Annotated in this window: 50 protein-coding genes and 1 riboswitch (2 of these 51 cut by a window edge); of the genes, 27 read left to right on the top strand and 23 right to left on the bottom strand. The window is 59.6% G+C overall.

What is annotated here, in order from left to right:
• Both ACRRQW_RS12800 and ACRRQW_RS12795 read left to right on the top strand, forming a co-directional pair.
• Positions 1-301 carry the 3' portion of a LysR family transcriptional regulator gene (locus tag ACRRQW_RS12800; RefSeq protein ID WP_438481852.1) on the top strand. The gene continues 638 nt to the left of window position 1, outside the view, so only the last 301 of its 939 coding nucleotides appear in the window; the start codon falls outside the window, past its left edge; it ends in the stop codon at positions 299-301.
• Between the two features lie 38 nt (positions 302-339).
• On the top strand, positions 340-1,614 hold the full coding sequence (locus ACRRQW_RS12795) for an MFS transporter (RefSeq protein ID WP_438481851.1): 1,275 nt from the start codon (positions 340-342) through the stop codon (positions 1,612-1,614).
• 4 nt (positions 1,615-1,618) lie between these two features.
• On the opposite strand, the gene ACRRQW_RS12790 is transcribed toward ACRRQW_RS12795, so the two are convergent.
• Entirely contained in the window at positions 1,619-1,969 is a 351-nt protein-coding gene (locus tag ACRRQW_RS12790) for a hypothetical protein (protein WP_438481850.1), read from the bottom strand.
• 95 nt (positions 1,970-2,064) lie between these two features.
• Between ACRRQW_RS12790 and ACRRQW_RS12785 the strand changes: the two genes are divergently transcribed.
• The 4 genes from ACRRQW_RS12785 (at position 2,065) to ACRRQW_RS12770 (ending at position 7,568) form a co-directional block, all read left to right on the top strand.
• Positions 2,065-4,668, top strand: a complete 2,604-nt coding sequence (locus ACRRQW_RS12785; protein ID WP_438481849.1) for a DUF3656 domain-containing U32 family peptidase — start codon at positions 2,065-2,067, stop codon at positions 4,666-4,668.
• A gap of 120 nt (positions 4,669-4,788) precedes the next feature.
• The gene (locus tag ACRRQW_RS12780) at positions 4,789-6,009 is read left to right on the top strand and encodes a nucleoside monophosphate kinase (RefSeq protein WP_438481848.1); all 1,221 of its coding nucleotides are present in this window, start codon (positions 4,789-4,791) and stop codon (positions 6,007-6,009) included.
• 14 nt (positions 6,010-6,023) lie between these two features.
• Positions 6,024-6,509 carry an asparaginase domain-containing protein gene (locus ACRRQW_RS12775; RefSeq protein ID WP_438481847.1) on the top strand — a complete coding sequence of 162 codons (486 nt, stop codon included), beginning with the start codon at positions 6,024-6,026 and terminating at the stop codon, positions 6,507-6,509.
• 24 nt (positions 6,510-6,533) lie between these two features.
• Complete coding sequence (locus tag ACRRQW_RS12770; protein WP_438481846.1) at positions 6,534-7,568, top strand: glycosyl hydrolase; 1,035 nt, start codon at positions 6,534-6,536, stop codon at positions 7,566-7,568.
• Positions 7,569-7,695: 127 nt separating this feature from the next.
• On the opposite strand, the gene ACRRQW_RS12765 is transcribed toward ACRRQW_RS12770, so the two are convergent.
• Positions 7,696-9,081: a hypothetical protein gene (locus ACRRQW_RS12765; RefSeq protein WP_438481845.1), complete on the bottom strand. Its 1,386-nt coding sequence runs from the start codon at positions 9,079-9,081 to the stop codon at positions 7,696-7,698.
• Between the two features lie 39 nt (positions 9,082-9,120).
• A complete protein-coding gene (locus ACRRQW_RS12760) occupies positions 9,121-10,797 on the bottom strand; it encodes a hypothetical protein (protein WP_438481844.1) in 1,677 nt (558 codons plus the stop codon).
• A 73-nt stretch (positions 10,798-10,870) separates the two neighbouring features.
• Between ACRRQW_RS12760 and def the strand changes: the two genes are divergently transcribed.
• Genes def through ACRRQW_RS12745 form a run of 3 tightly spaced genes read left to right on the top strand, consistent with a single transcriptional unit; the run spans position 10,871 to position 12,624 of the window.
• Positions 10,871-11,440 (top strand): peptide deformylase, encoded by a 570-nt coding sequence (gene def / locus ACRRQW_RS12755; protein WP_438481843.1) that lies wholly within the window; start codon positions 10,871-10,873, stop codon positions 11,438-11,440.
• A 2-nt stretch (positions 11,441-11,442) separates the two neighbouring features.
• The gene (locus ACRRQW_RS12750) at positions 11,443-11,994 is read left to right on the top strand and encodes a cob(I)yrinic acid a,c-diamide adenosyltransferase (RefSeq protein ID WP_438481842.1); all 552 of its coding nucleotides are present in this window, start codon (positions 11,443-11,445) and stop codon (positions 11,992-11,994) included.
• Between the two features lie 9 nt (positions 11,995-12,003).
• Entirely contained in the window at positions 12,004-12,624 is a 621-nt protein-coding gene (locus ACRRQW_RS12745; protein WP_438481841.1) for a DUF6580 family putative transport protein, read from the top strand.
• A 9-nt stretch (positions 12,625-12,633) separates the two neighbouring features.
• On the opposite strand, the gene ACRRQW_RS12740 is transcribed toward ACRRQW_RS12745, so the two are convergent.
• Positions 12,634-14,121: a PhoH family protein gene (locus ACRRQW_RS12740; protein ID WP_438481840.1), complete on the bottom strand. Its 1,488-nt coding sequence runs from the start codon at positions 14,119-14,121 to the stop codon at positions 12,634-12,636.
• A 154-nt stretch (positions 14,122-14,275) separates the two neighbouring features.
• A complete protein-coding gene (locus ACRRQW_RS12735) occupies positions 14,276-14,581 on the bottom strand; it encodes a hypothetical protein (protein WP_438481839.1) in 306 nt (101 codons plus the stop codon).
• Positions 14,582-14,675: 94 nt separating this feature from the next.
• Between ACRRQW_RS12735 and ACRRQW_RS12730 the strand changes: the two genes are divergently transcribed.
• The 4 genes from ACRRQW_RS12730 to ACRRQW_RS12715 all read left to right on the top strand — a co-directional run bounded on the left by ACRRQW_RS12730 (position 14,676) and on the right by ACRRQW_RS12715 (position 19,495).
• Complete coding sequence (locus ACRRQW_RS12730) at positions 14,676-15,491, top strand: hypothetical protein (RefSeq protein ID WP_438481838.1); 816 nt, start codon at positions 14,676-14,678, stop codon at positions 15,489-15,491.
• Between the two features lie 121 nt (positions 15,492-15,612).
• Positions 15,613-16,761, top strand: coding sequence for a DNA glycosylase AlkZ-like family protein (locus ACRRQW_RS12725; RefSeq protein WP_438481836.1), 1,149 nt, complete (start codon positions 15,613-15,615; stop codon positions 16,759-16,761).
• Positions 16,762-16,772: 11 nt separating this feature from the next.
• Positions 16,773-18,599, top strand: a complete 1,827-nt coding sequence (gene recQ, locus ACRRQW_RS12720) for a DNA helicase RecQ (protein WP_438481835.1) — start codon at positions 16,773-16,775, stop codon at positions 18,597-18,599.
• 122 nt (positions 18,600-18,721) lie between these two features.
• Positions 18,722-19,495, top strand: coding sequence for a hypothetical protein (locus tag ACRRQW_RS12715; protein ID WP_438481834.1), 774 nt, complete (start codon positions 18,722-18,724; stop codon positions 19,493-19,495).
• A 16-nt stretch (positions 19,496-19,511) separates the two neighbouring features.
• Here ACRRQW_RS12715 and ACRRQW_RS12710 read toward each other — a convergent pair whose 3' ends face one another.
• The 3 genes from ACRRQW_RS12710 to ACRRQW_RS12700 form a co-directional block, all read right to left on the bottom strand.
• Positions 19,512-21,317, bottom strand: a complete 1,806-nt coding sequence (locus ACRRQW_RS12710; protein ID WP_438481833.1) for a DUF885 family protein — start codon at positions 21,315-21,317, stop codon at positions 19,512-19,514.
• Positions 21,318-21,358: 41 nt separating this feature from the next.
• A complete protein-coding gene (locus tag ACRRQW_RS12705; protein ID WP_438481832.1) occupies positions 21,359-23,272 on the bottom strand; it encodes a glycoside hydrolase family 127 protein in 1,914 nt (637 codons plus the stop codon).
• A 148-nt stretch (positions 23,273-23,420) separates the two neighbouring features.
• Complete coding sequence (locus tag ACRRQW_RS12700) at positions 23,421-25,304, bottom strand: TonB-dependent receptor plug domain-containing protein (RefSeq protein WP_438481831.1); 1,884 nt, start codon at positions 25,302-25,304, stop codon at positions 23,421-23,423.
• A gap of 169 nt (positions 25,305-25,473) precedes the next feature.
• A riboswitch (cobalamin riboswitch) is annotated at positions 25,474-25,693 on the bottom strand.
• A gap of 120 nt (positions 25,694-25,813) precedes the next feature.
• Here ACRRQW_RS12700 and metH point away from each other — a divergent pair.
• The 3 genes from metH (at position 25,814) to ACRRQW_RS12685 (ending at position 31,072) form a co-directional block, all read left to right on the top strand.
• A complete protein-coding gene (gene metH, locus ACRRQW_RS12695; protein WP_438481830.1) occupies positions 25,814-29,761 on the top strand; it encodes a methionine synthase in 3,948 nt (1,315 codons plus the stop codon).
• Between the two features lie 150 nt (positions 29,762-29,911).
• Positions 29,912-30,496, top strand: a complete 585-nt coding sequence (locus ACRRQW_RS12690; protein WP_438481829.1) for a hypothetical protein — start codon at positions 29,912-29,914, stop codon at positions 30,494-30,496.
• Between the two features lie 171 nt (positions 30,497-30,667).
• Positions 30,668-31,072 carry a Dabb family protein gene (locus ACRRQW_RS12685; RefSeq protein ID WP_438481828.1) on the top strand — a complete coding sequence of 135 codons (405 nt, stop codon included), beginning with the start codon at positions 30,668-30,670 and terminating at the stop codon, positions 31,070-31,072.
• Between the two features lie 145 nt (positions 31,073-31,217).
• On the opposite strand, the gene ACRRQW_RS12680 is transcribed toward ACRRQW_RS12685, so the two are convergent.
• The 3 genes from ACRRQW_RS12680 to ACRRQW_RS12670 are packed head-to-tail and all read right to left on the bottom strand — an operon-like array spanning position 31,218 to position 33,718.
• The gene (locus ACRRQW_RS12680; RefSeq protein WP_438481827.1) at positions 31,218-32,783 is read right to left on the bottom strand and encodes a hypothetical protein; all 1,566 of its coding nucleotides are present in this window, start codon (positions 32,781-32,783) and stop codon (positions 31,218-31,220) included.
• 54 nt (positions 32,784-32,837) lie between these two features.
• Positions 32,838-33,323 carry a GNAT family N-acetyltransferase gene (locus ACRRQW_RS12675; RefSeq protein WP_438481825.1) on the bottom strand — a complete coding sequence of 162 codons (486 nt, stop codon included), beginning with the start codon at positions 33,321-33,323 and terminating at the stop codon, positions 32,838-32,840.
• A gap of 56 nt (positions 33,324-33,379) precedes the next feature.
• Positions 33,380-33,718, bottom strand: a complete 339-nt coding sequence (locus tag ACRRQW_RS12670; RefSeq protein ID WP_438481824.1) for a YciI family protein — start codon at positions 33,716-33,718, stop codon at positions 33,380-33,382.
• Positions 33,719-34,090: 372 nt separating this feature from the next.
• On the opposite strand from ACRRQW_RS12670, the gene ACRRQW_RS12665 reads away from it, so the two are divergent.
• The 4 genes from ACRRQW_RS12665 (at position 34,091) to ACRRQW_RS12650 (ending at position 37,759) form a co-directional block, all read left to right on the top strand.
• Positions 34,091-35,041, top strand: a complete 951-nt coding sequence (locus tag ACRRQW_RS12665; RefSeq protein ID WP_438481823.1) for a family 43 glycosylhydrolase — start codon at positions 34,091-34,093, stop codon at positions 35,039-35,041.
• 137 nt (positions 35,042-35,178) lie between these two features.
• Positions 35,179-36,000, top strand: a complete 822-nt coding sequence (locus tag ACRRQW_RS12660; protein WP_438481822.1) for a rhomboid family intramembrane serine protease — start codon at positions 35,179-35,181, stop codon at positions 35,998-36,000.
• A 172-nt stretch (positions 36,001-36,172) separates the two neighbouring features.
• Positions 36,173-37,030, top strand: coding sequence for a hypothetical protein (locus tag ACRRQW_RS12655; RefSeq protein WP_438481820.1), 858 nt, complete (start codon positions 36,173-36,175; stop codon positions 37,028-37,030).
• 219 nt (positions 37,031-37,249) lie between these two features.
• Positions 37,250-37,759, top strand: a complete 510-nt coding sequence (locus tag ACRRQW_RS12650) for an SRPBCC family protein (RefSeq protein ID WP_438481819.1) — start codon at positions 37,250-37,252, stop codon at positions 37,757-37,759.
• Between the two features lie 48 nt (positions 37,760-37,807).
• Here ACRRQW_RS12650 and ACRRQW_RS12645 read toward each other — a convergent pair whose 3' ends face one another.
• Positions 37,808-38,272 carry a hypothetical protein gene (locus tag ACRRQW_RS12645; RefSeq protein WP_438481818.1) on the bottom strand — a complete coding sequence of 155 codons (465 nt, stop codon included), beginning with the start codon at positions 38,270-38,272 and terminating at the stop codon, positions 37,808-37,810.
• A 128-nt stretch (positions 38,273-38,400) separates the two neighbouring features.
• On the opposite strand from ACRRQW_RS12645, the gene ACRRQW_RS12640 reads away from it, so the two are divergent.
• Entirely contained in the window at positions 38,401-39,336 is a 936-nt protein-coding gene (locus ACRRQW_RS12640) for an AraC family transcriptional regulator (RefSeq protein ID WP_438481817.1), read from the top strand.
• A gap of 34 nt (positions 39,337-39,370) precedes the next feature.
• On the opposite strand, the gene ACRRQW_RS12635 is transcribed toward ACRRQW_RS12640, so the two are convergent.
• Positions 39,371-39,727: a hypothetical protein gene (locus tag ACRRQW_RS12635; protein ID WP_438481816.1), complete on the bottom strand. Its 357-nt coding sequence runs from the start codon at positions 39,725-39,727 to the stop codon at positions 39,371-39,373.
• A 20-nt stretch (positions 39,728-39,747) separates the two neighbouring features.
• Positions 39,748-41,631: a PEP-CTERM sorting domain-containing protein gene (locus ACRRQW_RS12630; RefSeq protein ID WP_438481815.1), complete on the bottom strand. Its 1,884-nt coding sequence runs from the start codon at positions 41,629-41,631 to the stop codon at positions 39,748-39,750.
• A gap of 35 nt (positions 41,632-41,666) precedes the next feature.
• Here ACRRQW_RS12630 and ACRRQW_RS12625 point away from each other — a divergent pair, with 35 nt between their 5' ends.
• From ACRRQW_RS12625 to ACRRQW_RS12610, 4 genes are all read left to right on the top strand, one after another.
• Complete coding sequence (locus ACRRQW_RS12625; RefSeq protein WP_438481814.1) at positions 41,667-45,614, top strand: ATP-binding protein; 3,948 nt, start codon at positions 41,667-41,669, stop codon at positions 45,612-45,614.
• On the top strand, positions 45,611-46,573 hold the full coding sequence (locus ACRRQW_RS12620; RefSeq protein WP_438481813.1) for a response regulator: 963 nt from the start codon (positions 45,611-45,613) through the stop codon (positions 46,571-46,573). Before ACRRQW_RS12625 ends, ACRRQW_RS12620 begins: the two co-directional genes overlap by 4 nt.
• Positions 46,574-46,636: 63 nt before the next feature.
• Complete coding sequence (locus tag ACRRQW_RS12615; protein ID WP_438481812.1) at positions 46,637-46,978, top strand: ArsR/SmtB family transcription factor; 342 nt, start codon at positions 46,637-46,639, stop codon at positions 46,976-46,978.
• Positions 46,975-47,520, top strand: a complete 546-nt coding sequence (locus ACRRQW_RS12610; protein WP_438481811.1) for an SRPBCC family protein — start codon at positions 46,975-46,977, stop codon at positions 47,518-47,520. Before ACRRQW_RS12615 ends, ACRRQW_RS12610 begins: the two co-directional genes overlap by 4 nt.
• A gap of 116 nt (positions 47,521-47,636) precedes the next feature.
• On the opposite strand, the gene ACRRQW_RS12605 is transcribed toward ACRRQW_RS12610, so the two are convergent.
• The gene (locus ACRRQW_RS12605) at positions 47,637-48,932 is read right to left on the bottom strand and encodes a hypothetical protein (protein ID WP_438481809.1); all 1,296 of its coding nucleotides are present in this window, start codon (positions 48,930-48,932) and stop codon (positions 47,637-47,639) included.
• A gap of 268 nt (positions 48,933-49,200) precedes the next feature.
• On the opposite strand from ACRRQW_RS12605, the gene ACRRQW_RS12600 reads away from it, so the two are divergent.
• The gene (locus ACRRQW_RS12600; RefSeq protein ID WP_438481808.1) at positions 49,201-49,926 is read left to right on the top strand and encodes a PEP-CTERM sorting domain-containing protein; all 726 of its coding nucleotides are present in this window, start codon (positions 49,201-49,203) and stop codon (positions 49,924-49,926) included.
• Positions 49,927-49,983: 57 nt separating this feature from the next.
• Here ACRRQW_RS12600 and ACRRQW_RS12595 read toward each other — a convergent pair whose 3' ends face one another.
• From ACRRQW_RS12595 to ACRRQW_RS12575, 5 genes are all read right to left on the bottom strand, one after another.
• Entirely contained in the window at positions 49,984-50,604 is a 621-nt protein-coding gene (locus tag ACRRQW_RS12595; RefSeq protein WP_438481806.1) for a hypothetical protein, read from the bottom strand.
• An 8-nt stretch (positions 50,605-50,612) separates the two neighbouring features.
• Positions 50,613-51,095 (bottom strand): RNA polymerase sigma factor, encoded by a 483-nt coding sequence (locus ACRRQW_RS12590; protein ID WP_438481805.1) that lies wholly within the window; start codon positions 51,093-51,095, stop codon positions 50,613-50,615.
• A gap of 11 nt (positions 51,096-51,106) precedes the next feature.
• Positions 51,107-51,271, bottom strand: a complete 165-nt coding sequence (locus ACRRQW_RS12585; protein ID WP_438481804.1) for a hypothetical protein — start codon at positions 51,269-51,271, stop codon at positions 51,107-51,109.
• A gap of 159 nt (positions 51,272-51,430) precedes the next feature.
• Positions 51,431-52,246 (bottom strand): inositol monophosphatase family protein, encoded by an 816-nt coding sequence (locus ACRRQW_RS12580; RefSeq protein ID WP_438481803.1) that lies wholly within the window; start codon positions 52,244-52,246, stop codon positions 51,431-51,433.
• An 83-nt stretch (positions 52,247-52,329) separates the two neighbouring features.
• Positions 52,330-52,977: a tRNA-uridine aminocarboxypropyltransferase gene (locus ACRRQW_RS12575; protein WP_438481802.1), complete on the bottom strand. Its 648-nt coding sequence runs from the start codon at positions 52,975-52,977 to the stop codon at positions 52,330-52,332.
• 132 nt (positions 52,978-53,109) lie between these two features.
• On the opposite strand from ACRRQW_RS12575, the gene ACRRQW_RS12570 reads away from it, so the two are divergent.
• Complete coding sequence (locus ACRRQW_RS12570) at positions 53,110-55,032, top strand: DUF2961 domain-containing protein (protein WP_438481800.1); 1,923 nt, start codon at positions 53,110-53,112, stop codon at positions 55,030-55,032.
• Between the two features lie 12 nt (positions 55,033-55,044).
• Here ACRRQW_RS12570 and ACRRQW_RS12565 read toward each other — a convergent pair whose 3' ends face one another.
• The 3 genes from ACRRQW_RS12565 to ACRRQW_RS12555 all read right to left on the bottom strand — a co-directional run.
• Positions 55,045-55,848, bottom strand: a complete 804-nt coding sequence (locus ACRRQW_RS12565; protein ID WP_438481799.1) for a hypothetical protein — start codon at positions 55,846-55,848, stop codon at positions 55,045-55,047.
• 15 nt (positions 55,849-55,863) lie between these two features.
• Positions 55,864-57,033 (bottom strand): hypothetical protein, encoded by a 1,170-nt coding sequence (locus ACRRQW_RS12560; protein WP_438481798.1) that lies wholly within the window; start codon positions 57,031-57,033, stop codon positions 55,864-55,866.
• Between the two features lie 170 nt (positions 57,034-57,203).
• Positions 57,204-57,421: the final stretch of an endonuclease Q family protein gene (locus ACRRQW_RS12555; RefSeq protein ID WP_438481797.1), read on the bottom strand. 1,009 nt of this gene lie beyond the right edge of the window; 218 of the gene's 1,227 nt are visible here — the last part of the coding sequence; its start codon lies beyond the right edge, outside the window; the stop codon is at positions 57,204-57,206.

The raw sequence follows: 57,421 nt of genomic DNA, 5'->3' as shown, positions 1-57,421 counted from the left end.
ACCGAAGATCGCGCATCGTTGCGGGCAAGTCTCCACCGTCAAAGCCCTGGCCGCCATGGGACTCGGCGTGAGCATCCTGCCGCAAAGCTCGCGCAGCGCCAACGATCCCGCCGGGCTCGTGTTTCGTAAATTCAGCGGTGTCGCCCCGTCACGCGATATTTGCCTCGTGCGGCATCGCCGGCGTCATCCCGGACAGGGCGCCTTGCTTTTCGCCGAAGCCGCACGCGCCGTGGTCGGCCCCGTGCCGACGCAGGCTTCGAAGGCTCCCTTTCAATCTTCCGCCACGAATCCCACGAGCTAGTTGCGCTGGGTTCGTTTCCGTGAATCCTACTCCGCTGCATGTCCGTCACCGTCCAACATCACGCTCTGCCTAAAGGTCGCGAAAACGCGACCCTCGCGGTGCTGTGCGCGGTGCAGTTCACGCACATCCTCGATTTCATGATCATGATGCCGCTCGGCGAGCAGCTCATGCGGATGTTTCAAATCACGCCCGGCCAATTCACTTACCTCGTCGCGTCGTATGGTCTCGCCGCGTCGGTCAGCGGATTCGCCGGCGGTTTCTTTCTGGATCGTTTCGATCGCAAACGCTCCCTGCTTTTTCTCTACGCGGGCTTCGGCATCGCCACCCTCGCCTGCGCGCTCGCGCCGAATCACCACGCGCTCATGGCGGCACGCCTCGCGGCGGGGGCGTTTGGCGGATTGGCGGGCTCGATGGTGGGCGCGATGGTCGGTGATATCATTCCGCCCACACGACGCGGCCGCGCGATGAGCCTGGTCATGGCAGCTTTCCCAATTGCCTCCGTGCTGGGAGTTCCCGCCGGCCTCGTGCTCGCAGGCAAGTTCGGCTGGCACGCGCCTTTTTTCCTGCTGGCGAGCTGCTCAGTCGTGGTGTGGGTCGTGGCTTATTTTTCACTGCCTCCGATCAAAACCGCCGTGCAAAACCACGAGCCGCTGCGGCAGATGAAAGAAATTTTGTCACTCAAAGTGCACCGGCGCGCGTTTTTTGTGAGTATCCCGCTCGTGATGGCCGGCGGCACCTTGATCCCGTTTCTCGCGCCCTCGTTCATCGCGAATCTTGGCCTTGATGAAAAACTCCAACTTCCGATCGCTTACGCCGTCGGCGGGGTCGCCACCGCGATCAGCACGCCGCTGGTGGGCTGGTTGAGCGATCACATGGATCGGCTCCGCTTGCTGGCGATCATGTCCGGGATGGCAGTGATTGTGGTGTTTTTTATCACGCGACTCGGCACTTCGTCCGTGTATGTCGCGGCGACGATGATGGCGCTCTTCATGGTCACGATGTCCGGGCGCTTTGCTCCCGCCATGACGATGATCACCAATGCGGTCGAAGCCCGTTACCGCGGCGGCTTCATGAGCGTAAACGCCGCGCTGCAACAAGCCGCCAGCGGCCTCGCCACCCTGCTCGCCGGATTTTTCATCACGCGCACGTCCACCGGCCATCTCCAAGGCATGACCACCCTCGGCTATTTCTCAGCGGGATTTTTCCTGCTCACCGTCTTGCTCGCCTACGAACTGCGCGCGGTTGCACCGCACGTCGCGACTCCGGCGCCACGCGAGGTCACGCCCGCACCAGTGCCGGAAGCGGCTTTGTAACGCATCATCCGCTACGCGCTTTGTCCAAAGCCGCGACCATGTCAGCACGGGCTGTTTCATAAGCCTGCTTGAGTGGGTCAAATTGGTTGGACTTTGCTTGTTTCAGCGCTTCGAGCTTGGTGGACGCTTCCTTATGCTTTTTGAGGAATTCCGATAACTTCTCTTTGTCCGCCGGTGAGGCGGACAATTGCGCGTCGATTTCTTTTTGGAGCGCATTCAATTCAGTCGAAGCTGCCGAGATATAATCCTGAACGGCTTTTTCATACGGCGTAAGTTCAGCCGCACCATGCGCATACGAGCCAATCCCTGCACAAGCCAACAGCAGCAAAACCACTAATTTTTTGAAATTGTCCATAGTGGTTTAGACGTCCGTGCACAGGAAAGTTCCGCTCCAAAACCTCGTCTATTTTAAGAGGTTGATGCTCCGTCAGTCTTGAATACAGCGACAGCATGCAACCGAACGCCACTTTGCCCAATCCCGCCGTAAAACCAGGCGTTTTGGCGCGCCCTGAGTTGCTCGCGCCCGCCGGTGACTGGGAATGCGCGAAGGCCGCCATCGAGAATGGCGCGGATGCGATTTATTTCGGCCTCGAAAAATTCAACGCCCGCATGCGCGCCAAGAATTTCACAGTCGCCGATTTGCCCGCGCTCATGGAATTCCTCCATCGGCGCGGCGTGCGCGGTTACGTGACGTTCAACACCCTCGTTTTCGCCAACGAGATCGAATCCGCCGCCGAGTATCTCCGCGCAATCATCGCCGCCGGCGTGGATGCGGCGATCGTGCAGGACGTCGGGATTTGCCGGCTCATTCGTCGGATTTCGCCGGACTTTCCGATCCATACGTCGACCCAGATGACGGTGACCAGCGCCGCCGGCGTGGAATTCGCGCGTGAACTCGGCGCGAATCTCGTCGTGCTCGCGCGCGAAAATTCGCTCAAAGAAATCGCCGCGATCCGGGACTCGCAAATGGCGGCGGGCACCTCGATGCCACTGGAAGTATTTGTGCACGGTGCGTTGTGCGTCGCCTACTCCGGCCAATGCCTGACGAGCGAATCGCTCGGCGGTCGCTCCGCGAACCGCGGCGAGTGCGCACAGGCGTGTCGCATGCCTTACGAACTCGTCTCCGACGGGGCCACTGTCGATCTCGGGGACCGACGTTACCTATTGAGCCCGCAGGATCTGTCAGGGCTGAACGTGTTGCCGGACCTCGTGCGCTCGGGCGTGGCTTCGTTGAAGATCGAAGGCCGCCTCAAAAATCCGGAATACGTCGCGAGCATCACGCGGGTGTATCGCCAGGCGCTCGACAAGGTGATGCAAGAAATTTTCGGGCCGACGCCAGTGGCCGAGGATGAAGTGATGACCACGGTGCGTCGCGAATCGCTCTACGATTTGGAAATGGGCTTTTCGCGCGGACTCTACACCGGATGGTTTCGCGGGATTCAAAACCAGGAGCTTGCGCACGCCCGTTTCGGCACAAAGCGCGGTGTTTACCTCGGCCGCGTCACGCAGGTGGGCAACGATTTCGTCACGCTTAAACTCACCGCACCCGCCAAACCGGGTGACGGCATCGTGTTCGACGCCGGTCGCCCCGACGCCAAAGAGGAAGGCGGGCGCATCTACTTCGCCGATCCGCGCAACGGCGAAACGCAGCTGCGCTTCGGGCGCGGCGACATCGATTTCTCCCGCGTCAACGTCGGGGATCGCGTGTGGAAAACCAACGATCCCGAACTCGACCGCCGCGTGCGCCAGACGTTTGAGGGCGACCAGATTCGTTTTCGTCAGGACATTTTGCTCGAAGTCCACGGCGCCGAGGGCACGGCGCTCACCCTGTTTGCGCGCGACGAACAAGGCCACGTGGCCCAAGCGGCGTCGACGATGCCGCTCGCCCGCGCCGAGAAACAACCGCTCACCACCGAACGCCTCACCGACCAACTCGGCCGCCTCGGCGGCACCCCGTTCAAGCTCGGCTCGCTGCAGAATCATCTCGAAGGCGACGTGATTCTCCCGGTGAAAGAACTCAACGAACTGCGGCGCCGTGTCGCGGTGGAACTCGAAGCCCAACGGGCCACGCCGAAACGCTGGCAAATCAATCCTAAGGTAGGGGCGGTTATCCCTAACCGCCCTTCGGAGAGCGTCGATGCAGGGCGGTTAGGGATAACCGCCCCTACCTCGGATCCTGAAATTATTGTGGTCATTCGCGAACTGCACCAGCTCGACGCCGCATGGTCAGCCGGCGCGCGCACGATTTATTGCGAGTTTGAAAACCCAAAACTTTACCGCGACGCCGTCACGCGGTTCCGCGAACTGCGTGGCAGCGATTCAAGCGCTACGATCTGGGTCGCATCGCCGCGCGTCTTCAAACCGGGCGAAGAGTGGATTATCAAACAAGTGCTGTCGTCCGAGGCTGATGGTTACTTGGTGCGCAACTACGATCACTTGAAATGGTTCGCCGACAAACGTCGCCGCGGCGATTTCTCGCTCAACGTCGCCAACCCGCTTACCGCCGATTACTACATTAATCATCACGGTCTCGAGCGCGTCACGGCGTCCTACGATCTCAACATCACGCAACTCGAGGCCCTGCTCGAATCGGCGCCGGGCGCGTGGTTCGACATCACGCTGCACCAGCACATGCCGATGTTTCACATGGAGCATTGCGTGTTCTGCGCATTTCTCTCGTCGGGCAAAGACTACAAAGACTGCGGCCGCCCGTGTGATAAACACCGCGTCGCGTTGCGTGACCGGGTCGGGGCCGAGCATCCGCTGAAAGCCGATGCCGGCTGCCGCAACACCGTCTATAACAGCCGCGCGCAAACCGGCGCCGAATACGCCTCGAAACTCATGGCGCTGGGCGCGCGCAGCTTCCGGGTGGAATTCCTCACGGAAGACGCCGACGAAGTCACGCGCACGGTGAAAAGTTACCAGCAATTGATCAGCGGCCAGCTCAGCGGCTCGAATTTATGGCGGGAGTTGAAACTCATCAACCAGCTCGGCGTGACCCGCGGCCAGATGGAAACCCCCGCGCGCGTGCTGCCGCGTAAGGGCTCGGTTTAAAGTGCCGAAGGACTCACCGCAGATGTTCGCGGCTTAAGCCAAACCGACGATTACCGGGTAACCCCTTAATTTTAGTCGCCTCACTCAAAGCGCCCGCCCTACCGTTCGGGCCACCTTTGCATGAGCGAGCTCCCGAAACCCACTGCCCCCGCCCCACTCCCGAACACTGCCTCCTCGGCGGAGCTCGAAATTAAAGACGCTCGAATTATTTTCGAGCCGATCTGGGCGGATCTCGAATCTCATTTCGGACGCGAACACCTGCGCTTCCCGAAAGAAATCATTTTGCTCGGCGGTGCGCCGGGCGCGGGCAAAGGCACGAACACGGCGTTCATCGCCAAGACGCGCGGCCTCACTTGCGAACCGATCGTGATGAGCTCGCTGCTCGACACCCCGGAGATGAAGCGGATCAAAGACGCCGGCAACATGATCGGCGATCGCGAAGTGCTCGCGGTGCTCTTGCGCCGTTTGCTCCGCGAAGAATATCGCGATGGCGTCATCCTCGACGGCTTCCCGCGCACGAAAGTGCAGGTCGAGTGTTTGAAGATGTTAAACGGACGCATGACGCAGCTCTGGCGCGAGTTTCACGGCACGCCGCTGGCGATTCACTTTCGGCAGCCGGTCATGCAGATCGTCGTGCTTTTCGTCGACGAACGCGAATCGGTCGCACGCCAGCTCAAACGCGGCCAAGAAGTGAAAGCCTACAACGACGAAGTGCGTCGCACCGGTCAGGGTGAATTGCAGGAAGAACGCGTCACCGACTTCGACGAGAAACTCGCCCGCCGCCGCTACCGCGTCTTCAAAGAACAAACGTGGGACGCGCTGCTCTCGCTCAAAAACATTTTCCACTATCACCTCATCAACGCCGAAGGCACGTTGGAGGAGGTCGAGAAAAACATCGTCGTCGAACTCGAATACCAGAGTTCGCTGGAGCTCGATCCCCGCACCTACGCGCGTTTGCGCATGCTGCCACTCGCGAGCGATATCGTCGTGCATGCGCGCCAGGAACTCGTCAAGCGCCTCGACGGCTACGAGCTGAACCATCCGGAAGTTTTCCAACGCGTCGTGACGGTCGTGGAGAAAAAAATGATGCCGATCGTCAAAAGCCACGCGCTTTCCGGTCACGCGAACATCAACAGCGAAGACGCAGTTTTCGACGAACCACCCGCGCTAGCCATGTTGATCGATATTTTTTCGGAGCGCGGTTACCATGCGGTCGTCGACATTCACCGCATCGAAATCCCTGATCACTTTGACGTGCACACCGGCAAGATCACCTGCCGCCTGAAGAAAGTTTATCGCACGATCATTCGTTTCAAAGGCTCGGAAATCCGCCGCGGTTAACCCTTTCTCCCGTCATGCGCTTGAGAGTCATTTCCACCGGCGGCACGATCGACAAAGTCTATTTCGACGCGGCGAGCAGCTACGATGTCGGCGACCCGCAAGTCGAACCGCTCTTCAAGGAAGCCAACGTGACGTTTGAATACGTCATCGAATCGGTCACGCGCAAAGACAGCCTCGCGATGACGGACGCGGATCGTGCGCTCATCCGCGAACGCGTGGAAGTATCGCCAGAAAAACTCATCCTGATCACCCACGGCACCGACACGATGACGGAAACCGCCGCCGCCCTCGCGACGATCAAAGACAAAGTCATTGTCTTCACCGGCTCGATGTTGCCCGCGCGTTTTCGCACCAGCGACGCGTTGTTTAATCTCGGATGTGCCGTCGGCGCGCTACAGGTGTTGCCTGCAGGAATCTACATCGCGATGAACGGGCAGATCGCGCCGGCTCATACTGTCAGAAAGAATCGCGCGGAAAGTCGCTTTGAACCCAAGGCGTGATTCGGCGTAGCGTCACGCTACCCCATGACGCCTTTCCCCCGTTTTCTCCTCGCTGCGCTGTGCGCAGTGTCGTGCGTTTCCATTTTTGCCGCGCCGAACGGCACGCTGGCACCGAAGCCGTTGTTTCGCGACGCGCACTACGACGGCGCCGCCGATCCGGTGGTCGTCTGGAACGCCGCCGCGAAACGCTGGTGGATGTTCTACACGAATCGCCGCGCCAATGTCCCGGGGCTCTCGGGCGTCGCCTGGGTGCACGGCACCCCTATCGGCATTGCTGAATCGGCCGATGGCGCGAACTGGGCGGCGACCGGCGAAGCGAAAATCAACGTGCCCGCAAGCGTGGGCGGGAAAGAGCCAACCTATTGGGCGCCCGAGGTCGTGGTCGCAGACGATGGCACTGCGCACATGTTTCTTACGATCGTGCCGGGAATTTTCGAAGATTGGAAACACCCGCGCAACATCGTGCACCTCACGAGCAAAAATCTGCGCGAATGGGACTATCGCTCGACGCTGGAACTCGCGTCCGACCGCGTGATCGATGCCGGCGTGCACCGCCTCCCTGATGGCACGTGGCGCCTATGGTATAACAACGAGCGCGACGCCAAATCGATTTACTACGCCGACAGCGCGGATCTCTTCACCTGGGTCGAGAAAGGCAAAGTCCGCGGCGTGGGCGAACGACCGGGCGAAGGCCCGTTTGTTTTCAACTGGAAAGGCACAACCTGGATGCTCGTCGATCTGTGGAAAGGTCTCGGCGTTTACCGCAGCGACGACGCGCTGACGTGGAAAGCACAGCCGACCAACCTGCTCGAAGTAGGTGGCAAAGGCCCCGACGACGGGGTCAACGGCGGCCATCCTTGCGTGGTCGTGAGTGGCGACCGCGCATTCCTGTTTTACTTCACGCATCCGGGCCGCGCGGGCACCATCAAGCCGGAAGACAAAGAGTCGCTGGAACTACGGCGCAGCTCGATCCAAGTCGTCGAGCTTTTCGAAAAAGATGGCGTGCTCTCATGTGATCGCGACGTGCCGACCTACGTGAAGTTGTCGCCGCCCAAATAAAACCAATGGAGGCGGGGCCATCAGCCGCGCGGGGCTGATGGCCCCGCGTCCAATGAGAGCGCACATGAAAAAGCCGCTCGCGGTTACGCGGGCGGCTCGAAGATGAAAACTGCTAGGGAAAGAGCGCTTACTGCAGCTTAAACGGCAGGCGCATGAGGCGCGAGTAGGCGCCGCCGAGCACACTGCTCGTCTTCGGCTCCGGCGTGCCTGTATTCAACGTCGCCGCGGGCGTGAAATTACCCAGCACGGCGCAATACTCGTTGTTCACCATCATGCCAATGAGTTCACCGGATTTACTGAACACCAAGTCGCCACGCTTTGGCGAAATTTCCCCGAACAAGCGCGTCACGATCCTATTATCGAGACGCAAGTAGTTTGGGTTCGCTTGGTCGATACGCAGCGCGGTGTCGCCGTATTTTCCGTCATCGGCGCGGACGAGAACTGCCTCAGGAAACTTAAACGGCTCTTTCGCGAGCTGGTAAACTTTTCCACCCAACAAGGCGGTGACGGAGGTATCCACCGGCACGGCGATCAAGCGCGGATCGAGTTGCAGGAACTGCAGCTGATTCACAGGCACATTGATCGCACCGCGATTAAGCTGCCCGGTGACTTGATCGTATTCCGCGGCGGTTTCACTCAACGTAAACGGCGTGTCGCTGATGTGCATGAGGGCGTAAGTGCTCGTGCCATCGCTCACCAACACGGTTTGCGTGTCCTTGCCCTTGGTGTTCGGGCTAAAGATACCCGGACGGCGCGCCACGATGTTCGTCTTCACGCGGTTGTTCAGAAACTCGCTGAAGATAATATTCGGATTCACCGGACGATTGTCGCGGATCTCTTTGCTCAGTTCGCCCGATTTGGCGGCGAGTTGGCCAACGTTTTGTCCCAGCGTCGCGGCTTGCTCCTGAACTTTGGCGCGTTCCACGCGCTCAACCTCGATCTGAGATTTTGCTTCGGTGAGGTTTTGCGTGAGCAAACCTTTTTCCTGCTCGGCCACTTTCACGGCCACATTCAAGCCCTCGATGCGTTGTCGCGCCTCCGCATTCGCGCGCTCCATGCGGGCGAGCTCGGTTTTCTGGCGTTCGGCTTCGGCGCGGCGTTCTTCGAGTTCGCGCTGAAGTTTAGCGAGCTGTTCGCGCGACATCGCGGCTTCTTGCGACGTGGCGCTGAAACGTTGTTCCAATTCCTTCGCGCTGCTTTGCGTCGCGGCGAGCGTGGTTTGGAGCTGGCCCTTCTGTTGCTCGAGATTGGCGAGGTTTTTTTCGCGCTCGGAGAGCGAGCCTTGCGTCGTCGCAAGTTGGCTGGCGAGTTGTTCGCGCGATGTTTTTTCGTCTTCTAGGGAAATGCGCATGAGTTCGACCATGTCAGCATTCACAGCGGGAGCGTTCTGCGCGGAACGCGGTGCAGCCGTCTCTAATTGCGTGTTCTGTGGCTCAGCTTTCTCCCAACGCGTGAGCGCGAGGAGATTGAGCAACATGAAGTCGCACATAATTAATAGGAGCGTCTTATTCATGAGGCAGCGTCCTGTGGGTTGAAGTTAAGCGACACGGGTTTAGGCCGTGACGGTGGCGTGCTGGCTTTCGATGATAAGCTGGCGTTTGTAGGGACGGACGTGGCGGATTTTCACGAGCGCGACACACACGATGCCGAACAAGTTGGACGAATACGCGGCGAGCAAATTGGCGTCGATGAGCCCGAGCACTTGCAACACCAGCGCCGTGGCCGTGCCGGCGATACCAATGTAGAGGCCACTGTCGAAAAGGTTTTCCTCGTTCTCCATGAGCTTGAGCTTAAGCGAAGGCGAGAGCTGTTGCTTCGCGATGTCGGCTATCTTGACTAGACAGATGACATACATGACGACTTGGAGCGCCGCGAACGCGGTGATCGAGAGGATGGTGGAGATGTCCATATGAGTTACGGTGGTTGAAGCTTCAGTTGCGGCGGGCGTGGTGACGCTGCCGATGACAGGAATTGATAATTTGATTTTGTAGTCCGAAACCGGCGCCGCTTTCAGCAGGAAGGGCTCGGAAAAAACGAAGAAAATAAAGGTCAGGATGATCGCGATCGCTCCGCTGCCCATTCGCGGAAAGGCCCCGCGCAAGGTGGACTCGATCGTCTGGAAAAGCCCGGCGTCGATCGCGCGAATCAGGAAGAAGACGCCGATGAGAAACGCCGCGTATTTTAAGAACAACGCGAGTTCCGGATGACGCAGCGCGAAGGACGCACCGAATTCGAAATGCGAAGCGTTATCCGCAACGGGCGCCTGGCGTTGCACGAGTTGAGTCACCGCACCCTGGCCGAATGACAGCGCTTTCTCCAAGCTCTCTGCGCCGGGCTGGCCATACGTGATGAGGTAGCGCGCGACGTTGTCCGCAGACTTCGTCATCAGCGCGGAGGTATAAATTACGGGCAGATGTTCCGGCGCAACCCGCGTGAGGTGCGCAAACTGGCCGACCGTCGCGAGACTTCCCGTCGTGCGGAGCAATTCTGAGAGCTGCACCCAATTCAGGCGTTTGCCGAGCGTGAGAATATCGAGATAAAAATCTTCGAGTTCACCCAGCTGGCCGGATTGCACGGCAGTTTCGGCGAGTGTGCGCACTTCGCGTTGGAGCGAAGCGGAGAGGTGTTCGGTTTGCCAAAGATACGCGGTGAGCAAAACGACCGCGTCGAGCGGCTGGCCGCCCGGCCGATTCGCGGGCACAAAACGCACCGTGCCGGCGACCGCGCCAGTTTTCAAAAGAGTTTGCACCGCGGGCAGGCGCGAGACGGCGAGATAACGGCGGAGATTATCGCGCGCTTGCGCCGTCACCATGAATTGCAACACGGGTTGCGATTCCGACGACGAAGCGGCGTTGCGCCCGACGAGCACGGGTTCGAGCGCGACGTCCCAGCCGCCCCACGGCATCATATCGCGGTGTTGTTTCGCAAAAGAATCGTAGACGCTCGCAAAGGTTTCCGCACCGGGATCGCCGACTTTGCGGGCCGCTTCGAGCGCAAGCGCGGCGGGACCGGGTTTATCGATCGCAAGTAAATCGCTGCCGAATCCAGACACGGTTGGCGTGTCGCGTCCGGCCTCACGCAAGAGCGCAGTGTTGAGCGATTTCACATTCACCGGCATAAGCCAGGCGACCACGAGAAGCCCCAATCCCACGACGAGCCACATCACCCAAAGCGGAGAACGTGAGCCCGAAGCCGAAGACGAAGCAGGCGAATTGATTGATTGAGACATACGGTAAGAGTGCAGATTTTTATTTGCTGCGTGGTTGCGCCGACAAATACCCTGCGCACGTTACCCAAGACCCATGTCCCTCAAAATTGTTCACTTTAACAACCCGATCCTTCGCAAGAAAGGCGCGAAGATAACTGCCTTTACTCCTGCGCTCAAGACGCTTGCGGCGGAAATGGTGGAGACGATGCACGAGGCAAATGGCATCGGACTCGCCGCTCAACAAATCGGTCAGGACATCCAATTGTGTGTGCTCGATCTGCGGAACGCCGATCCTGATTTCGATTGGGAATACGATGGCGCGCATCCGCCGATGGAAATTTTCATGCCGTTGGCGCTGGTGAATCCTGAGGTCACGATCGTCCCGGAACACGAAACGGTTTACGAAGAAGGCTGCCTGTCGTTTCCTGAGATTCGCGGCGACGTAGTGCGGCCGGATGAGATCGCGGTTAAATTTCAAGATCTCGACGGCCACCCGCACCTCATGCGTTGCAATGGTCTGCTCTCGCGCTGCGTGATGCATGAAGTCGACCACTTGAACGGCGTGCTGTTTATCGACCACATGGATAAAGAGACGCTCGCGAGCATCGACGCTGACATTAAAGCGCTGAAAAAAGCTACGCGCGAAGCGGCGAAAAGAGCCTGACGATGTCCGATGCCGCCAGCCGCTCCCCGCGCTCCATCGCCACCCGCACCGGTGACGACGGCACGACGAGCCTGCTCTACGGTCAACGCGTCGCGAAAAATCATCCGCAAATCGAAGCGATCGGCGCGCTCGATGAATTGAATGTCGCAATCGGTTTCGCGAAGGCCACGCAACCGGGCGACGCATTGAAGCAAGATCTCGAAGCGATTCAGCAGGAACTCATCACCATTATGGGCGAAGTGAGTTACGCGGAAACCGACAGCGCACGCCACGCCAGTTCGAATTTTGCGAAACTAGCCGATGCTGCCCTCGCCCGCGTCGACCAATTGGTCGCGATGATTGAATCGCGCCAGCCAAAATTCGATGGATGGGCCACGCCCGGCGCAAATCTGCACTCCGCCGCGCTCGAACTCGCGCGAGTCGCGGCGCGCCGCGCGGAACGCCACCTCGTCGGACTCAGCGCGCACGGGAAAACGATCCGGCCGTTGATTCTGCGTTTTCTCAACCGCGTGTCCGACCTTCTGTGGTTGATGGCGCGCGAGGCTGAAGCCTAAAGTCCCGCCGTGATCGTCGCTCTTATCCTGATCGTTCTCGCTGCGCTGTATCGGCTCGTGCCGACCACGGAGCTGGCGCTGGCTAATTTTTCGCCGGTGATGGCGATCGCGTTTTGTGGAGCAGTTTATTTCCGGAACCGCTGGATGTGGCTCGTGCCGTTCGCCGCGGTCGGGTTATCCGATCTCTACATCAATCATTTTTACGCGACGCAGTATGGTTTCACCTGGCCGCTCAGCGGCACGATTGCTCGCACCGCGTGTTTCGCTGCCGCACTTTTTATCGGCCTCTGGGTTTCCCAGCGCAAATCATGGCTCAACCTCCTCAACGGCGCCTTGCTCGGCGCAATCTTATTTTACATCGTCACGAATACGCAGTCGTGGGCCTCGGATGCGTTCTACGCGAAAACTTTTGCCGGGTGGTGGCAGGCGTTGACCGTCGGACATCCCGAGTATCCGCCCACCGTTTATTTTTTCCGCAACACCCTCTTCGGCGACCTGATGTTTACAGGCCTCTTTGCCGGCATCATGGAGTGCATCGCCAAGCGCAAAGGCGAACCGAGCCTGCTCGATAACGACGAAACGGAAGAGTCGACCGACGAAAAGCCGGGCGAAGTCGAAGCTAAGGACTGACCGATCCGCTTAAAGCAGATCGGCCGCGAGTTCGGCGAGGCGGGAACGTTCGCCTTTCGAAAGTTTCACGTGCGCGGCGATCGACTGGCCTTTCATGCGGTTGTGGCAATAAACGAGACCGTTGCTGCGTGAATCGACGTAAGGATTGTCGATCTGTGCAGGATCACCGATGAGCACGAGTTTGGAGCTTTCGGAAATACGCGTGATGACGGTCTTCACTTCGTGCGGCGTCAGCTGTTGCGCTTCGTCGAGAATGAAAAACCGGCGCGCGATCGAACGTCCGCGGATGAAGCAGAGCGCTTCAATCTCCACGACTCCGTTCTTAATGAGACGCTCGTAAGGTTTAATCGCCGGCGCGCCGTTGCCATGGCCGTGATTGCCGCCGTGCGAAGGTTGCGGCGAGGCCATCATGGCAATCACGTCGTCGCGCTTCTTCTTTTTCTTGGCGGTTTTCTTGCTGGCGAATTGCGGTTCTTTCGCGGGCTTCGAAGGCATCAGCACTTCGAGTGCGTCGTGGTAAGGTTGCAGCCACGGCTTCATCTTTTCCTCCATCGTGCCGGGAAGGAAACCGATGTCCTTGCCGAGCGCGATCACCGGACGCGAAATGGAGAGACCGTCGTATTTCGAATGTTCGTCGGTTGTCTGGAACAGCGCGCACGCAGTCGAAAGCAGCGTTTTCCCGGTGCCCGCTTTGCCGAAACAGGTCACGAGCGAAATCGAGTCGTCCATCAGGGCGTCGACGAAAAACTGTTGCTCAAGATTGCGCGGGCGGATCGGGATGCCACCTGGCGCCTTGACGAAATCCGGAATGTGCAACCGTTTGACGACGCGTTCGCCGTAGTAACGCCCGGGCATCGTTTTGCCTTCGGGCGTGCGCAGCAGCACATATTCGTTCAGGTAAAGGCGTGCGACCATCTCCTCTGGCAAAAGGAGTTCACCTTCGGAACAGAAGCGCTGCATCTCATACACATCGAGATCGAGCACAGGATAATCGTCATCGTCCGTCAGCGCTTCAGGGACTTTGTCATTGAGATAATCTTCCGCTTCGAGCCCGACCGCACGGGCTTTAAGCTGCACGTTGACGTCTTTCGTGACGAGAATCGTCGGCGGCGGATTCGTTTCCTGCACGAAGAGGGCGCTCGCGATGATGCGATTGTCCTTCTTCGTGAAATCCGTGAGCACGGCGCGCAGCCGCTGCATGGCGGGCGACGACCAGTTGTTCTCGACCAGATAACGGTTGATGATGACGGAAAGCGTGCCGCCGGTCGGCAGCTTGACGCCTTCATTCATCGAGTGCGAATCCGGCAGGAGTTCCTGCAAAATTCGATGCACACGACGTGCGTTGCGCCCTCGTTCGGAGGACTGCTCGCCTTTGATACCGTCGAGCTCTTCGAGCACCTCGACCGGTATCGCGAGGTTATTGTCTTCAAATTTGAAGATCGATTGCGGGTCGTGCAGCAAGACGTTCGTATCCAGAACGTAGGTCTTAACTCTCACTTCTACGTAATGCTGCGGTGAATTTTGGACCGAGCTTATAGTGTTTTCCATTTAGTGGACAACTTGTGAATAACAGGTGTATCCGCTTGGCCCGTTTGTAAATGTATTAATTGGAAAATTGTGAAAAAACCACGTGACGAACTGACGGCGACTTTTACTCGAAAGGTAATGCGGGCTTTTTCGGTTTGGGCGGCGGACCCCACACCCTGAGCAGATACTCTGCCAGATTGAGCAGACTCACGCGCTGCCCGGCGCCGAAATTTAATTCACGCAGACGCGGCACGTGGGCACTTCGCTCCACAAAATAATCCCACAAATCGCGCTCGAGCATGCGCGCATTTTCTCCGAGCGCGCCGAAGCAGCGAGCGACCTCGTTCACTTTCGCGTGCCAATGCCGGCGCTCGTCAGGGTGACCGTTGACGTAATCGAAGAGAGTTTGTTCGTAGCGATTTAGACTCATGATGACAGGCTTGCGTGGGGCACGGCGGCATTGCTTTTGAACATTCAGCTGCTATCCCTGTCCCCGATTCCACACTTCACAACCAACTTACCCTATGTGGCAAAAGTTTAAAGAACAACTCCCTGCGGTCATCCTGACTGCGATCCTCGTTATCGGTGCTGCTTTCTGGTTCTACCAAAAAACCGTCGCCGACCTCACCGCAAAAAATCAGACCGAACTGGCCTCGTTGCGCGAACAGACCAACGCCGAAATGAAGGCCTCCGCCGAGGAAACCCGCCGCCACATCGAGTCGGTCAACCAACTCCTCAAAGACGCGATCTCCAAGCGTCAGGCCGACGTGTTCATGACCGACGAAGAGGTTTCGAAGATGAACGCCGAGAAGGTCAACCAGCTCGCCGAAGCGATCGCGCTCAAGATTCAGCCTTACAACCAGCTCCCGAAGACCGCCGAGGAAGCCGAGAAGATCCAAAACGAGCAAGTCGACAAAGTCTCCGGCCGCATGGTCGACAAGATCTCGCCGATCCTCGCGGAAATGAAAAACGACCAGAATCTCACGCGCGATTCCATCAACGGTTACAGCCAGCGCATCTCTGACCAAATCAGCGGCGTCCTCACCGCCGAGATGTCCCGCAACCAAGAGTTGAACAACCAGCTCGTGGCCACCCAGACGATCGCGCAGGATTCGCTCAAGCTCTCTCACGAGATCACCGCGCTTTACCTGAGCAGCTTCAAGGATCAGGGCCTCATCACCCGCCTCCTCTCGCTGCCGGCCAACGTGGTGCGTGACGCCGCCAATCTGAGCATCGTCAACAGCTCCGAGCGCAAGAAAGTCGAGGAACGTCTCGTCAATGAAATGAACGCCCTGGACCGCCGCCTGATGGAAGCGCAAGCCACCACGCCGCCGAAGTAAGAAAACAGTATCGCTTCCACCACGGGCCGCGCTTGGATGCGCGGCCTTTTTGCTTTTCGCTCGTTGAAAAGCAACCGCGTCGTAGCCAACGGCGAAGACGGGGATCATAGTTGCACGCCAAATGTCAGCCACCGCACTCACCATTACGCCCGCCACCGCCCGCCGCTTCATGCGCCGCGCGTTGCTGCTGGATGCACTCGTGCCGGACGTCGCGACCGCCCTCGCCCACCACGGCTATGTCCAGATCGACCCGATCAACGTCACCGGTCGCATGCACGATCTCATCCTGCGCAACCGCGTCCGCGACTACCGCGAAGGTGACTTGATGCGCCACGTGCACGGCCATGCGGAAATCCTGCCCGCCGAGAGGCGCACTGCGTTCGAACACCACATTCCGTCCACCAACATCCTCGTCGCATTCCCCGTCGACGCGTGGCCGCACCTGCAAGCCATCATGCGCGCCCGCACCAAACGCCACGGCGCATGGTCGGGCAAACTCACCCCGAAGCAAAAAACGCTCGCGCCCATTCTCCTTGCCGCAATCACCAAGCGCGGCCCGATGAGTTCCGAGGATTTCGAAGACCACGGCCGCAATCACCGCTCCGTCTGGGGCAAGGCCACGCTCGTCAAAGCCACGCTCCAAAAACTCTTTTTCCACGGCGAACTGCTCATCGCACGCCGCAGCGAATCCAACCGTCGCTATTACGACCTGCCCTCCCGCGTAATTCCGAAGCACATCCTCGAACTCCCCGCGCCCACCAAAATCCAAACTACTCGCTGGGACGCGCTGCTCAAACTCCGCCAACGTCGCCTCAGCAGTCTTAAACGCGCTGAAGCCACCGCCATCACCGATCTGATTCAACGCGTGGAAATCGAAGGCCTCAAAAGCGCACCGCTCTATTGTCTCCGCGAGGATGTGCCTTTGCTCACTTCCTCGTTCGATCTTCCAACTTCCAAACTTCAACTTTCAACTCCGGCAACGGCTCAGCCGTTGCTGCTGGCTCCCCTCGATCCATTGATCTACGACCGCAAAGTCACTTCAGCGCTCTGGGAATTCGACTACACATGGGAAGTCTACACGCCGTCCGCGAAACGCAAACGCGGTTACTATGCTTTGCCGATTCTCTCCGGTCATGAACTCGTCGGCCACGTCGATCCCAAAGCCCATCGTGAAACCAAGAAACTCAAAATCATGCGGCGCTCTGTGCGTCGCGGTCACAAAGTCGCCGACGCTATCCGCACCCTCGCTCGCTGGCTTGGACTTAAATAACTTTTCCTTTCGTGGACGACCTGCAGCTCACTCTCAAGACCACTTTCGGTTACAACGAATTCCGCCCGCTCCAACGCGAGATTATTGAATCCACTCTCGCCGGCCGCGATGTCTTCGCGTTACTCCCGACAGGCGGCGGCAAATCGCTTTGTTTCCAGCTGCCCGCACTCCTTCAGCCCGGTCTCACGGTCGTGGTCTCACCGCTCATCGCGCTGATGAAGGATCAAGTCGACCAACTGCAAGCCGTCGGCGTGGCCGCAACTTTCCTTAACTCCACGCTCACCGCCGACGAATCGCGTTCGCGCCTGCGCGGCCTCCATCGTGGCGAGTGGCGGCTGCTCTACGTCGCGCCCGAGCGGCTCATGCTCGATAACTGGCAGGAGAATCTAAAAAACTGGAACGTCACCGCCATCGCGATCGACGAGGCCCATTGCGTCTCCGAATGGGGCCACGATTTCCGTCCGGAGTATCGCCAGATTTCTAAACTCCGTGAACTACTCCCGGGTATTCCGCTGATGGCACTCACCGCCACCGCCACGGAACGCGTGCGCGCCGACATCATCAAACACCTGAAACTGCGCGACCCGGGAATCTACGTCGCAAGTTTCAATCGCCCGAATCTCACCTACCGCGTCCTGTCAAAAGATCAGCCGCAGAAACAAATCATCGATTTCGTCCGCAAGCGCGAAGACGAGAGCGGCATCATTTATTGCGCAAGTCGCGCCGGCGCGGAACGCATCGCGGAGGCGCTCGCCGGCCGCGGTTTCTCCGCCCGCGCTTACCACGCCGGCCTCGATGTGGTTGAACGCAGTCGCAACCAGGAAGCGTTCCTCCGCGACAACACCAAGATCATCTGCGCGACCATCGCCTTCGGCATGGGCATCAACAAACCCAACGTCCGCTGGGTCATCCATCACGATCTTCCGAAAAACATCGAAGGCTACTATCAGGAAACCGGTCGCGCGGGCCGCGACGGGCTACCCGGAGATTGTTTGCTGCTTTTCAGTGGCGGTGACGCCGCCAAACAAACGCACTTCATCGACGAGATCACCAACGAACACGAAAAGTCCGTCGCCCGCGCCCAACTGCGCCAGATGATGCACTACGCCGAAAGTTCAGGCTGCCGCCGGAGCGAACTACTCGAGTATTTCGCGGAAACTTTTCCTTTGGATAACTGCGGTGCGTGCGACAACTGCAACGAGCCGCGCGAAACTTACGATGGCACGATTGTCGCGCAAAAATTCCTCTCATGCATCTACCGCATCCGCCAAGCCGGCCAGCACGGCGTCGGCATGAACCACATCATTGAGGTCCTCACCGGTGCCGACACCGAAAAGATTTCCCGTTGGAATCACCAACGCCTCACCACCTACGGCATCGGCAAAGAACTCGCCCGCCCCGCGTGGGCCGCCGTCGGGCGCGAACTCATGCGCCTCGGCTACGTCGCGCAAGCGGACAGCGAATTCCCCGTGCTCGAAGTCACCGAGGAAGGTCGGCGCGTGCTCGTGGCCCGCGAAAGAATCACGCTGACCAAACCGCTCGCCCTGCCCAAAGCCAAACGCGTCGCGCGTCGCGAGGGCGACATCGAGTGCGACGAAATTCTTTTTGCCCGACTTCGCGAAGTCCGCAAACGCCTCGCCGACGAACGTGGCGTTCCCGCCTACATCGTTTTCGGCGACACCACGCTCCGCGAAATGGCCCGAGCCTACCCGACGCGCCTCGCCGAGCTCGAAGGCATCACCGGCGTCGGCGAGAAAAAGCGCGCAGAGTTCGGCGACACCTTCACGCGGGCGATCGACGATTTCTTAAAATCTAATCCGCGCATGAAGTTCGACTAACGCCCGCGCATCCGCTCGACGAGCAGCTCTTCGCGCACTGCATAAATCCGGCGTTAGTTGGAAAACGGTGGTACGGCCATTTTGCCTCTTGGCGGAGCATCCTTTACCCGCAATCTGCGCGCATGTCCGCAGTCCGCCGTCTCAAAGAAAATCTGAATCTTGTTTTTACCGGAGAACAAGCGTGGGCCCCTGCCCTCATCAACGAGTTTCAAGCAGAGACATTTCGCACCACGACCAACCCTTCCGGTCGCAGCAACGCCGACGTCCTGCGCGGGTATGTAGGCTGGGAATCCGGTCACTCACGCAAGCGCTGGCAGATCTATTTTCCGCCTCATTTCACCGAACAAGAAGTCGCGTTGTATGAAGGCCCTGCAGCGCTGCTTCGCCAGCGTGTGCCGAGCGGCGAACCAAAAGAAAACTGGTGGCTCGATCCACACGCGTCGAACGCCATGCGCATTTCCATGGGACGCCTGGATCGTTACCTCGTGACACTGCGTCCCGGCCCACGCGTTGCCCCGACGCTTGCGTGGGCGTGGGCGGAAGGCGGCTGGCTGCCCGATGAATCCTTGATCGCCATCGCCCGCGATGACGATTTCGCCCACGGCATCCTGCAATCGCGCGAATTTTCCGAGTGGTGGGATGCACACTACGAATCCGCGCAACCGAATTTCGCTTTCGAAAGCTTTCCTTTTCCCTGGTCGCCCATTGCGCCGCTCGGTTCGCTGACCGCGATGCAGCAGGAACTGCGTTATAACATCGTCCGCGCGGTGCGCGAAGAAGACGCCGACAAACTCGTGCGTGCCGTTTCCACGTCTTACGGTTGGCCCACGGATTTCTCCACCGCCGATCTTCTCATCCGCCTACGCGAACTGAACCAGCGCCGTCCGGCCGCCTGAAGCGCGACAGCTAGCGTCAGCGTTTCTCGTCGGCGAATTTCCACGACGATTGGTAGTCACGCGGAAGTTTCAACCCGAGCACGTGCGCGCGCACCATCTCGATCGGCATGCTGCCGCCGACCATCACGCTGTCGTGGAATTGTTTCTCGGTCATCTTCCCGCTCTTGACCGCTTCCGCGTAGAGCGAGCGCAGTTGGATCGCGCCCATCATGTAACCGACTTGATAGAGCGGTGAATAGTCGCCGTTGAACGAACGCCGCACTTCGCCCGTCGCCGTGTGGCGATCGTGGCCGACTTTATCCACGAGGAAATTGATACACTCTTCCGGCGTCCATTTTCCGAGATGGAAATTCAGCGAGAAAATAATCCGCGCACAACGGTGCGTGCGCCAGAACAGCGCGCCGGCGCGATTAAGCGGCTTCTTTTGGAATCCGAGATCCCATAGATGAAATTCCCACCACAACGCCCAGCCCTCGATCCAGAATGGCGTGTAGAAAAGCTGACGGTGCTGGTTGTAACGATCCGTATACCAGCCCTGCATGTGGTGTCCGGGAATGAGTTCGTGAAACACCGTCGCGCGGCACAGATGCTGATTGTTCGCGCGCAAGCTGTTTAACTTGTCCGCATGATCCATCGTGTCCGTCGGGAACGAGACGATGATCTGGTCACCACCGAGAAAGAACGGGCTCACCTTCTGCCGCTCGGGCGACATCATCGTCATATACCAATCGTCGATCATATGCGGCGGCACCGTGAGCAAGTCGCGCTTCGTGATAAAATCGACCGCCTCGTAAGCCAGCCCGGCAATCATCTGCGGCTGGTCGCCCGGCTCGACGTAATCTTGTTTCATTTTCTCCAGCGCCGCTTTCCAGTCGTCGCCGAGCCCAAGTTCCTGCGCGACTTTTTTCCACTCCGCTTCGCACCACGCGAATTCCTGCTGCGCGATCGCGATAAGCTGCTCCGGCGTGTAAGGAATCATCTCATGCTTCAAATCGACCGCGAGCCCTGCCGCCCCAATGGGGTCGCCGACAATCGGTTCATCCTCGCCCGGTTTTGCGCCGACGATTTTTTCCCGGAGAAATTTACTGTAGTCGTCCATCGCCGTCGTGAGCCGCTTGTAAGGCTCGCGCGTCCACCAGCCAAACTCCGGGTCGTAGCCATCGTAATGTTTGAACCAATCTCCGAGTTGCCGGCTGGACGCTTGGAGTTGGTTGATCGCGCGCAACGCCACGATGCGATTCGGCTTAATCGAAACCTCCGCGGATTTGTCGCTCAATCCCGCTTCAAGCGCCTTGCGCGCAGCCTCGAGTTGCACGCGCGCATCGGCCAGCACCGCCGCGCTGGCTTTCGCTTCGGGCCGCGCATACTCGCGACGTTTTTCCTGCAATTCCGCCAGCTGATTAAAGAACGGCAGCAAGGGTTCCATCTCTTGCATGCGCACACGCTGACGCCCGATCAACTCCTGTTGGAATGCGAGTTCCGTTTTAAGCAGATGCCAGTCGATCCGGCCTTCGACGCCGAAAGGCTCGTAAGGCAACGCGTCGAGTTTTTGATCCCACGCCCGATAAAATTCCTCCATCCGCTTCAATTGCAGCGGAGAGCCCGTCACTGGATTCATGATCCGCAAGCCGTCGCGATCGCGCGTGAAACGCTCCACGAGTTCGCGCAGTTCGCTCGTCTGCGGCTTCACGAGCGAGGTCAGGTCGGGCACGTAGTCCGCGGCGGGCCGTTGGGATTGCGAAGGCTGGCCGTGGCGAAAATCGTCGGCTGCCACGACCGCTCCGCCTATGAACACGAATCCAATTAAAATTCGGGAAAGCATGCGGCTATCTTCCCGAGCCGTAAAAAGGCCGCAAGTGCGGACTATTGTTTCACCCACACCGTCATCGGATTAAGGCCACGGTTATTCCACGCAAAATAGGGAATCGCTTCGACGTCACCGAACTTCAATACCTCGACTCCGCCCCACAAATTCTGATGAAACTCGGCGTTCACTTTCTCCGGAGCAGTCAGCGTCGCGAGGTCCGGCTTGCCCGCAATCTGCTCCACACAAAAAACCACTGGTCCCCGCTCGAATGCCACCTGCCCGCGAGTCGCCGCGATGTGTTCATTACCGCGCACGCGGCGCACCGGCATTTCGAGTTCCAGCCGCAAGCTGTCGCCCGCTTTCCACTCCCGCGTCACGGCGTAATAGCCCGCCTCCTGCTGATAACGGTCGCCCGGCTGCACGCCGTGCAACTTCCAACCGCTGCCGGCAACCGGCTCATACGTGTAAAGATCCGACGGCACCGGCCGGCCTTCCACCCAACTCGGAATGCGCACTCGCACCGTAAATCTAGCCGGTTTCTCCGGCGAAACTTTCAGCGTGATCTGGCCGCTCCACGGATAGTTTGTTTGTTGGGAAATTTTCACCTTCGTTCCCGCCACCGTCACGACGCCTTCGCTCTCCGCGTAAAAATTCACGTAGAGCGAATCGGCCTTCACCGCGTAAAAATATCCCGTCAGCGCCGCCAGCGTGCGCAGCAGATTCGGCGGACAACACGCGCACCCAAACCACGGCGCACGCCCAGCGAGTCCATGGTTGTTTTTCGCCGCGCCATCGTAGCTCAACGGGTTCGGATAAAAAAATCGGTCGCCCGACAACGCCACGCCACTGAGAAACCCGTTGAACGCCGTGCGCTCGAACACATCCATGTATTTGGCCTCGCCGGTGAGCAGGAACATGCGGTGATTCCACATCATCAACGCGACCGCTGCACAGGTTTCGTTGTAACCATCATGCGGCAGCTCGTAGTCCGCACCGTAGGCTTCACCGCGTGCGAGGGCACCCACGCCGCCGGTAAGATAAAGTTTTTTCGAAGCGACGTTTTCCCAGATCTTCGTAATCGCGTCGAAGTAACGTTGATCACCGGTCAACGCCGCGATATCCGCCATACCGGCATACATGTAGTTCGCGCGCACCGCGTGTCCGACCGCCTCATCTTGATCGACGACGAGTTTGTGCTGCTGGCTGTAGGCCTTCCCACCCGGCCCGCGTGCATCGAGAAAAATCTGCGCGAGTTTCAACCAACGCTCGTCGTTGGTCACGCGGTAGAGTTTCACCAAACCCATTTCGACAATCTGATGCCCCGGCGCGACACGCAGCGTGCCGTCGCCAAAATCACGCCAGAGGAGCTCCGCATTTTTCAAGCACACGTCGAGCAACGTGCGTTTGCCCGTGGCTTGGAAATACGCGACGCCTGCCTCGTAAAGGTGGCCGGCGTTGTAGAGTTCGTGGCTGAGATCGTGATCGAGCTCCCAACGTTTCACGCCGGTCCATTTGTGCCCCGGCGAATCGGGATGCATCGTGCGGAATGTGTAAAGATAACCGTCGGGCTCCTGCGCCGCCGCGACGCGCGCGATCCAATCGTCGAGTTTCGTTTCGAGCGTCGCGTTGCGCTCCATACTCAACACGTAGGCCGCGCCTTCGATGGCCTTGTAAACGTCTGTGTCGTCGAACGGATAGATTGTCGGCGGCTTGATCTGAAGACGGGCCTCGCCCGCGGCGCGCCGGCGCATCACTTCGGCCGCGAGATCGAAATTCTTCACACGCCCCGACTCCTCGCATTGCTGCAACGCAAACGGCAGCGTGACTTTTTGATTCGTTGCCTGCCGGTCGTGCCAGAATCCACCGGTCACGCGCACGTCGGTAAACGGCACCGGCTGCACGGGATAATCCGCCGCCACACACATCACGCACGCCACAAGACTGCTCAGCGCCAGGGTAGAAAAACGCATGAGCCATTTCAAACGCGGCCAACAAAAAGCCGCAAGCGATCTGCTTGCGGCTCGTCAGAATCGAATTTGTGGTAGAGGCGGTTATCCCTAACCGCCCTAAAATTATCAGCGAAAGCGAAGGCCGTTGAGGAGAACGGCCCCTACCTTATCAGAACTTCCACTCCACGCCCACGAACGCGCCCGCGCCGGGTTGTGGGTAGCCGTTCACTTCCTCGTAGTTCTCGTCGAGCGCGTTTTCGACACGCGCCTTGAACGCGAGGCGTGAATTGACCTGCCACGCGGCGTAAATGCGCGCGACGGAATAATCTTCGCCCACGACCGTGGCGAACGTCGCCGCATCCACGTCTTGCCGACCCGCAACCAGCACCGCTCCCGCGCCGAGACTGAACCCGCCGCCGAATTCGTGCCACGCATCGACCGAGCCGCTGTTGCGCGGCCGGCGCAGCAAGCGGATGCCTTGCGAGAGATTGTCGGCTTCAAGGTAAGTGTAGGCGGCGCGGATCTGCACCGCGCCGGGCAACGCGAATTTCCCCGCGAGTTCGACGCCTTGCGTGCGTGCTTTCTCGACATTCGCCGTCGTGCCGGGAAATACGCCGAAATCGAAAACGATGAGATTGCGCAGGCGCGTGTCGAAATACGTCGCGCTCAACACCCCCTTGTTTTCGGGCAGGAAATAATCGACGCCCGCATCGAAGCCGCGCGCCTTCTCCGGTTTCAAGTTAGGGTTACCGACGTAGAACGCGCTCTGGCCGTAGAGATCGAGAAAACCCGGCGCGCGAAACGCCGTGCCATAGCTCGAGCGCAATTTGAAGCGCGAATCTTTCGACAACCACGCCGCCGTCACGCGACCTGTCGTGGCGCGGCCAAAAGTATCGTGATCGTCGCTGCGCACACCGGCCGTGAGATAAACGCGCTCCACGGGCGTCCACTCGTCCTGCACGAAAAACGCGAGGAGTTGCTGGCTCTCGTTGATGTTACCGAAGCCGGTGTTGCGCGTGTGGTTCGCTTCCGCAGTCACGCCGCCGGTCACGCGATGCTGCTCGCCGAGCGACAGCGTGTTTTGCCAATCGAGCACGGTGCGGCGGTTTTTCACGAGCGTCGTGGACGCCGTCGTGCCGGCGGCGTTGGGGCTGATCGATTCGAAGCGACGGTATTGTCCGCCGAGAATCACTTTGCTGCTGAACGTCGAAGTCGGCGTGAACTCCGCGAACACCGTGGCGAGTTGGTTGCTTTCTTTTTCGGTGTTGTTCGCATCGTTCGTGAAACGGTCGCCGGGCGAACCGTATTCGCCGACGAAACCGCGATACGTCACGCCGACCGCGACCTTGTCGTTGATCGTGCGGTCAAGCCGCAGCGCATAAGTCGCGCTCGTGAAATCGTTATTCGGCCGATCGTTCTCGGTCGCGCCGCCCACTGCGGAAAAGGTGTAGCCGGTCTTCGCATCGCCGCCTTGTGCGCGCACACTGCCTTGCACGGTGCCGAACGAGCCTGCCTCGAACGACACGGCGTGGGCCGCCGGACCTATGCCGCGTTGCGAGCGCAACGAGAGCACGCCACCGACCGCTTCGCCGCCGTAGAGCGTGCTTTGCGGGCCGTGCGCGATCTCGAGGCTGTCGCACGCGCTCACACACATGCCGCCGAGCGCGACGGCGTAATCCGTGTTGGGATCGTTGAAACGAATGCCGTCGACGAGAAAGAGCGTCTGGTTGGAATTCGCGCCGCGCAAAAAGAGCGACGTGATGCCGCCACGCGCTCCGGAGGAAAACGACGGGGCGCCGGGCACGCCCGCGAGCGCGGCGTTCAGGCTCGTGAGTTGCATGCGCGCGAGTTCCTCGGCGCTGATCGTATCAACGTAACTGCCGGTGGTCGTGAGCGCCGCCGGCGTGCGCGTCGCGGTATAAACATATTTCGGCAACACTTCGGTGTTCGCGGATGTATTGGCCGAACTCGTCTGCGCGAGCGCGGTCAGAGCCGGCGCCAGGCCGGCGAGGAGAGCGAGGCGTCGGAGCGACGCCGCAATTTTGTGGTTCATTTGGTTCTGCTATTGCGATGGCAAGAGCAGAGCGCCGATCCGTAGGTCGGGCTTTACGCCCGACACGCCGGGGTTAAAACCCCGACCTACAAAAATCTGCCGCATCCACTCCCACCCTTCATTTAAGTGCGATGAAGGTTTGAGCGACGGCGCGCGCACACGCGTCGTCGTGGTGAGTCTCCGTAGAACAGATGTTCGGACTCCGCGTTTGACCTCGCCTCCGCCTTCACCGGTTCCCCGATTGGCTTTACCCGACGCCTGTCGTCGGTTGGAGGGTTGTAACGCGTTACCGCAGCGCAACTGTAGCCGATTCGCACGGCTTTCCCTGTTTCTACTGAGTTTGAATTAAAAGAACATCAGGCTCCGCGACACAACGGACGCAAAGACTACTTTGGCAAGCCCCTTTTCTTTGGCAGTTTACGCTGTTTCTAAGCTAAATTCGTCGTAATCAAAGCCTAGCTTGCCTTTTCATATCATCGAATCTTGATGTATGGATACGTGAAAATTCAATGAGCCTTCTCCTTCCTCAATCCTCCGCGGAAATCGCCCTGCGCCAGACGCTCAAGGAACGCATCGCCATCATCGACGGCGCCATGGGCACTACCATCCGCGCTTACAACATCACGGAAGAACAGGCGCGCGGCGATCGCTTCAAGGACGCGCTGAAAGATCTCAAAAACAACGGCGACATCTACTCGCTCACGCGTCCGAACGAGATCTGCGACATCCACCGCCGCTTTCTTGAAGCCGGCGCGGACATCATCGAGACCAACACCTTTTCCGCGACGTCCATCGGCCAGAGCGAATTTTTCATCGAAGATCCGCGCGAGCGCGGCGGTCGCAAAGATCCGGCGTTCTACCAAGGCGTGCTCGAAAACAAATTCCTCCAGGAAGTCGCGCACGACATCAACTTCCAGTCTGCGCGCCAATGCCGCGAATGGGCCGACCGCGTCGCCAACGCCACGGGCCGTCGCCGTTACGTCGCGGGCGCGATCGGGCCGCTGACGGTTTCGTTGTCGATTTCGCCCGACGCCGACGATGCCGGTTTTCGCGTCATTACGTTCGACCAAGTTAAACAAGATTACCGCCGCCAAATCCGTTCGCTCATCGCGGGTGGCTCCGACCTGCTGCTCGTGGAAACGATCTTCGATTCGCTCAACGCCAAGGCCGCACTTGTCGCCATCGAAGAAGTTTTCGCCGAGGACCAGATCCGCCTGCCGATCATGATTTCCGCCGCCGTGGGGCGCGGCGGCGAAACGATGATCTCCGCGCAAACCGTCGAAGCGTTCTGGAACGCGGTGCGCCACGTGAAACCGATTTCCGTCGGCCTCAACTGCTCGATCGGCCCCGACCTCATGCGCCCCTTCCTCGCGGAGTTGAGCGAGAAGTCCGACACGTTTGTCTCGTGCTACCCGAACGCTGGCCTCCCAAATCCGCTCACGCCGACCGGGTTCGACCTCGGCCCGCAAGACATGGCGCGCTACATGGGCGAGTTCGCCGACTCCGGTCTTTTCAACATCGCCGGCGGCTGCTGCGGCAACACGCCCGAGCATATCGCCGCGATCGCGCAAGCCCTCGCGCCGAAGCCGGCGCGCGCGGTCACGATTGTGAAGCAATCAGTTTTCAGCGATCAGCTTTCAGCCCCTAACTCCAATCTTCCAGCTCCCATCTCCGCGGTCGCCACGCTGCCTCTCCGTCTCTCCGGCTCCCTCCCCTTCACCTCGCAAACCGGCACCTATTTAAACGTCGGCGAACGCACGAACGTCGCGGGCTCGCCGAAATTCGCGAAGCTCATCAAGGAAAACAAATACGAGGAAGCCGTCGCCGTCGCGCGCCAGCAGACGGAGAACGGCGCCAACGTCATCGACGTGTGCATGGACGACGGCCTCATCGACGGCGTCGCTGCGATGACGAAATTCCTCAACCTCCTCGCCTCCGAACCCGAGGTCGCGAAGGTGCCGTTCATGATCGACTCCTCGAAATGGGAAGTGATCGAAGCCGGCCTGAAATGCATTCAGGGCAAAGGCATCGTGAATTCCATTTCGCTCAAGGAAGGCGAAGCGAAATTTCTCGAACAAGCGCGCACGCTCATGCGTTACGGCGCCGCCGTCGTCGTCATGGCGTTCGACGAACAGGGCCAGGCCGCCACCTTCGAAGACAAAACGCGCATCTGCGCGCGCGCTTACAAACTCCTTACCGAGACCGTCGGCTTCCCGCCGGAGGATATTATTTTCGATCCGAACATCCTCACCGTTGGCACCGGCATCGAGGAGCATAACAACTACGCCGTCGATTTCATCAACGCGACGCGCTGGATTAAACAAAACCTCCCGCACGCCAAAGTCAGCGGCGGCGTCTCGAACGTTTCCTTCGCCTTCCGCGGTAACAATCCCGTGCGCGAAGCGATGCACTCCGCGTTCCTTTATCACGCGATCTCCGCCGGCATGGACATGGGCATCGTCAATCCGTCGATGCTCGAAGTTTACGAGGAAGTGCCGAAAGACCTGCTCGAACTCGTCGAGGATGTGATCCTCAACCGTCGCGCCGACGCCACCGAACGTCTGGTCGACTTCGGCGAAAAACTCAAAGCCGCCAGTTCAGGCAAAGATCCGAAAGCCAGCGTCGAGGTCCTTGAAGCGTGGCGCCAGGGCACCGTCGAAGAACGTCTCTCGCACGCCCTCGTGCGCGGCATCGATCTTCATATCGATCACGATACGGAAGAGGCGCGCAAAAAATACGGCCGCCCGCTCAACGTCATTGAAGGCCCGCTCATGGAGGGCATGAAAGTCGTCGGCGATCTCTTCGGCTCCGGCAAAATGTTTCTCCCGCAGGTCGTGAAGTCTGCGCGCGTGATGAAGAAGGCCGTCGCGTATTTGCAGCCGTTCATGGAGGAGGAAAAACGCCTGCTCGTCGCCGGCGGCGGCACCGCCCGCCCGCAAGGCCGCGTCATCATGGCGACCGTGAAAGGCGACGTGCACGACATCGGCAAGAACATCGTCGGCGTCGTCCTCGCCTGTAACAATTACGAGGTGATCGACCTCGGCGTGATGGTGCCGTGCGAAAAAATCCTCCAGGTCGCCAAAGAAAAAGTCGCCGACGTCATCGGCCTCTCCGGCCTCATCACCCCGTCGCTCGACGAGATGGTGCACGTCGCCAAGGAAATGGAACGGCAGGGCTTTAAACTCCCGCTGCTCATCGGTGGCGCCACGACCTCCGCCGCGCACAACGCGGTGAAGATCGCGCCTAACTATTCCGAGCCCGTCGTCCACGTGCTCGACGCCTCGCGCGTCATCGGCGTCGTTTCGAAACTGCTCAATCCTGATAACAAACCCACCTACGTCGCCGAACTCCGCGACAAGCAGGAGAAACAACGCATCGAATTCGGCGACCGCCGCGGTGCGCGCAAAATGCTCTCGCTCGCCGACGCCCGCAAACGCGCGCAACCGACCGAGTGGGCCACCGTCGATATTCCGAAACCGGAATTCGTTGGCACGCGGATCTTCACGAGCGACGAAGGCGTGATCCGCGCCTCCCGTCTGAACGTTCGCGGTCAGGGTGCCTCTCCCCTCGCCTCTCAGCCCTCACCTCTCGACCTTAATGAAATCTCCGATTTCATTGATTGGGGCCCCTTCTTCTCCGCGTGGGAATTGCACGGACGCTTCCCGGAAATCTTGACCGACGCCGTCGTCGGGGTTGAAGCGACAAAGATTTACGCCGACGCGCAAAAGATGCTCGCGCAAATTCTCTCCGAGAAACGCTACACCGCGCGCGCCGTCATCGGCTTCTGGCCCACAAACGCCGTCGGCGACAGCGTGGAAGTTTACGCCGACGAATCGCGCTCGACGGTGCTCAAGACGTTTCACTTCCTACGCCAGCAAAACGACAAACCCGCCGGCCAGTTCCAACACTGCCTCGCCGATTACATCGCGCCGAAAGACAGCGGACGCATCGATTACCTCGGCGGCTTCGCCGTCACCGCCGGCCATGGCGTCGAAGATTTCGCCGCGGAGTTCCGCACGAAGCACGACGACTACAACGCCATCATGGCCCAAGCTCTCGGCGACCGTCTCGCCGAAGCGCTCGCGGAGCTGATGCACAAAAAAGCCCGCGAAGCGTCCGGCTACGGCAAAACCGAGAATCTCGAAATGAAGGACATCATCCGCGAAAAATACCGCGGCATCCGTCCCGCGCCCGGTTATCCCGCCTGCCCGGATCACACGGAGAAATTTAGTCTGTTCGATCTGCTCCACGCCACCGAAGCGACCGGCATCACGCTCACCGAAAGTTGCGCCATGCATCCGCCGAGTTCGGTCTCCGGTCATTATTTCAATCACCCCGATTCGAAATACTTCGCCACCGGCAAACTCTCGAAAGACCAAATCGAAGACTACTCGACTCGAAAGCAGCAATCAGTCGCTGAATCGGAGAAGTGGCTCGCGCCGTATTTGGATTACTGAGCCGGGTTCAAATTTGGAAATCAGGAAGTCAGGAAAAATCCGGATTCCGACTTCTCCATTCAGGCACTTTTCTTTCAACACCAGTTCGTGCGCCTTGAGGAGACCGCGTTCCTGATTCCCAGCTTTCCACATTCAAAAGCCTCTTCCCACATGAAGCTCCTCGGTGAGATCGCCCTGCTCCAAATCCAACGCAGCAGCCTGACCATCGGCACCGGCCCGGATCGTTACTTCGACCCCGCCGCGCTGCTCGCCGTTGAAGAACTATTTCTCACTTCCAGCGGCGCCTACGCCACCGCAGCCGACGGGAGTTGCCTAGTCGACATCCACAACGCCGCGCATCCGTTCACGCGGAGCCGCGGTGAAAACACGCTCTGCTTCGGGTTCTCGCGGCACTACGACACGATGCAGGAAAAATTCGGCGCGCATTACACCTTCGGCTGCGCCGCTGAAAACATCATCATCGACGGCCTCGACGCGCGCGTCACGCACGCCGATGTCGCCGCAGGCGTCGTCATCGAAACCGACCAAGGCCTCGCCACGCTCGGCGCCGTCATCGTGGCGACTCCGTGCATGCCCTTCGCCAAATTCGCCCTGCGCGACCAAGACGCGGCGACTCAGTCCATCAAAGCCACAATTCAATTCCTCGACCACGGCCTGCGCGGCTTCTACTGCGCCTTCACCGGCCCAAAGACCTTCACGATCCATCTCGGCGCAAAAGTGTTCACGATCGCGTGATCGACGTCGTCCGCAAAAACCTCGAAATCGAATGACACGTAATACGTGTCATTGTCGGGAAATGTTTCAGTTTCTTCCCTCAGAGAATTCTTTCAACGCGGTGCCACGAAGCTTCACTTCTCTTCGTCCGCTAGTCTTGACGCGGCTCAACACACCTTCTCCCCTTTTCTCATGAGCTCATCCACCCGCCGCACTTTTATCGCCAGCGCGCTGGCACTTGGAACCGCAGCCGCGTTGCCGGCTGCTACGAAATCTTCCGCTTCGTCCGGCAAACTGCTGCACCACGTCTTTTTCTGGCTGAAGAATCCTGACTCAAAAGCCGACCGCGACCGTCTTATCGCCGGCATCCGCACGCTCGCCGCGATCGAAACCGTGCGCGGCCTCCATGTCGGCATTCCCGCCAGCACCGAGAAACGCGACGTCGTCGAATCCAGCTACAGCGTTTCTGAGCTGCTCACTTTCGACGACCTCGCCGGCCAAGCCGTTTACCAGACGCATCCCATCCACCAGCAATTCGTCAAAGACTGTTCCCACCTCTGGTCGAAGGTCATCGTTTACGACACCGTCGCGGTTTAAGGCAGAGATTTGACCCACAAGGCACAGAGTCACAGAGAGAGAGAGCGAGCAGCCTCTAATCATTTTTTCTCCTCTGTGTCTCTGTGCCTTCTGTGGGTAAAAAACTCCGCTCCAACTCGCGCTTTCAGGTCAAGTTACTCCACCCTTAGTCCCGCTCGATCACTTTCACGCGCGCGGCGACTGCCGGATCAGGTGAAATCCTGAGCTGCTTGCCACTGGTGGTGGTGACGCCGCGAATCGTGACGCGATCGGTAACCTGATACGGAAAAGGTCGCGACGCTTCGGGTGTTTGCGAGCCGTCGAAATCATTAAAAAGGAATGGTCCGCGATAATCTTTCGGATGCTGGCTGTCGTCGATGACGAGGCCGTCGATCCTAATCTCACTCGGCATGAAGCACGGATAACCGAAGTCGTGTTGGCCGCGGTTGTTCGCGCTGAGCAGATACGGTTGCATCGGTGCGCCACAGCCGGGAATCCAACGGCTGTTGCGAATCACGATCAGGCCTTCCCACGTGCTGCCGTAGTCCGGGCGCAGCGCAATCAGCGCGCGACCGTTTAACGTGGAATTCTCCACCGTCAACGTGCCGCGTCCGATGGCGTTCAACCCGGCGTGGCCGAGCGTAGTGCCGCGGATCGTGTAGGTGCCGGAGACGCCTTGGTGCGTATCCATGCGCGAGAGCATGCAATTTTCCAACAGGATGTTTTTGCAAAAATTCGTGCCGATCACGCCCCAACGCGTGGTGTCGCACACGTTGTCCATGCGCACGCCGCTCATCGTAAAGTTAACCACTTCGTTCGCGATCAAGTCGTAGGTGCCCATGCTCACCGGTTTCCCGGCGGCGCCGATCGTCGAATAGGTTTTGTGTCCGGTGACGAAGCAGTCGCGAAACGTAATGTTCGCACAACCCTGCGCCGCGAGAAATCCGTTGTAGGGATGCCCGAACTCGCCCTCGCCCACGATGTGATGCGTCAAGCCGACGACCGTGGTATTCGAGCGCGTGATCGCGATGTTGCGCAGCCAATAATTGTAACCCTTCTCCTGTTTCATCTGGTTGGCCGTCGTAGTGAAGACTCCGCCGCGCAGCACGAGCGGCTGCTCGTCGATCGCGCGGGCCTCTAGTTTCGTAATCACGTCGTAATCCCAATCGATATCGCCTTCGATGGAGCCATCGCGCCGGAGGATGAAACAATCGCGCTGCGCGGAGCCGCCGTTTTGATTGAGGCCTTCGCGGATGTAGCGCTTCTTGTGACTGTTCTCCACGCGCACCCAACAATCGCGCGGCGGCAACACGTCGAGACGCCGCTGATCGCGCGTGAGCCGCGGGATGGTCAGCGTCACGGGCTCTAGCAACGACTGCACGGAAAAGAGCGACACGCGGTGATTCTCGACGTCGGTGTCGTCGATGATGAAGCGCGACGCGCCCCAATCGGTATCGGTCGCGATGATCGCCGTGAGCGCGCGACGCCCAAGGTGATAGGTCGCCCCCGCTTTCGTCTCCACCCGCAAGCCGTGCGCATTGGCGTGAGCGTGCGCTTTGACGATGGCCGGAAGATCATCCGTCACGCCGTCGCCGATCGCGCCGAACGCCTCGTAATTCACCGGCTGTCTCGCGGGATTCGCAGGCTCGTTGGCCGCCGCCAAAACGAATAATGCCGACGCCGAAATTGCGGCCACAAAAGGACGCAAAAAACGGAGAAGAGAGAAAGTCATACGGAGAATTGGTTTTGTGATTTTTGCGCTTTTTGGGGCCAAGCACTTCCAAGTTCAGACACGCAACACGTAGTGAAGCTCCTCCAGGGCGGTGCCGTTCGGGAGCGTGAATGTTTCTTCGCCTACGCAGGTGAAATCCGATTTTTCGAGCACGCGGATCGAGCCCACGTTGTGTTTGACGACCCGCGCATGCAGCGGGCGGAACGCTTCGACTTGGAGAAACTGAGACAACGCCGCACTGGCGATGCCACGACCCCACACTTCGCGATCCAGCCAGTAGCCGAGGTAACGTTCACCCGTGCCGGCGTCGTTCCAGGCTCCCACGTTTCCGACGACACGCCCGTCACACACAATCGTCCGGCAGGCATTGGCGGGGTTGCCGAGAATATTCGTGTGCCAGTGCTTCATGAACGCCTCGTGCTGCCGCGATGGAAACGCGGCCATGCGGGTGGACTCGGGATCAAGCTGATGCGCGAAAAAAATCGGCAAATCGGCGATTTCTACTGGACGAAGGAAAACCGCTGCGGGCGAAACTTTCATGCACTGATTGCGGGGAGCCCGGTCATGGTCGCGACGCAAACAAAGGGTCCGCGCCCTCAGCTCTCCGGGTTGAACATAAACACCCGCAATTCCTGCGGCGTGCGGCAGCTCTTCGCGAGCTTCTGCGCCCATTCGATGGCCTCCTCGCGCGTCGGCACTTCGAACACCGCGAATCCGCCGGTGAGCCGACTGCCCAGGTGAATCTTTTCAGAAACGGCGCCGGCGGCGGAAACCAGCACCGGCGCAATACTCTCGTCAATGCCGCCCCCAAACACCCACACCCCAGCCGCCTTCGCCTCCGCAACCACCGCATGCGAGTCGACCGAAGCCTGCTGCAATTCCTCCGCCGTCAACTGCATCGCTTCACTCGGGAATGAAATGAGATACTTGGCCATAAATCTATCGTCACCGCTGTTTTCGGATGACTCAAGATGGATATCCTAAGCATCCGCCTGTCTTTCGCTAAATTCGCTTTGTGAGCTCAAGCCTCATTAGAATTCTTGAGGCGACTCTTGGACCGCTAAGTCAACTTCTCCGCGTATATCGGGCGTGGTTGGAGAAGAGCAAAACCGATCCTGCAGCGAGAGCGCCTTTCAATATCGTGAACGACAGCTATGGGTGCCATATATCACACTCTCGAGAAATCTTGTATCATGAGAGCGATGCAGATTTCCATGACCGCTTCGATCAATTGTCACGATTATGGCTTATTTGAAGCGCGCCAACGGCCCTAACATCGACTCAATTCACCAGTCACGCTTTATCCCATGAAATTTCTTATTAGCGCATGCGTCATTTTTTCGTTCACGGCCCTCACCAGCCACGCCCAAAACCCGCTCAAACTCGGCGATAAGTTGCTCACGGCGGATCCTTCGGGGCATGTGTGGGCGGACGGGAAGATGTATCTCTACACGTCGCTCGACGAAGAGTGTCAGAAGGATTTTTGGATGAAGGAGTGGCGCGTGTTTTCTTCGGAGGATTTGCAAACGTGGAAAGATCACGGGCCGTTTTTCTCGGTGAAGGATTTAAAGTGGGCCGACAATTACGCGTGGGCGCCGGACGCGGCGTATAAGAACGGGAAGTATTATTTCGTTTTCCCGGTGGGCACGGGTCACAAGGATCGCGTCAATCCGGAGAAGAGCACCAAGTGGATGGGCATCGGCATCGCGGAGAGCGATTCACCGACGGGCCCGTTCAAGGATATGATTGGCGGACCGCTCTGGCGCGAACCTTACGCGAACGATCCGTGCCTCTTCGTCGACGATGACGGCAAGGCCTACCTCTACGTCCCCGCGCGCAACGGCAAATGGGTCGTCGCCGAAATGGCTGACGACATGCGCAGCGTGAAGGCATTTCACGAAATGGACATGGGCGGCTACACGCCGAAGATGGAAGGCCCGTGGGTGTTCAAGCGGAACGGCCTCTACTATTACACGATGCCGGAGAACAACCGGAAGCTGACTTACTACACGAGCACGTCGCCCAAAGGCCCGTGGAAATACCGCGGCCTGATCATGGAGCAAGAAGGCGAGTCCAACAACCACCACTCCATCGTGCAGTTCAAGGGCCAGTGGATTCTCTTTTACCACCGCTGGCTCGACCTCGGCACCAAGTGCCCGCCGCAACGCCACGTCTGCGCCGAATACCTTTATTTCAACGACGATGGCACGATCCGCGAAGTCAAACGCACCGACGCCGGCTTGAGCGTGAAACCGTGAGCGATCGAATTGGCCGCTAAAATCAAAGCGGGCGAGCGCGAGCGTGTTTCCGTTCGCCTGATTCGAGTTATTTCCAAAAGTGCGTCACGCGTGCGCCTCGTTTTGACTTTTCTGCCCGCCCAACGCACCCATGTCCCGTGAATCGCTATCCTTCCAATTCTGATAACGAACCCATGATGTGGTTGCGCGGGTATGCGTTATACGCCGCGCATGTCATTGTTGCTGGCTTTGTCGTCACCATGATCGTCACGACGATTCTCATGGGCACCGGTTTGGCCGGCTGGTTGTCGAAGCTGATCTTCACGAGTGCGGATGTGTGGCGCGGCGAAGTGTGGCGCTTGTTGACTTACGGTTTAGTCAATCCGCCGAGTCTCAATTTTGTCATCGAGATGTTCATGATCGCGGTGTTTGGCCGCGAAGTGGAAAAGTTTTTTGGTCGGCGCACCTTCCTCACGCTCTACGCGTGCCTTTATTTGTTGAGTCCGGTCGCCTTCACCTTGCTGGGCCGCTGGCTGCCGATGAGCCTGAGTGGCGCCACTGGCGCGTTTGCGCTGTTTATCGCCTTCGCCACGCTTTATCCGGACGCCGTGATGTTGTTCAACGTGCTGGCCAAGTGGATGGCCGCCGTGCTCGTCGGCATCTATACCTTGATCTACTTTTCTCAGCAAAACGTGCCGGAGTTATTCTCGCTGTGGATCACGATCGGCTTCGCCTTCGGATTTGTGCGCTACCAGCAAGGGCGGCTCACCTTGCCGAACTTCAAACGTCCTGCCAGTCGCGCAAAGCCAGCGGCCCCCAAAGCCCCGGCTCCGTCCAAGTCCGCGGTCACGAGTGAAGTGGATGCCATCCTCGACAAGATCGCTCGCGATGGTTTCCAAAGCCTCACCGCCGCCGAACGCACCACACTCGACCAATCTCGCGAAGCGTTGCTCAAGAAACGCTCCACACCGCGCAACTGACGCGGTCGGCGGACATCGCTGAAATCCGGCAAGTCATTGAAACTTTATTCCCGTGCCGCGTGTTCTGAGGGCGTCATGCTCATTGCAATCTCGCCAACACCCCGACCCGGAATTCATCGCGCTTTCACACGGCGTTCATCCTGCTCGCATAAAACCCAGTTAAAGTGCGCCCATGATTTTCAAACCACAGTATCTTAAGCAGCTTCGACCGCTCGCCATGCTTGCGCTGAGCTTCGGCCTGGCACTCGCCAGTCACGCCGCGACCCCGAAGCGCGCGAACGAGATCGTCGTTTCCTCCGCGAACTACGCGGAGGCGTCGCCCGAGGTGCTCGCCAAACTATTTCGCAAACCGGCTGACTTGACCAACGTCACGCCGCCACCGGCCACCGAGAAACCCGCGCGCTACTATCAGTTTCTCCCGAGCGAAAGCTTGTCCGCCGACCTCTCCTACTCGGATGTATGCAAGCTGCTCCTTTCACCCCTCGCCGCGAAAAATCTCCACAACACCGCCGACCAGGCAAAAGTTGAACTCATCCTGCGCGTGACGTTCGGCGAAACCCGGTGGCGCGATCCCTTCGTGCGCAAGGACAACCTGGAATGGAGCCACGGCCTGATTCCCAAAAAGCGCGGCACGTCACTCGACGCGGCGCAAGCGTGGGACGAGCGCGCCGGCGGCGACGAGTCAGCCCTCTATCAACTCGAGCGCGATTCCGGCGTCGAAGGCATGGCGGATCGCCTCATCGGCGGCATGAACACGGAGGACTATTACCTGATCGTCGTCGACGCGTTCGAGGTCGCGGAGCTGAAATTGAAAGGCAATAAAACGCCGCGCGCATGGACGACCTTCATCGCTGTGCCGCGCCAGAAAGGCGTCAAATTTTCCGACGTCGCCGTGAAGATGATCGAGAAAGCTGCGCCGTATTTCGGCGAGACGCTGACCGGCAAAGCCCGTTTCACGGACCGCGAAGGCTCCGTCAAAATCGGCGACCTCAACATCATCGAAGACAACGTCGCGACGCCGAAGAAGTGACGCGGACCAGCGAGCGTTTCTGTGCCTCCACAGATCCGGCCCACCCGGAGATTGCCCTCCCGCCAGTGGTCACGCGGCATGCCGCCCTCAAGCGGTAGGTGGCGCGCTTGCGCGCCACGTCGCGAGCAGGCTCGCGCCACCGACAAAACTCGCAATGAGTCACGCCTCCGCCCTCCAAGGCATAGACAAAACCCGAGGAACCTCCCAGCATGCGATCGCATGAAATTACTTCGCCTACCCGTTCTTTTACTCAGCGTTTTGATTTCTTTAAAGGCGGCTTCGACCGAAAACTCCATCGTTAGTGAAGCCATCATCGATGCGCCGATCGCGGCGGTGTGGACCGCGTGGACGACCAGCGACGGCCTACGCGCATGGGTCGCGCCGCACGCGGAGATCGAACTGCGCCTCGATGGGTTGATGCGCACGAACTACGACCCAAAAGGCAAACTCGGTGATCCCGGCACCATCGAAAACCGCATCCTCGCTTATGAGCCGGAGCGCCTGCTCGTCATCCGCGTGGCGAAAGCGCCGGAGAAATTCCCTTTTCGCGAAAAGATAAGCGACATGTGGACGGTGCTCCATTTCAAGCCAGTCGACGGCAATAAAACTCACCTGCGCGTCGTCGGCCTCGGTTTCGGCACAGATGAGCAATCGCAGAAGATGAAAACCTTTTTCCAACAAGGAAACGACTACACGCTCGTCATGCTGCAGAAGCATTTGAAACGCTAAAAATATCGGTCGTCTGCCAAGCCAAGGGCAAGCTGCCCGTGCGACGCTTCAAGTAAACGCACCTGACTTTCCCGTCGTGACGAAATGAGCCACTGGCACGGACGGGCGGATTTTATTTCCCAAGCGAATCGCCAGCCAGGTCATGGGAAGGTAGGCCAGCAGTAAGTCGATCGCCACAAACCAAGCCGGCGCAGGAATCAGGAAACACATCGCCACACCGCCGGCGAAGAAGCAGCCGCCAATCACATAAGCCAGCGTCACGCGCGCGCTGCGTCCGATTTGATGCGCCACCAGCGCGCCTACGAAAGTCCCGAGCGCGTGCGCCAGAAATGGAAAAAGCAGATGCTTCGGCGCCAACACATGCGCTCCAGCCGCCATGCTTTCCGCGTTGCCCAGATTGACTCCCGCCGGCGGCGGAATCAGCTGCGGGCCTGCGGCAATTAACGAACCGTTGACGAGAGCGCCGACACACCAGCCAGCGATGATCGCGGCGATATTGATAAGGATTTTCATGGATTTTAGAGATGGGTGAAAATAAACCGGTGACGCAGGTTGTGCGCGGCTTGTTTTTGGCCGTGCGAAATTCCAGCCTGATGTCGGTTCCACTTTAATCGATTCGTCAGCGCCACGCTTAACAAATCTTGCGAAAGACGCCTAAAAAATATCCGGCCTCCGCCATTTACCTCGAGCGCATCAATCGCGCCATCGACTACATCCTGCAGCACCTCGACGCGCCGCTGCGACTCGAGACGATCGCCCAGGTCGCGTGTTTTTCACCGTTTCATTTCCACCGGATTTTTCGGCACATCGTCGGTGAATCGCTGCAAGCGTTCGTGAAACGCGTGCGCCTCGAACGCGCCGTCGCTCTCATAACGCGGCAAGATTGGGCAACGCGCCGGAAGTCTTCGCTCACCGACATCGCGCTCGCGTGTGGGTTTGCTTCGTCGGCTGATTTTTCGCGCTGCTTCCGACAGAGCTACGGCGTCGCGCCGAGTAAATTCGACGTCGCCACCTTTCGACGCGAGCGCCGTGAGGAATGGCAAAAAATTGCCTCGCCGCCTGGCGGGCAACACCTGCTAGACAAACTCAAACCCGGCGCAAACCCGGATAAGTTCACGGTCAAACTCCGTCGATTGCCGCCGCGCTGCGTCGCTTACATTCGCGTCACCGACGCGTATAAACCGGACGCCGTTCCGGAAGCGATCCAGCGCTTGATGAAGTGGGCCGAAGCGCGCGGCCTCGCCGATGGCCAGTGGCTCGGTTACATGTGGGACGATCCAGAAATCGTGGCGTCGGAATTATGCCGTTACGACGTCGGGCTCGAAGTGCCCGATTTCAAACCGGCCGGTGAAATCGGACGCATGCATTTCCCCGCGATGCAAATTGCCGAAGTCGAAGTGCGCGGCGGGATCGATCTGGAAATGCGCGCGCTAGACTGGCTGTTCGGCACGTGGCTGCCGGCGAGCGGTTACGTGCCGACCGAACAACCGTGCTTCGAAGCCTGGATCGGCCGACCGTTCGCCCACGGCTGCGAGCATTTCGCTTTGCGTGTGCAAATCCCCGTCGAGCGGGCGTGATTTCACCCCGTTTCGAAGCGGTTCGATTCTGCGTTTAAACTTCGAGCGCGTTGAGTTCGCGCACGACGGCCTGGCACAGCACGCCGGCGCGATCGAATTTCTCCGGCAAGTTCAAGCGCCGGTGAATCGACGCGATAAACGCATCGCGCCAAAGCAGGTCGCGTTTCGCCTTGAGTGCGAGATACGCCGAGCGGCGTTCGTATTGCCCGTAAGGCACTGCAGGATCCCAATTCAAGGGGGCGACCTCGACGAAGGAAACTGTGCAATCGAACGGCGGCGCGGTGTTTCCCGAAAAGAAACAGTAGTGAATCATGTCGAGCAACGCCTCGCGTTCCTCTTGCAGAAATCCGTCAGAGGCTTCCTGCGCAGGGATAAAAAATTCTTCGAACATAATTGGGGTTCCTTATTTTTTCAGGCTGTCGCTTGCCGACGGCGACGCACGATGGCGAAACCCAACACCGCCGCACCCGCCAGCGCCGCATAGGTCGAAGGTTCGGGAATCGCGGAAACCGGCGAGACGTAGCCGTCGAGATCGATGCGCGCCAGACCTGTGCCGTAGCCGGAAAAATAGATCTGACCGAGCTGATCGACCGTGAGTCCGCTGCCGTTCGAACCGAAGCGCAGGTTCGAGAAACCGACCTGGTAATTCAGCACCGTGAGCGTGGTGCCGGGCGTCCAGTCTATTTCGCTGCTGTCCTCAAACGAGATCGTTGAAGGCACAAGAAAAGAGCCAAAATCCAACGTCGAATTCGCCGTGAGTTCCAAAGAACCGATGCTAGCGCTATAGCCATTCGTCTGGAGCAACCCACCCGCGAGCGTGAACCACGTGTCAGCCACGAGTTGATTATCCGCCGCGAAACGCAGCGTGCCCTGTGACGCGATCACGATCGGCCCGCGACCTGCAGAGATCACTCCCGGAGATTTGGCCAGCACCACCGTGCCTCGTTCGACGGTCAAACCACCATAGAACGTATTAGCTTGGGAACCAGAAAGCGTGAGCGTGCCGCCACCGACCTTGACGAGTTGCCCGCCACGGCCTCCCGAACCATTCACAATCACGCCGCTCACTTCCGTATCCGCACCGTAGCCGCCCACGTAAAGCGCCCGCGGATCACCGGTGCCCGTCGTGCCGATGATAAATTCACCTGCGCCTGAAATCGACGCCACGCGCAATTCCGAGGCGTCGAGCCCGGTCATGTCGAATTGCCCGCCCGCTTCCACGGTGACGTTAGAGGCACTGGCTGAAGTCGAATCGAAATAACGCACCGCGCTGCCCGAACGCACCGTGACGAGCGCGTATTGCGCATCAGAGTTATTGCGAAATTCCACCGCGCCGCCCGTCTCCGCCACGATGCTCGAGAAACCGCCGACGGCGTTGTCAAAAAACGTCAGCACGCCACCTTTCACCGTGAGCATGCTGTTAGCCGCGGAACTGGTATCATAAAACCGAATCGTGCCCGCAGTTTGCGTGATGTTCGCCTGCCCGGCTGAACTTTGAGTGTTGAACGTCATTCCTCCACTCGAGGTGATCGTCGCCCAGCCCGCCGAGCTGTCGTCGTGAAAAATCGCGCTGCCGTAATTCAAAATCGTCGCATTTCCCGCGGTGGCGTCATCGTTAAAATAAATACTGCCGTGATTTTCCACGGAAGCACTGTCCGCAGTCGCTTCGTTGCCCAGATTGACGGAAGCCTGACCTTCCACTGTCACCGCGCCGGTTCCAAACGACGTTTGGCCAGAAAAGCTTGCCGACCCGTAGGCGGCAATTGTCAGCGTGCCCTGATCCAAACTCGCCGTATCTTGAAAACGCATCGCTCCCCACTCATTGACGCGCAAAATCGCATTTCCGGCTTTGGCTGCTCCGGCGAGAGTCAGACCTGTCGGACTGGCGTGGTAGGGATTGCGATTGATGACGAACTCCGGCGCATAGCCCGAGAAGTTCACGATTCCCGCTCCGTCAATTGTGACGTCCGCATCATTGCCAAAGTTAAAAGTATAGGCCGGCGCATCTGCGTTAAAAGTGAGCGAACTCACATAGATCGAGGATGATGCCGTGAGATTCGTGATATTCGAGAGCCCGAAGATCGCCGTGTCACCCGATTCCCTGGGCACGACACCACCCACCCAGTTGCCGCCGACACTCCAGCCCCACGCCGCGCTGCCGGGCGTGGCGCTCCACGTCGCGTTCGTTTGCGCGGAAGTGCGCGGGCTGGCGATAAAGCTCGCCGCGATCAGGGCCAATCCGGCGAGGTAACGCGGTGCGCTCGGTGCAAATGCTTGTAACTTGGAAAATTTCATCGCGCGCATCCTACCAACTGGCGCTGCTTTTCTCTATGCGTCGTCCAACGCAAACGCGCCTGATACGCTATGTAGCGTATGCACCCGGATTGACGCACTCGGGCGTTGCCAAGCCTGCGCCGCCCGCAACCTTTCCCGGCGTGTCGCTGCACCGCCTGCTCTTCAGTCTGCTGTTGGTCTCGTTTGCGCTTGGTGCGCGCGCGCAGGAAACTCCGCCGCTGCCGCCCGCGCCCGCCGGCCGGCCTTACGTGCACCTCTACCCGCCGTCCGATTACGAAGGCCACGCGCAAATCTGGTCGACCGTGCAGGATTCGCGCGGCCTGCGTTATTTCGGAAATGCGAGCACGGTGTTTATCTTCGACGGCGTGACGTGGCGCTCGGTCGACGTGCGCGGCGCGACTTATGTCCGGTCGCTCGCGATCACCGCCGACGACACCGTTTATCTCAGCGGCAGCAGCGAAATCGGTTACATCAAACCTGACGCGACCGGCACGTCCGTTTATACATCGCTCCGGCCGCATCTGCCCGAGGCGGTGCGCGACCAACTCGGCAATTTTTTTGCCACGCGCGCGACGCCCCAGGGCGTTTTCTTTTCCAGCCAAAACTACCTCGTTCGCTGGCACGAAGGCCGGATCCATTGGTGGCGGCTGCCCGAGGCCACCAGCTCGAACCTGAATGTTTACGGCGACGATATTTATATCCACGTGCGCCGCGTCGGACTTTTTCTCGTCAAGGGCGACGCCCTCGAACGCGTCGACGAATCGCAACCGATCCTCGCGGCGGGATTGATCCGCGCGATTCTGCCGATGCCCGATGGCTCGCGGCTCGTGCTCAGCGGTTCGCACGGGCTCGTGCGCTGGCGACCGGGCGAGAGTTGCACCGTGTGGAAAACCGACCTCGGTGACGGCGAACCGCTCGCCGATCTTTTTCCCGCCGGCGCGCTTTTTCTTCCCGATGGCAATATCGCCATCAACACCGTGCGCGGCGGCCTCATCGTGATAACGCCGGAAGGTCGGCTCGCGTGGCGGCTCGATGATGCCAACGGCCTCGCCACGCCGAGCGTGTTCCACATGTTCCTCGATCCGACGAACACGCTTTGGCTTGGCACGAGCAACGGCATCGCACGCGTCGAGACGGGCGTGCCCGTGCGTTTCTACGGCGTCGCCGATGGCCTGCCGCGCGTTTCTCTGCGCCGATTCGCCCGCCACGAAGGCAAACTTTACGCCGCCAGTGCCAAGGATCTTTTCATTCTCGACGAAAACAACCTGCGCTTCACCAGCCTCACGTTGACCGGCGAAAGTTACACCGTGCAAAGTCACCCCGCGGGATTGCTCGTGGGCGCGGATCGGCGAATTTACTGGCTGCAATCTCCCGGCAAACTCGTGCAAGTCGCGGAAGCCGGCGGCGCCGTCACCGATCTGGAGATATCGAAACTCGATCCCTCGCGCGTGTGGGCCGCCAACCGCAGCGGTCTCCACTCGTTGCGCTGGGATGGCCAGGCGTGGATCGACGAAGGCTCCGTGTTTAAATTGGAAGACGATTCCCATTCCGTCATCGATGTCGGCGACGGCACGCTCTGGCTCGGCACCGCGTTACGTGGTCTGGCGCGACTGCGCTTCTCGCCTACGCCTGCCATCAACGCCGGCGTAGACGCCCCGTTATCCTCCCAAGCCGCCACCACGATCCTCGGCGTCGAAGCCGGGTTTCCCGACCGCCACGGCCAAGTCGACGGCGTGCTGTTGCCCAACCGCACCGTGCTCGCGGTCACCGGTCGAGGCTTCTACGAACTCACGCCCGACGGCAATCGCGTGCAACCGCTGAAACGTTTCGGCGACACGTGGACGGAAGGCCACGCCACCATCGGCAACGCCGTCGCCGTGGATGATAACGTGCTGTGGTTCGACGCCGCGCCGGTCACCAACGGCCAAGCCACCGGCCCAAAAATCATCGGCCGCGCGACCGCCACTGGCACCACGCCCCGTTGGGACGCGCTGCCGTTGTATGTGGCGAAATTCACTGGCGCGCTCACGACACTTTATCACGACCCATCCAACCCCGCCGATCCGCGCATCTGGTTCGGTGGCACCAACGGCCTCGCGTCCGTCGATCCCCGCTGGGTGCCCATGAAGCGCGAATTGCCGGTGCTCGTGCGTCGCGCGCGCACGCTGGGCGGACGACAATTGTTTACCGGCGTCACGGTCGCGGACGCCGCGCTTCCACCATTGCCTTACAGCGAGCGTGATTTGCGTTTTGAATTTTCCGCGCCGCTCGCCCTGCCCGATTCGCCCGTCGAATACTCCGTGCAACTCACGGGCCTCGACGACGACTGGTCCGCGTGGCAACGCGACCCCTTTAAGGAATTCACCAACCTGCCCGAAGGTCGCTACACGTTCCGCGTGCGCGCCCGCCAGGAAGGTGTCACCGGCGCGGAAGCGAGTTGGGCGTTCACCGTGCAACCGCCCGCGACGCGCACGCCGTTGGCGTATGCGCTCTACGTGCTCGCGGCTGCCGGACTGATTTTCGCCATCGTGCGCTGGCGACTCGCCGCGAGCGAACGCGAACGCACACGCCTCGAAAAAATCGTCACGGAACGCACCGCCGAACTCGTCGTCGCGCGCGACCAAGCCGAGGCCGCGAGCCGCGCAAAAGGCGCGTTCCTCGCGAGCATGAGTCACGAACTCCGCACGCCGCTCCATATCATTCTGGGCTACACGCGCGTGCTCGGCCGCCATCCCGGACTCGACGCCACCGCGCGCACGCAACTCAACAGCCTCGGCGCGAGCGGCGATCATTTACTGCGCCTCATCAACGAAGTCCTCGACCTCGCCCAAGTCGAAGCCGGCAAACTCACGCTCCGCCCCGGTCCGTGCGATTTGCCCCGCCTCGTCGCGACGCTCGCAAATCTTTTCCGTCCGCAAGCGACCGACAAAGGCCTCACGCTGAATCTCGAACTCGATTCCGCCGTTCCCGCGAGCGTGCTCACCGACGAGCAAAAGCTCGCCCAGATCCTTTTCAACCTGCTCGGCAACGCCGTGAAATTCACGAGCCACGGCCACATCACGCTCCGCGTCACCGCCACGCCGTCTGCCAAGAGTGAAATTTTATTCGAGGTCATCGACACCGGCCCCGGCCTCACACCTGCCGAACAGGCGCAACTCTTTCAACCCTTCGCACAAACCGCGGCCGGCGCTGCCGCCGGTGGCACGGGCCTGGGACTCGCTCTGAGCACGCGCCTCGTCGCGCTCCTCGGCGGCGAACTGCAACTCGCGAGCACGCCCGGCCAGGGCAGCACGTTTTCCTTCGCACTCGCATTACCGATCGCAGCCCACGCGCCAGTCATCGAACTGCCACCCATCATCGGTCACACCGGCACGCCGCGTCAGGTCATCGTCGTCGACGACCACCCGGCCAACCGCGACATTCTCTCACGCCAACTCACGCCTGCCGGCTTGCGCGTGCGCACGGCCTCGACCGGCGCGGAAGCGCTCGCACTTCACCTCGCCACTCCAGCCGACTTAATGATCGTCGATCTACGGATGGCTCCGATGGACGGCTTTGCCCTCGCCCGCGCGCTCCGCACTCATCCTGAAAACGCGCGCCTGAAAATCCTCGCGCTTTCCGCCAGCTTCTTCGACTCCGAGGAACCCAACGCTCTCGCCGCAGGGTGCGACGCCTTCCTCCCGAAACCCTGCGCCGAGGATGTGTTGTTCAACACCATCAGCCGACTGCTCGCGATCACGTGGCAACGTGAAACCCCCGCGCCGGTCGCGTCCGGGCCGTCCGCGTTCGACGCCACCACGCTGAACGAACTTCGCGAACTGGCCGAGCGTGGCGCCATCGCGCGCCTGCAAACGCGTTTCGCCGAACTCCGCGCCGCCAATCCCGCGCTCGCTCCGCTCTGTCAAACGCTCGCGACCCTTGCCGCCGGCTATCATCTCGAGCAACTCCGCGCACACCTCGCCACGCTCACGCCCGCCCCATGAAACCCGCCGCCACGCTCCTGCTCGTCGACGATTTGCCCGCCGGTCTCGCCAGCCTCACGGATTTCCTGACTCAAGCCGGTTACGAAGTGCTGATGGCCGAAAACGGCAAACGCGCCCTGCACCTCGCCCAACTCGCGCGGCCTGATCTCATCTTGCTGGATCTCGTGATGCCCGAACTCGATGGCTTCGGCGTGCTCGCGCACCTCAAAGCCAACGCTGAATTATCGGCGATTCCCGTGCTCGTCATTTCTTCGCAGAGCGACATCGGCGAACGCCTCCGCGCATTCGCCGCCGGTGCGCTCGATTACGTGGCAAAACCGTTTTTTCCCGAGGAAGTGCTCGCGCGCGTGCAAACCCATCTCCGCCTCCGTGCCCTCACCCACGCACTCGCCGAGAACAACCGCCAACTCGCCGCCGAAATCCAACTGCGTCACGAAGCCGAGGCGCAACTCCAGCAATCGCTCGATCGCGCCGTCGCGCTCGTCGCGCCCGACGGACGGCTGTTGCTGTGCACGTTGCTCGCGCGGCGTTTGCTGAATTCATTTTTCAGCGACGTCCCTGCGGAAACGTTGCCCCCGTCGCTCGCGCAGTGGGTCGCGGCACGCCGCACGCAAACGCCGGACACGGCGGAAATTTTTCGCATCGCCAGTGCCGTCGGCGAATTCACCGCGCAACTCTTCGCTGATCCGTGGTCGGGCGACAGCGTCATGCTGCTCCTCGATCAACAACGCCCCGGTTCGCCTGCCGCGTTGGAACGTCTCGGTCTCAGCCCGCGCGAAGCCGAGGTGCTCTACTGGCTCGCCGAGGGGAAAAGCTACAAGGAGATCGCCGTGATCCTAGCGTGCGAAAGTCGCACCGCGCAAAAACACGCCGAACGCATCTTCGAGAAACTCGGCGTTGAAAACCGCCACGCCGCCGCACTGGTCGCCCAGCAGGCGCTCGCCGGTTCGAGCCGATAGCGAACATCGAATTCAGTTTAATTTCGCTCTTGCTTAATTAAGCAATTACTTAATCTTGGCGGCATGCAAAGCCTGGCTGCCCTCGCCGATCCCACCCGCCGCCGCATCGTGGAAATGCTCGCCAAAGGTGACCGCTCCACCGGCGAACTCGTGGATGAGTTCGACGTCAGTGCGCCCGCGATTTCTCAACACCTCAATGTCCTGCGTGACGCCGGCTTGATTCTTACCCGCGTCGAAGGCCAAACGCGCATCCAGTCGCTCCATCCGCACGGCCTCGACGAACTCAGCGCGTGGCTCGAAAAAACCCGCGCATTCTGGAGCCGCCGCCTCGACGCTCTCGAACGTGAACTGCGCGCCGAAGATGCCCGCAACGCCTCAGCCCCAAAAAAGAAAAAGACTTCATGAAACCCAACGATCACTACGCCACTTTCAACGGCCCGGCAGAAGTTCGTCTCGTGCGCACATTGCCCGGACCGATCGAACGCATCTGGGAATACCTCACGGATCCCGAAAAGCGCGCCCGCTGGTTTGCCGACGGCACGACCGAACCCAAAGCCGGCGGGAAACTGAACCTCGTGTTCCAACACAAAAACATTTCCCCGAACGAAGAGCCACCGGCGCAGTATAAAAAGATGAACGACGAAGGCCATGCAATGGCCTGCACCGTGTTGCGCTGGGAACCGCCGCGCGTGCTCAGCTACACGTTCGACGACGATTCTGACGTGACGTTTGAACTCACCCCGGAAGGCAAAAACGTGATTCTCGTGCTCACCCACCGCAGCCGCGGCACCGACATTCCGTTTCTCTCCGGTTACGCCAGCGGCTGGCACACGCATTTCGCGATCCTGACTGCGCTGCTCGACGGCACCACTCCACCTCCGTTCTGGGCGACGCACACCAAGCTCAAAGCGCATTACGAAAAGGTGCACGGAGCCCTGATAAACTAAGAGAAGCGACGAACAAAATTCGTTCGCCAAATCGCCTCCCGGTTAGCGACTGCCGTCACCAGCCACGCCGCATCCGGCAACGCCCCAGCGGCTCACGCTGCAAAAATGTGCTCGCCTCAACGCCCCGGTAAATCTTTGCGCGGAATCGTCCGGCGTTCACGCACCCAGCGTTCTTCGACTCCCGTGACGTCGCCTTTTTCGTTCACGAGAAATTGGATCGTCACGGTGCCGGTCTCGTTGACGAGGAGCCGTTCACCCGCCGGATAAAATAACCGCGGCTTTTCTTTCGCACCGGCGCGATCCCAACGGAACACGTCGCCCTCACGTTTGAACCAGAGTCCGAGCTTCTCTGGATTCGACCCATATTCTCCTTCGAATGGAAGGTAGGCCACCGCATCGAACGTCACGAGACGCGTGGGCTTCACGAACGGATCCTTTGCATACTCTGCGTTCGCGATTTTCTGTTTTTCAATCGCCGCAAGTGCCCGTGCGCGCTCGTCGCCAGAGCCCGGTTTCAGATCCGGCATGATCGCCCGGATGTAGACCTTGGTCAGCGCATCGACGTCGCCTTCGGGGTAATTTCCTTCCGCGCGCAGAATCGTCATGAACAGCAGACCTCGCCGCATGGCATCGAATGCTTTTTTCACGACCGGATTGAACACAAACACCGCGCTGCGAACAGCCGCGCGTTTGAAGATTCCCATCTTTTCCGCGGTCATGGCTTTTTTCAGCACATCTTTGAAGACTGCCGAAATCACGCTTTGCGGCGGCACATAGAAAACCCAGTCGAAGCGCGTGAACTCATCGCGATCGAGGTCGGCGTGCGTGATGGACTTTAACTTCTGCTCGATACGCTGGCCGTCAAATCCCTCCGCCCAAGCCAGCTGGTAAAGCCTCGCGCCCGCACCTTCCAAAGGCATTGGCAGCGCCGGCATGAACGCGTCGAAATTAATGCCCGCGGCCTCGTGCGACTTCTCATCGCTCTTAAATCGCTCCTGCAATTTCACCAACATTGCTTCCAGTTTGCCGGCGTCTTCCGTCAGGCTCGCATCAAGCTTCCCCGCGCGCGCCATCGCGATAAACTTTCTAAAAAGTGTGACTGGATGCGGCTCTTTTTCCGCTCCCACGATGATGAGCCCTTTTCCCGTCGAACTGCCCAAGGTTTGATAGGCGATCTCGACCACTTCATCCGCAAATTTTTCCGCGTAACGTCGATCAGCTTTCGTGCGCGCATGAATCGACACCGAGATCGGCGCGCCATTCACCACGAAAGGCGCCAGCTGAATGTCCTTTCCGAAATCATCCGCTTTCGCCGGCTCAGGCGTCGGCTCGGCCCACGCGCTTTTAAAACTGAACAGCGCGAATGCCGCGTAAAATTGAGACGCACGAAACCAACGGGGAAGGGAAAGCATACCGATACGCGTAAGAAGTGAGATGGCGCGCACCTTACTTACACCGCAGCTCGGCAAAGGTTTCATAATTGTCAGCGCGCCGTCGCAACTTCGCCCGGTTCACCTCCTCTTCGCCTAAATTTTGCTATATGCCGGCTACTCGCCATGTCTGCGGAAACGTGGCAGGTGCTTGATTATTCAAGGGCACGCGCGGCGTTTTTAATTACTTATTTTCAGCAGTTAGCGATTTACAGCCTGCCCGCAGGCCCCACCGTCCGCGCTCCACTTCATGTCGCACTTTTCTTTTTTCCGCGCCGCTCTTGTCGCCACGCTGCTTGCCGTCATCGGCACGCCCTCAACTCGCGCGCAAACCGTGCTAGCCGATCTCGCAGGAAATTATGCGAGCTCCGGCACGTTGACCGACACACTCGGCACGGGCACGTGGAATTATTACGCTTCGTCTGCGGCCACAGGCGGCGTGCTCACGGCATTGACCTACGGGCCGGTCGGCGGTGACTCCGCGATGGGCTACGGCATTCCTGACTCGGGCTACAGTTTGCCGGCGGTTTCTTCGACGACTCTTTTCAGCGACGGTGCCCTGCCCGCGTCCAACCAACTCGCCTGGCATCCCGGCGCAGATAGCACGGAATTCATCGTGCTCCGCTGGACCGCCGGCGCGGGCGCCGCGGGTCCGATCCGCTTGGAAGCCAGCGTTTCAAAAATGGGCGAACCGGACGGTGTGGTGGATTTTTTCATCTTTGTGAATGGCGTCCAGAGCATCACCCAAATCGGCATCACCCAAGGCACCTTTTTCGCTTACGATTTCACCACCGACATTCTTGAAGGCCAGACGGTCGACTTCGTTTTGGGTAGCTCCAACGGCACCTACGCAGCGGACGAAACCCTCGTCAGTGGCACGATCAGCTCGGCGATTCCGGAGCCTTCGACCTACGCAGTGCTCGCCGGACTCGCCGCCCTTGGCTTGGTCGCGCTGCGCAAACGCACGAAGCATTAATTTTCGCAAACGACACGCGCTACCCGAACGACGTTCGCGGTGGCGCTTTTTTGTGTCTCACGCGTCCCACTCTGCGGAAAGTTGCCGGAGGTGCTGGTGCTCGGGTTGCAGGCGAGCGCGATAGTCGCGGCGGGCGATTACCGCGACGATGGCCATAAATCCGATCACAAACGCCGCGCGCGGCCAGAAAGCGGACAAGCCTTCCCGCGCCACGGCTTGATTCAGATAAGCCGACCAAAGCATGAGTGCGGTCGCCGGGATCGCGAACCACGCCGCCCGCCGGTAATCCCCCAGCTCGACTTCGACTCCGGCGAGATTCGCCATCAGGCCTGCGCGAAGGGAGTCACTGCTCGCACGGACCCGCGCGGCGTGTTGCCGCAACCGACGCACAAGAAAAACGGCCAGTGCCGCGTAGAGAATCTGGTGACAAATAAATTTTGCCAGCAACGCCGCAAACCGCAGCGAATCCACCGCCGGGTGCGCGCGCAGCAATTGCGCGAGCGGTTCCAATTCAAGCACCAGCCCGACGATCGTGCCGCCCAGCAGCAATTTCAGGATGAAGGCGCGACGATTGAGGCGCGCGGTCTGCTGGGAAATTTTTCGAGCAACCACCGCAGGGTCTGACGCGGGGCGCACGGGTTGCGTCCGCCAAAGGGCTTCTAGTTCTTCGAGATTCATGAAGAGATTTATTTTTCAGAGCTGAGTTGCGATTTGAGACGATGCAGCCGCACGCCGATATTGGATTCGCTCAGACCGGTGATCTCCGCGATTTCCGCGTAGCTGATCTGATCAAGGTAAAGCAAAAGGAGCGTGCGATCCGTCGGTGGAAGCTCGCGAATGCGGGTATATAACCACTCGATCCGCTCGCGGTCTCGGGGTGAAACCACCGGCTCCATTAAATTCAGCGCATAGTTTTCGACTTTGCGCGCGTAGCGCTGGCGCGAGCGTTTCCAGTTCATCGCCGTGCTGTGCGCCACGCGGTAAACGTAGGTCGACAACTTCGCCTGCCCGCGAAAACCCGGGAGCGCCTGCCAGAGCGCGATCAGGATTTCCTGCGCAAGGTCGTCGCGATCGGCGGCGTTTTGAGTGAAGGCGCGCGCCGCTTTTCCGATCACGTCCGCGTGATCGCGATACATTTGTTGGAAAAGCGGCTCCGCCGTTTCGCTCATGGGGTGGGCGTTCAGGATGAGGCGGGCACGGCGCGAGGCGAGATTTCCGGAGGCGTGACGCGGCGTGACGACAGGTAAATGAACAACGCGGCCCACGGGCACAGGAACACGATCCAGTAAAAAGTCCGCCGGGAGACGGGCTGACTGAACAAGGTATATTCGATGGTTTTATTCATGGTGGTGACGTCTGATTAGGCACCGGTCGCGGCGGAAACTTACAAAGAAACGCGAACGCCTAGTTGAAGCGAAACGCCCCGCCCGCCAAGTGCTCGGGTGCACCTGCAACGATTCCCGCGCCTACGTAGTCTTGAACGGCGGTCGATGTAGAGCCCGACTCAATGCGCAGCCGTGACCGACTGCAGCACCGCGAGCATCTCGGCGTGAATCTTTCCATTGCTCGCTACGAAACGCGCACGGTCGAGGTGCTGGGGATTTTCGCCGCCGTGATAGTCCGTCACCTTTCCCCCGGCTTCGCGTGCGATTAACATGCCGGCCATCACGTCCCACGGTTTCAAATCTTTTTCCCAGTATCCATCGAGCCGGCCCATCGCGACGTAACTCAAATCCAAAGCCGCCGCGCCGAGTCGGCGTTCGCCGCGAATCTTTTTCAAAAACGCGGCCCACTCTTTCAGGTTGTTGTCAGGATTGAGGTGTTTGTCGTAAGGAAACCCGCTCGCGACGACCCCATCAGCGAGTTCCGCGGTCTGCGAAACCGCAATCTGCCGACCGTTCATCTGCGCCCCGCCGCCTTTAATTGCGGTGAAAAGTTCGTCGCGTGTCGGATCATAGATCACACCCACCAACGGCTGCCGATCCGCGGTGGCGAGCGCGATGCTCGTGCAGAAATGCGGAAGTTTGTTTGCAAAATTCACCGTGCCATCAACCGGATCGACGAACCAGTGATACTGCGCCGTCGCGGACGCCGCACCCTGCCCGCCGCCTTCTTCGCCGACGATGTGATGTTCGGGAAATTTCTTTAACAACTCGTCCACGATATACGCCTCAGCCTCGGTGTCGGCTGCCGTCACGATGTCGCTTCGAGTGGTTTTACTCGTTGTTGGAATCGGTGCGGCGAAATGCCGCATCGCGATTTCTCCGGCGCCGCGCGCGATAACGGCAACGTCTTCCAGAATCTGTTCGAGTGGTCGCATGAGATCGTGAGTGTGCGCCACTTTCGCTCCCGAGCGAGCGAATCCCTGCCGAAACACAGAACTCCGCGCAAACCCTGCGTGATTTAAAACGAGCCGTAGTTCGGCCGGCGCTCATTCATCGCCTGAATGAGTTCTGGAAAAGCGAGGCGTGCGGGTGAATCGGCGAGAAATTCCTCGGCCTTCTCCTTCGCGCCGCGCGCGCGCAGGCCCGCGTAAACGTGCAGCTCAAACTGCAAACGCAGCTGCGTCGCCTGGTTTTCCAAACCGAGTGCCGTGAGCAGAAAAATTAGCGATTCGATCGTGGAATAATTCCCGTCGTTTTCCTGCCCGCGCAGGTGATTTCGCGTCGGCCCCGCTGCCGGCAGCCGCACCATGCGTCCCCACGACGTCACCGTCTGCGCCATCCGTCCCGCCTCGCGCCAGCTCCCGTCGATGAGCAGCACTTGCAATGTCTCGGGCGCAACCTCGCTGGGCAGGTCTTCACCGCGCGGATGCAAAATCCACACCGTGCGTCCCGGCGTGACCACGCTCGCAGCTTCCGGCGGCGTTTCGCGTAGAAACAAATGTTGCCGCGACGCCGGCACCACGCGGTTGATCAGACGCCCCGTGCTCGTCGGCCGGTGAAACTCGCGACGATGAATCAGCACATCGACCTGCAGCGGGCATTCGACCGCTTGAAACGCCGCGCAAATGCACCAGCGCGGCGCGAACCGGCAGCGCTCGCAACGCACAGTGCTTTTTAAAACGACGCTTCTCACAATACCCCGAGCAGGCCCGCCAATCCCGTGTCGGTCAACTCGCGGTTCCGCCTTCGATGAAATTTCAGCCACATTCGGCTCGCGGTCGGAAAATCTTTTCCGGCAATGACAGCTGACATGGTCACGCGAATCCGTCTGCTCATCGGCTCAATTTTTTCCGCGCTCACACTGGGCTCGCTTTTAGCGCAACCCGCGAAAATTCCGCCCAACTTCGACCTCCCGCCCAACGCCGACGCATTGCGCGCTTACTACCTCGGCGACATCGACCTGTTACGTGACTACCGCCCCGGCAAAAATGCATTCGTCGAGAGCCCCGAGCGCCGTCTCGGTCATCATCAGGCTCCGGGCAGCCGTTTCACGTTGGTCGAACTCGCCGGCGCGGGCAGCATCCGCCACCTGTGGACGACGTTTCAACCCGGCAAAGGGAACCACCGGCTGAACTTTTATCTCAACGGTGAAAAAGAACCCTCGCTCTCGGGCACGCCCGAAGAACTGATCGCGAAAATGCAGCGCGACGCCGCCGTGCCGGTGCCCGGGTTCGTGGCGCGCAACTATGGCTACAATCTGTTCGCGCCAGTGGATTTCGAAAACGGCGCGCGGATCGAAATGGAAACCATCGATCCGGTCTGGATTCTTTTTCATCAAATCGATTACCGCACCGAAGTCCGCAGTGCGCCGCCGGATCAAAAAACACCCGCGCAACCCGGACCAGTCCGCAGCGAAAAGACCCGCGTTACCCTTCCGCCAGGCAAGACGCGCACGCTGCTCAGCGCCGTAGGCCCGGCGGTGTTGCGCCGCTGGATGATTCGCACCGACGGAGCACTCGAAGAGCACCGCAAACTCGACCTGACCGTTCGCTACGACGGACGCCCGGGCGACGCTGTCGCCGCCACCGTGGGCGATTTCTTCGGGCCATTCCGCAGCATCGCGCTCGACACCGACACGCAGGCGGGCACGCGCACCTCCTATTTGCCGATGCCGTTTGCCCAGCGCGTCGAAGTCCGCCTCCACAACCGCACGGCGCGCACCGTCACGATCGACGCAGAATTTCAATTCGAAGCGCTGGCGCAATGGACAGGCGAGCGCGGTTATTTCCACGCACTCGGCCACACGTCGGCTCCGACCGTCGGTTATCGCCAGCACCCGTTGCTCTACGTGCGTGGGCGCGGCCACTGGCTCGGCTTGTCGATGTTCAATACCGGCCATGATCACGGTGGCGGTGATTTCGCGGTCATCGACGCCGAAGGCGAGCGTCCCGCGTTTCTGCACGGCATCAACGGCGAAGATTATTTCACGTTCGCGTGGTTCGGTCAGGGCGCGAATCACCCGTTCGCCGTTGCGCACACGAACGTCGAAGGTCGCATCCGGATGCACTACGAAAATCCTTACCCGTTTCGCACGAGCTTTAGTCTATATTGGGGCACCTACCCAAATCTCGTCACGCGCAGCGTCGCGTATTGGTATCAAGACTCGCCCGACGACACCACGATCCCCGACGCGGAAAATCCGCTCAACGTCGAATGGGACGGCTTCGGCCCCGTGAAATTGGCGCTGAACGCAAACTACGAAACCGCTGCGGACTGGTGGACGGCTTTACCGCCCGTCACTGAACTCGACGCCGGCAAAACATTTCACGGCGAACTCGCGAAAGAATCGTTCACGCGCGGCTGGATGCCGCAGTTAAGTTTCGGCCCGATGGTCGAACTCACTTACCTCGCCCGACAAGGCACGCGCATCAAACGCGAAGACGAACTCGGTGGCATGGGCCACGCTTACCTCGCTCGCCGCAATGTTATCGAGCCCGTCGCCCGCGCCGCCACGATTCAGTTCAGCCACGATGATCCTGTGCGCGTCTTGATCAACGGCGCCGAGGTTTATCGAGGTGGATCCCACAACGGATTCACCACCGTGCGATTCCCGGTGAATTTCGTCGCCGGAAAAAATGAAATCGTCGTGCAGCTGATGAACCGCTTCAACGTGAACTTCAACTGGGCCGGCTTCGCGTGGCGGGAGTTGCCAGCTCACTAGTCCCGCGCCGCTTCATTTCAATTCGCGAGAGCTTTGCCGATTCAACAGTGCTTCGGTGTCCACACGCAGATTTTTCCCCCAATTTTTCTCAGCACTCTCCAGGATCCTTTCCCTGTCGCGAGGCGCCGCGATCGTGACGTCTTTCAAGACACCGGCCAGCGCAACGGAAGAAGTTTTAAACTTTGCGTCGATCGCCTGCTTTCCCGGCAAAACCTTGTTTTTCTTCACCTCGGCATCGAGATAGTCGGTGAGACTTTTCACCAGCAGCGCGTTATCCTGCGCCAACGCTTGCCATTCTTCCGGCAAAGTGGGGCTGCTTCCGGGAGAATTCGCCATGGTGGATGCGATGCTCACCTTGGCCGCAGTCGGGATGGCACTCGCCTGGATGTTTTCCAGCCACCGGTTGCGGTCACTGGAGGAATAAGCTGCAAGTCGCTGTCCAATCATCTCGTAATAACGGAGTCCTTCGTTGCCGGTCAGCTGGTTTTGCATCAAACGGGCATCATGCGGGTGCTCGGCGTTCGGCTCACCGGTTCGCGTTTCCCAGACTTCTTCCAGAAACCGACCGCCTCCATAGGTGATGACTACTTGGGTGTTTGCGGGGACCTTGATCTCATACGAGCCATCCGCCGCGGAAATCGGCAGCGGCTGCTCGTGTCGTCCGCTCGCCCACTTGGCGTTCACCGTCACATGTTTCAAAGGCTTGTCGTCCGTCAGATCGAACACCTTGCCACGGACTATGGCATTGGTGTCGGCGGAGAACGCGGCGAGGGGAATGAATCCAACCAGGAAGTAAGAGCGGAGAGCGAGGTGCATAAATGGGCGGCGCGATCAGTTCGCGCTAAAAACCAGTTCAAGTTTATCGATGACGTTCTTCCATGCGGCGGAATCGCGCGAGTGCACCGATTCGAGCACCACTTGAAATTTCTGTTCTGTAAACGGCTCAACCGAGCCGTCGGAATTCCAGTCCAACATGGCGGTGTAATTTTCCCCTGCTCCGGATGGGCTATAAAGCGTCAGTGAACCTCGACGCGGTGCAGCCGAGAATGAGTTGTTCGACAGTTTGACGCCAGGTGCGCCGGTGAGCTGGAAAGAAGCGCGCAATCCACGTTCGAATTTGCGCCCGATCTGGGCTCGGAACTTTGCCACGCAGTGAGTGCCGCTGGGGTTTACTTCCCAGGTGGGCACGCCCGGATCGGTGGGCTTCCAAACCCGGACAATAAAATCCCACGTCAAGTTTCCGCCGAGTCCCCAATCATTGCTTGCCTTGGCGTGAGCCTTGACAGCGTAGGTGTCCGCTTTGGTGCCGGTGATCTTGAACGGAACTTCGCCCGTTTGTCCGGAATCGATTTTGGCTCCTTTACGAAGGCCTGCCCCGGCGAACGCCAGATTCAAACCTTCGGCCGGAGCAGTTTCGACGGCGCCCAGCTCCAGATTCGCGGGAACCCGGCCGGGATTCAGCATTTTCAACACGATCGTTTCTTCCGCGTTCACCAGCACGTTGTGCTGCCGGCTGCTCGCATCGGCGATTTCACATTGCGGGACATCTAGGATCTGGTGGTAGCCGTTACGAATCGATTCCAAGTTGCCGTAAACCGCCGCAAGCGTGGCGATCATCAGAAACATATTGGTCGGCTGCCGCCACCAACGTCCCAGCCGCCGGCTCCACGCCACTTTCGGCGCAGCGACCGCCGCGACTAAGCCTTGCTGCGTCACGCTGAGCGAGAGGTTGCGGTGAAATTCCGCTGTGCATAAATCAAACCGCTCACGGCTTTCCCAAAAGCTGACCACCGCATCGGTCGCATCCGTGCCTTCAGCCCGGACCACGTAGCAAATCAGCAACCCGCGATAGTTTCCGGCCTGAAAATCATCCGGAAGACGGTAGCCTTTCACCACTGTCTTGGATTCAGCCCGAAAGATCACCGATTCGTCCGAATCAATCGAACTTCCTAGCAAGGCAATTTGTGCAGGCGTAGCCGGCGGCGGGTTGGACAGACTCATGAGGAGAAATTCAGGTTAACTTCACAGGAACTGGCAGGCCCGGGCATTCGTATGCGTTCGCGTTTCTGTGCGCTCAAGTTTTTTTCTCGGAAAACGCCCGGGAATTTTTCCCGGTCTGCAACGCGTTTTCCATCCAAAGGAAAAGCGCGCCGCGGCTAGATTTGCGCCTTTCAGAAATCGAAACCACCCTGCCCCAACGCGATTTCCCCGGAACCAAGTCGCCTGGAAACTGCGCCGCTGCGTTGATTCACGATCGCTTGGGCGATTTCCGGTGTGGTGGCGGCCAACAACTCGCCCGCAGTCGCCTCGGTCAGCACATAGCGCTCGTGACCGACTCGATCCACGATCTCTCCGGCAGCTTTGCGCACGCCGACGGTGTCGGGCTTTT

The organism is Oleiharenicola lentus, assembly GCF_051660365.1.
GTDB classification, from domain to species: domain Bacteria; phylum Verrucomicrobiota; class Verrucomicrobiia; order Opitutales; family Opitutaceae; genus Lacunisphaera; species Lacunisphaera lenta_A.
This window is presented reverse-complemented; position numbering and strand designations above follow the sequence as displayed.

Excerpts from the sequence above, each read along its gene's own strand:
- ACRRQW_RS12795 (WP_438481851.1), top strand. The coding sequence starts at position 340 with ATGTCCGTCACCGTCCAACATCACGCTCTGCCTAAAGGTCGCGAAAAC.
- ACRRQW_RS12790 (WP_438481850.1), bottom strand. The coding sequence starts at position 1,969 with ATGGACAATTTCAAAAAATTAGTGGTTTTGCTGCTGTTGGCTTGTGCA.
- ACRRQW_RS12785 (WP_438481849.1), top strand. The coding sequence starts at position 2,065 with ATGCAACCGAACGCCACTTTGCCCAATCCCGCCGTAAAACCAGGCGTT.
- ACRRQW_RS12780 (WP_438481848.1), top strand. The coding sequence starts at position 4,789 with ATGAGCGAGCTCCCGAAACCCACTGCCCCCGCCCCACTCCCGAACACT.
- ACRRQW_RS12775 (WP_438481847.1), top strand. The coding sequence starts at position 6,024 with ATGCGCTTGAGAGTCATTTCCACCGGCGGCACGATCGACAAAGTCTAT.
- ACRRQW_RS12770 (WP_438481846.1), top strand. The coding sequence starts at position 6,534 with ATGACGCCTTTCCCCCGTTTTCTCCTCGCTGCGCTGTGCGCAGTGTCG.
- ACRRQW_RS12765 (WP_438481845.1), bottom strand. The coding sequence starts at position 9,081 with ATGAATAAGACGCTCCTATTAATTATGTGCGACTTCATGTTGCTCAAT.
- ACRRQW_RS12760 (WP_438481844.1), bottom strand. The coding sequence starts at position 10,797 with ATGTCTCAATCAATCAATTCGCCTGCTTCGTCTTCGGCTTCGGGCTCA.
- def (WP_438481843.1), top strand. The coding sequence starts at position 10,871 with ATGTCCCTCAAAATTGTTCACTTTAACAACCCGATCCTTCGCAAGAAA.
- ACRRQW_RS12750 (WP_438481842.1), top strand. The coding sequence starts at position 11,443 with ATGTCCGATGCCGCCAGCCGCTCCCCGCGCTCCATCGCCACCCGCACC.
- ACRRQW_RS12735 (WP_438481839.1), bottom strand. The coding sequence starts at position 14,581 with ATGAGTCTAAATCGCTACGAACAAACTCTCTTCGATTACGTCAACGGT.
- ACRRQW_RS12730 (WP_438481838.1), top strand. The coding sequence starts at position 14,676 with ATGTGGCAAAAGTTTAAAGAACAACTCCCTGCGGTCATCCTGACTGCG.
- ACRRQW_RS12725 (WP_438481836.1), top strand. The coding sequence starts at position 15,613 with ATGTCAGCCACCGCACTCACCATTACGCCCGCCACCGCCCGCCGCTTC.
- ACRRQW_RS12715 (WP_438481834.1), top strand. The coding sequence starts at position 18,722 with ATGTCCGCAGTCCGCCGTCTCAAAGAAAATCTGAATCTTGTTTTTACC.
- ACRRQW_RS12710 (WP_438481833.1), bottom strand. The coding sequence starts at position 21,317 with ATGCTTTCCCGAATTTTAATTGGATTCGTGTTCATAGGCGGAGCGGTC.
- ACRRQW_RS12705 (WP_438481832.1), bottom strand. The coding sequence starts at position 23,272 with ATGCGTTTTTCTACCCTGGCGCTGAGCAGTCTTGTGGCGTGCGTGATG.
- ACRRQW_RS12700 (WP_438481831.1), bottom strand. The coding sequence starts at position 25,304 with ATGAACCACAAAATTGCGGCGTCGCTCCGACGCCTCGCTCTCCTCGCC.
- metH (WP_438481830.1), top strand. The coding sequence starts at position 25,814 with ATGAGCCTTCTCCTTCCTCAATCCTCCGCGGAAATCGCCCTGCGCCAG.
- ACRRQW_RS12690 (WP_438481829.1), top strand. The coding sequence starts at position 29,912 with ATGAAGCTCCTCGGTGAGATCGCCCTGCTCCAAATCCAACGCAGCAGC.
- ACRRQW_RS12685 (WP_438481828.1), top strand. The coding sequence starts at position 30,668 with ATGAGCTCATCCACCCGCCGCACTTTTATCGCCAGCGCGCTGGCACTT.
- ACRRQW_RS12680 (WP_438481827.1), bottom strand. The coding sequence starts at position 32,783 with ATGACTTTCTCTCTTCTCCGTTTTTTGCGTCCTTTTGTGGCCGCAATT.
- ACRRQW_RS12675 (WP_438481825.1), bottom strand. The coding sequence starts at position 33,323 with ATGAAAGTTTCGCCCGCAGCGGTTTTCCTTCGTCCAGTAGAAATCGCC.
- ACRRQW_RS12670 (WP_438481824.1), bottom strand. The coding sequence starts at position 33,718 with ATGGCCAAGTATCTCATTTCATTCCCGAGTGAAGCGATGCAGTTGACG.
- ACRRQW_RS12665 (WP_438481823.1), top strand. The coding sequence starts at position 34,091 with ATGAAATTTCTTATTAGCGCATGCGTCATTTTTTCGTTCACGGCCCTC.
- ACRRQW_RS12655 (WP_438481820.1), top strand. The coding sequence starts at position 36,173 with ATGATTTTCAAACCACAGTATCTTAAGCAGCTTCGACCGCTCGCCATG.
- ACRRQW_RS12650 (WP_438481819.1), top strand. The coding sequence starts at position 37,250 with ATGAAATTACTTCGCCTACCCGTTCTTTTACTCAGCGTTTTGATTTCT.
- ACRRQW_RS12645 (WP_438481818.1), bottom strand. The coding sequence starts at position 38,272 with ATGAAAATCCTTATCAATATCGCCGCGATCATCGCTGGCTGGTGTGTC.
- ACRRQW_RS12635 (WP_438481816.1), bottom strand. The coding sequence starts at position 39,727 with ATGTTCGAAGAATTTTTTATCCCTGCGCAGGAAGCCTCTGACGGATTT.
- ACRRQW_RS12630 (WP_438481815.1), bottom strand. The coding sequence starts at position 41,631 with ATGAAATTTTCCAAGTTACAAGCATTTGCACCGAGCGCACCGCGTTAC.
- ACRRQW_RS12625 (WP_438481814.1), top strand. The coding sequence starts at position 41,667 with ATGCGTCGTCCAACGCAAACGCGCCTGATACGCTATGTAGCGTATGCA.
- ACRRQW_RS12620 (WP_438481813.1), top strand. The coding sequence starts at position 45,611 with ATGAAACCCGCCGCCACGCTCCTGCTCGTCGACGATTTGCCCGCCGGT.
- ACRRQW_RS12615 (WP_438481812.1), top strand. The coding sequence starts at position 46,637 with ATGCAAAGCCTGGCTGCCCTCGCCGATCCCACCCGCCGCCGCATCGTG.
- ACRRQW_RS12610 (WP_438481811.1), top strand. The coding sequence starts at position 46,975 with ATGAAACCCAACGATCACTACGCCACTTTCAACGGCCCGGCAGAAGTT.
- ACRRQW_RS12605 (WP_438481809.1), bottom strand. The coding sequence starts at position 48,932 with ATGCTTTCCCTTCCCCGTTGGTTTCGTGCGTCTCAATTTTACGCGGCA.
- ACRRQW_RS12600 (WP_438481808.1), top strand. The coding sequence starts at position 49,201 with ATGTCGCACTTTTCTTTTTTCCGCGCCGCTCTTGTCGCCACGCTGCTT.
- ACRRQW_RS12595 (WP_438481806.1), bottom strand. The coding sequence starts at position 50,604 with ATGAATCTCGAAGAACTAGAAGCCCTTTGGCGGACGCAACCCGTGCGC.
- ACRRQW_RS12590 (WP_438481805.1), bottom strand. The coding sequence starts at position 51,095 with ATGAGCGAAACGGCGGAGCCGCTTTTCCAACAAATGTATCGCGATCAC.
- ACRRQW_RS12585 (WP_438481804.1), bottom strand. The coding sequence starts at position 51,271 with ATGAATAAAACCATCGAATATACCTTGTTCAGTCAGCCCGTCTCCCGG.
- ACRRQW_RS12580 (WP_438481803.1), bottom strand. The coding sequence starts at position 52,246 with ATGCGACCACTCGAACAGATTCTGGAAGACGTTGCCGTTATCGCGCGC.
- ACRRQW_RS12570 (WP_438481800.1), top strand. The coding sequence starts at position 53,110 with ATGACAGCTGACATGGTCACGCGAATCCGTCTGCTCATCGGCTCAATT.
- ACRRQW_RS12565 (WP_438481799.1), bottom strand. The coding sequence starts at position 55,848 with ATGCACCTCGCTCTCCGCTCTTACTTCCTGGTTGGATTCATTCCCCTC.
- ACRRQW_RS12560 (WP_438481798.1), bottom strand. The coding sequence starts at position 57,033 with ATGAGTCTGTCCAACCCGCCGCCGGCTACGCCTGCACAAATTGCCTTG.